Source organism: Devosia marina, from assembly GCF_009758415.1.
Lineage (GTDB): Bacteria > Pseudomonadota > Alphaproteobacteria > Rhizobiales > Devosiaceae > Devosia > Devosia marina.
In genome coordinates this window covers 1-55,370 of record NZ_WQRF01000011.1, presented here as the reverse complement: position 1 = coordinate 55,370, position 55,370 = coordinate 1, and the positions used below count along the sequence as shown (strand labels likewise).

The following is a 55,370-nucleotide window of genomic DNA, read 5'->3' as shown; positions in this document are numbered from 1 at the left end:
GCGGGTCCCCTGAGGGCCGCTGCAAGCGAGGCGCAATATACTCATCATCGTTTGCGGCGCAAGGGATCACTTTGGCGCGTCCCCGATTGTTTTTGACGGCCCGGATAACCACATCAACCAAGAAACCGGCAGCTTGTGGCGGGTCCTTCTGCATGGCACAAGGCGTTTGTGCCCGGCAGCGGAACGAACCGGGGCCGTTTCGACTTGATCAAGTCAGGCACAGGGAATGTAGATGCGGCTTGTCTTGAGAATATTGGGCACCTGGCTGATTGGCCTGGCGCTGGTTCTTCTTGTGGTTGATGGCACCAAGTCATTGGCGGCCAATGCGCTTGTCTTCACCAGCCTGGGTGGCGCCTGGACCCAGCTTCACCCACCAAGTCTTGCGGCAGTCAGCGGGTTTTTCGAAAGCCGCTTTTTTGCCGATCTGCTCGATGCGGCCATGCAGGCGCTTCTGACCTATCCGGCCTTTGCCGTTCTCGGCCTGCCCGGTATTGTCATCGCGCTGGCCGGCCGCCGGCCGCGTCGCGAGCGCTTCCTGCGTCAGGAACAGATATGAGCCGGCGTAACCGTTTTGCGCTCGTCACTGTATAGAGGGCTAAAAGGAGCAACTGATGTTCTTCCGTCAAATGCCGACCACGATCCCCACACCTGCCGAGGCTCTCCCGGGCCGCGACGAGGTGATGCCTGTCGCGCCAGACCATTTCGTCAATGGCCAGGCGCTCAAGGGGCCTTATCCGGCCGGGGCTGAAACCATCTATTTTGGCCTGGGCTGCTTCTGGGGCGCCGAGCGCCTGTTCTGGAAACTGCCCGGCGTCCATGTCACCGCCGTGGGCTACCAGGGCGGACATACGCCCAATCCGAGCTATGAAGAGGTGTGCTCGGGCCGCACCGGCCATACCGAGGCGGTCAAGGTGGTCTATGACCCGGCCGTGATCAGCCTCGACACCCTGCTCAAGAGCTTCTGGGAAGAACATGATCCGACCCAGGGCATGCGTCAGGGTAATGATGTGGGCACCCAATATCGCTCGGCGATCTACACGACCACGCCCGAACAGGCCGCGCTCGTCGAGAACAGCCGCACCGCCTATCAGCGGGCGCTCGACGCCCGTGGGCTGGGAAAGATCACCACCGAAATCGCCCCGGCCGGGCCTTTCTATTTTGCCGAGACCTATCACCAGCAATATCTGGCCAAGAACCCCAATGGCTATTGCGGCCTGGCAGGCACCGGGGTGAGCTGCCCCATCGGCACCGGCGTGGCCGCCGAATAGCGCGCTGCCGCGATCACGACGTGGCAAGAGGCGTCCCGGCTTGCCGGGACGACTTTTTTTTTTTTTTTTTAGCATGCGCTACGGTAGGATCGCATAGATTTTGAGCGGCCCGCCAACGGAGACGTCCTCCAGCCAGTCCGGCGGCGTGCCGGCGGCCAGCAGGCTCAAGACGGTGTTGGCCTCACCAAGGCCGGTGCCCTGCATTTCCGGCATGGCGGGGCAGGTGACCAGCAATCCCAGCCCGCGCGTCCGGGCAATCTGCCGAGCTTCGCCTACCGGCTGATTGAAGAAGCGGAAAGTGTCCAGGACGCCCGCTTCATTGCGATGATAGGGCGCTGCCACCACGCCATGCGGCGTTTCGAGCAGCAGATGCGCGCCCAGATCAATCGGCGTCATGACCCGTTCCGGCGGCAGGCCGCGCAGATCGGCAAAGGCGTCACCGGCAAGGCAGGGCAATTTGCTGGCGCGGGTCGCGCTGACCAGTTGGGCCCGTCCATCGGGCAGGACATTGACTACGCTGGACACCACGATACTGAGGATTATCCCGGAGCACACCAGCCAGGCACCGGCAAACGACAGGCCAGGCAGCAGTTGGCGGCGGGCCAGATAGCGTTGCCGCGTCGCCGCGATCAGCCAGGCTGCGGCCGGGATGGTGGGCAGAATGGCCAGCCGCGCCCCCCGGATCTGCCCCAGCATGACCACCATTGTGAGCACCAGAAACACCAGCAGTGTCAGCCAGCCCAGCCGCTTTTCTGGTGTCGAGCGAAAGGCCAGGACGGCTGCGACCAGCCCCAGAAAAACCGGTGCACCCACGGTGATGGCATAGGCCGGCAATTCGGGCAGCGAGGCATGCCAGGGCTTGGCTTCGATAATGGCGCCGATCCAGTTGTCCTGCAGCCAGGGATCGAGCGCTGCATAAGGGCCGCCCAGGCACTGTGGATAGGCAAGGACGACAGCAGCGCCTGCGGCAAGCCCGAGTCCGGCCAGCAGCATCAGCCGCTGCCAGGCCTGGCGCGGCGCAGGCAGGCGCGCCACCAGCACAAGGGCGAGCCCGGCCAGGACAGTGGCCAGAACATAAACCGGCGAGATCATGTCGCAGGCCGCCTCCAGCCAGCGGCCGGGCGGCCGGGCCAGCATCAGAAGCCCCGCCATCCCGCCGCTAAGACCCAAGCCAAACCGCATCAGATTGCCGGCGCGGGCCGGGTCGGCGACATAGCCCAGGCCAAAGGCCAGCACTGCGGCCAGCATGACCGGCACCGCTTCAAGGGCGATCGACAGCGCCAGCGCCGCACACAATCCGGCGATCCAGGCAGCACCGGGCCTGCGCAGCGCCACGAGGCTTGCGAGCAGCGTGGCCATGGTCAGAACGATGATCACATTGTGGTGGTCGACCCGGCCGGGCGAAAATTCGGCGAGAATGGCCGGGCTTAGGATCGGCAGAACCAGTCCGGGCAACAATCCGGGCCGCCCCACCAGCTCCAGCGTCGCGCGGGCGCAGAGCCAGAGCAGCACGCCAAGCAGCAAGAGCGGCCAGACCATGCCGGCCACCCACTCGGCTTGTCTGAACTCGGTGAATTGGCGCGCCAGCCAGAGCAGGCCAGCCAGCGGTAGATCGACCAGCCGCGACCAGTGGACTTCTGCGCCGAACGGCGTGTTGAGCCGATGCTGCACCAGATCGTACCAGCCTTGTCCCTCAAGAAAGTCGCGCACCACCACCATGCGCATGGCGTCATCAGTATCGAGAAATAGCGGCACACCGGCGCCGCTGTTGACGCCGCGCCACAACAGGGTGGCGGCGACCAGCACCCAGATTCCCACAAGCCACAGCCAGTCCTTGCGGCCCAGTGTGATTGCGCTCGGCTCTGCCATGATCAATTCTCTCTGCGTCCTGGCGCCGAGCATGACCCGGCACGCGTTAAGGGCGTGTGCAGGGCCGGTTGCGGCGCAAATGCCAGGCTGAACTATAATGTGGCAGAAACCGAGGAGCGTGACATGTCCCAGAGGACACTTCTGGGCCCCATCGGCCAGATCGCCCGCACCGTGAAAGACATTGACGCGGCCAAGGCCTGGTATCGCGACGTGCTCGGCCTGGCGCTCCTTATCGAGGCCGAAGGCATGGCCTTTTTCGATGCTGGTGGCACCAGGCTCTATTTGCAGGGAAGCGAGCATGCCGGACCTGAATCGATCCTCTATTTTCGTGTCGCCGATATCAAGGCGACCCATGCCGATCTGGTGGCAAAAGGCGTAGCATTCCTCCAGCCGCCGCATGCTGTGCACCGGCATGCCGACGGGGCAGAGGAATGGCTGGCGTTCTTTGCCGACCCAGAAGAGCGGCCGCTGGCCCTGATGGCGCTGGTGCAGCCGGAGACCATGAGCATGTAAAAAGACATGTCGCGCTAACCCCTTGCCAACCATTGCCGGGTCAGGATGGGTCTGGATGCAATGTCTGCGTGGTGGACGCGAAAATTAACAAGTTCTCGACTTTGCCGGATTCCGACCCGGCCAAGGCACTGGCGCCTATCCGGCGGCTGGTGTTTGCCGCGTTTGTGGGCGCCCTGCTGGCCGGGGCGGTGCTCATCGGCTCCACCCTGCATGTCATGCAGACGACCGACAGCATCTCCATGGCCAAGGAGCGCGCGCGGGCCGCGCGGGTCGCCGATACACTGGTGGCCCTTCCGGAAGATCAGGTGGAACCCGCCATTGAACGCTTGGGTGAGGTGGCCGGCCTGCGCAATCTTGCGCTATCGCCCGCCGCCGCTTCGGGTGAATATCAGCAATCCATTCCGCTGCTCTCAGGCCCCTATGGCGGTCACTTCCTGACCTGGACCGCCGAGCGTCCCGGTCTCTATCTGTTCAACACCTACGCTCCCTTGCGCGTGCCGCTGATGTTGATGCTGATCGGTGGCGTGCTGGCCTGCCTGTTCGCCATGCTGGGTCATGTGCGGCGTATTGAACATCAACGCATTGCAGCGCAACGCCAGGCGCTGCGTGATCATCTGACCGGCCTGCCCAATCGTCTGGCGCTTGAAGGCGAGCTGTCCCGGCTCGCCGATGGCGAGTGGGCTTTCTCGGTGTTGGCTTTCGATCTCGACCGGTTCAAGCCGGTCAATGACCTGTTCGGGCATCACGCCGGGGACCTCGCGCTGATCGAGGTGGCTCAGAGACTGGCTGCCCAATTGTTGCCAGGCGAGGTCCTGGCCAGGATCGGCGGCGACGAATTCGTTGCCATCGTGCATCGCAACCACCGCACCGATCTCATTCACCTGGCGCGTGATTGCATTGCGGCCATTGGCGAGCCGCTAGACTCGGTGGGCCGGAAAATCAGCGTGGGTGTGAGCCTGGGCATCGTGCAGAATGGCCTTGGGCAGGCGCCCACTACGCTGCTCAGGCAGGCCGACAGGGCGCTCTACGAAGCCAAGCGCGACGATGCCGGCGCGTTCTGCTTTGCCGGTGAGGTTCTGCCCGAGCCGCGCGACGGTCTGGTCGGCAACAGTTCCAGTTCTGAGCAATTGGCGCAAAGCGCCTGAGACAGTGCCGCCGGTCTAGGCTGACCCGTTCATCCGCGGCTTGGGCGACAGGCCGTGCATGAACAGTTGCTCCAGATAGCGCGCCGCATCCTCGAAGCGCCCTTCGCCATTGCGTCCCTTGCCCAACACGGCCCGTACCTGCACGTCGAAATCGGCATAATGCTGCGTGGTCGCCCAGATCGAAAAGATCAAATGATAGGGATCGGTACGGGCCAGCCGTCCCTGCTCCATCCAGGTCAACAAAATCTTGGCCTTTTCATCCACCAAGGCCTTGAGGTCGATTTCGATCATCTCGCTGATGCGCGGTGCGCCCTGCAGCATTTCATTGGCGAACAGCCGGCTTTCGCGCGGAAAGTCCCGCGCCATCTCCAGCTTGCGCCGTATGTAGGAGCGGATTTCGGTGAACGGGTCGCCGTTCTGGTCAAAATCGCGCAGCGGCGCCAGCCAGGTGTCGAGCAGCGCGGCGATCAGCCGACGGTGAATCTCTTCCTTGCGCGGAAAATAGTAGAGCAGGTTCGGCTTGCTCATTCCGGCCACTTCCGCGATCTGGTCGATGGTCGAGCCGCGGAAGCCGTGCACCGAAAACACTTCCAGCGCCGCCTCGAGAATGATGTCCTGCTTTTCCTTCTGGATGCGGGTCAGCGGTCGCTGCCGTGGTGGCGGATGGGTCGCGGCCGCTTTGGCATCGGCCTTGTGCTGCCGCCTGGCGGTGACCGGAGGGTGCTCGACGGCTTTCAGTTTTTTTCCGGACATTTTCGCCTTGCGGGAATGTGTAGGGATGCTAACATTTTTCCAACTGGTCAAAATTTCCGGGGTTCGGACCGCCGCGTCAAGACCCAAAACGAGGCCAGGCCAAATTCAACGGGAGCGAGCGTTCGTGTCCACTTCGTCCAATGTTGCGCCAAACGACCTCAGCGCGTTCTGGATGCCCTTTACGGCAAACCGGCAGTTCAAGAAGGCGCCACGCATGTTCGTGGCCGCCAGGGACATGCACTACACCACCTCCGATGGGCGCCAGGTGCTCGATGGCACGGCCGGCTTGTGGTGCGTCAATGCCGGTCACGCGCGCCCAAAAATCGTCGAGGCTATCGCCCGGCAGGCTGGCGAGCTCGATTATGCCCCTGCCTTCCAGATGGGCCATCCCAAGGCGTTCGAACTGGCCAATCGCCTGGTCGATCTGGCCCCCGATGGCCTCGACCATGTGCTGTTCACCAACTCCGGTTCGGAATCGGTGGAAACCGCGCTCAAGGTTGCGCTGGCCTATCATCGCGTCAAAGGCGAGGGCAGCCGCACCCGGCTGATCGGCCGCGAACGCGCCTATCACGGGGTCAATTTTGGCGGCATTTCGGTCGGCGGCATCGTCACCAATCGCAAGATGTTCGGCACGCTTCTCACTGGCGTCGACCATATGCCCCACACCCATAACCTCGCCGAAAACGCTTTCTCGCGTGGCCTGCCCGAGCATGGCGCCGATCTCGCCGACGAGCTCGAACGCATCGTCACCCTGCACGATGCCTCCACCATTGCGGCAGTCATCGTCGAGCCGGTGGCCGGCTCGACCGGCGTGCTGATTCCGCCCCCCGGCTATCTCAAACGCCTGCGCGAGATCACCAGGAAACACGGCATTCTGCTGATCTTTGACGAGGTCATCACCGGCTATGGGCGCCTCGGCACCCCCTTCGGTGCCGATTACTTCGGCGTCACGCCCGACATCATGGTCACCGCCAAGGGTCTGACCAATGGTGTCATTCCCATGGGCGCGGTCATGGTCTCGGCCGAGATCCACGACACCTTCATGCAAGGTCCTGAACATCTCATCGAGTTCTTCCACGGCTACACCTATTCGGGCAATCCGGTCGCCTCGGCCGCGGCGTTGGCCACGCTCGACACCTATAAGGAAGAAGGACTGCTGACGCGCGGCGCGGCGCTGGCCAAGACCTGGGAGGATGCGTTGCACTCTCTCAAGGGCCTGCCGCACGTCATCGATATCCGCAATATCGGCCTGGTCGGCGCCATTGAGCTTGAACCCATTGCCGGTTCGCCCACCAAGCGTGCCTTCTCAGCCTTCCTCAAGGCCTATGAACAGGGCTTGCTCGTGCGCACTACCGGCGACATCATCGCGCTGTCCCCGCCGCTGATCATCTCGGAAAGCCAGATCGACGAAATCGTCTCGACCCTGTCGGGCATCCTCAAGACGCTTGAATAGAATGGAACAAATATTCTATACAAAGGAATATAGAATGAACGTTCCCAATCTGGAGGGGAAACCCTGATGCACGTCATCGAAAACGCCGTCGCCGGCAAGCGCTATGTCTCGTCATCCACCCGCCGCGTCCCGGTGTACAACCCCGCCACGGGCGAGCAGAGCGCCGAATTGCCGCTCTCGACCATGAGCGAGTTGAACGCGGCGGTCGAAAACGCGGTCAAGGCGCAGGTGGCCTGGGGCAATACCCCGCCCATGAAGCGCGCCCGCGTCATGTTCAAGTTCAAGGCGCTGCTCGATCAGCATGCCCACGACATCGCCCGCGAGATTTCGCGCGAACACGGCAAGGTGCATGACGATGCGCTGGGCGAAGTGGCGCGCGGCATCGACTGCGTCGATTTCGCCTGCGGTATCCCGCAACTGCTCAAGGGCGAGTTCTCCCGGAATGTCGGGCCCAGCATCGACAGCTATTCGGACCGCCAGCCCTTGGGTGTCGTGGCCGGCATCACCCCCTTCAACTTCCCGGCCATGGTGCCGATGTGGATGTATCCGGCCGCAATCGCCTGCGGCAATGCCTTTATCCTCAAGCCCTCCGAGCGCGACCCGTCCGCTTCCATGCTGGCCTGGAATCTCTTCATGGAAGCCGGACTTCCCGAAGGCATTCTCAATGTCGTGCATGGCGACAAGGAAATGGTCGACGGCATTCTCGACCATCCCGACATCAAGGCCGTGTCCTTTGTCGGCTCCACCCCGATTGCCGAATATGTCTATCAGCGCGGCACAAAGGCCGGTAAGCGCATGCAGGCGCTGGGCGGGGCCAAGAACCACATGGTCATCATGCCCGACGCCGATCTCGACCAGGCTGCCGACGCGCTGATGGGCGCCGGCTATGGCTCGGCCGGCGAGCGCTGCATGGCCATCTCCGTGGCCGTACCCGTGGGCAAGGAAACTGCCGACGCACTTGTTGCCAAGCTGAAGCCCCGCGTCGAGAGCTTGAAGATCGGTCCGGCCACCGACAAGGACGCCGAAATGGGTCCGGTGGTCACCAAGATGCACCGCGACAAGATCCTGGGCTATATCGACAGTGGTGTCGAAGAGGGCGCCAAGCTGGTCGTTGATGGCCGTGGCTTCAAGCTGCAGGGCTATGAAGAAGGCTACTATGTCGGCGGCACCTTGTTCGACAATGTCGAGCCGGACATGAAGATCTATAAGGAAGAAATCTTTGGCCCCGTGCTCTCGGTTGTCCGCCGCGACAGTTTTCAGGACGCGGTCGATCTGATCCACGGCCATGAATATGCCAATGGCACGGCCATTTTCACCCGCGACGGGGATGCCGCCCGTGCATTTGCTGACAAGATTGAAGTGGGCATGGTCGGCATCAACGTGCCCATCCCGGTGCCGGTTGCCTACCATTCCTTCGGCGGCTGGAAGCGGAGCCTGTTCGGCGACCATTCCATTTACGGCCCCGAAGGCGTGCATTTCTACACAAGGCTGAAAACCGTCACAACCCGCTGGCCCGCCGGCATCAAGGGCGGCGCCGAATTCAGCTTCCCGAGCGTGAAGTAGGATCTGATGGTCAGCGTCACAGTCAAATCGCTGACCACCCGCTCTCTCTCCGGCGCGGAGGGAGAATATGGCGCCGATACACTATCCTCCCGGCCCTGCCGTCCGCCTCAGCGCGACGGCGGGGTCATTTGTTTTGATCACCTGAACGACGAGTAAGCATCATGACATCTCCCGGCGAAAACCTTCGGATCAATGGCGACCGGCTCTGGGAGAGCCTGATGGAGATGGCGAAAATCGGCCCAGGCGTTGCTGGCGGAAATAACCGCCAGACCCTGACCGACGCTGACAAGGAAGGGCGCGAACTCTTCGCAAAATGGTGCGAAGAGGCGGGGCTCACCCTTGGCGTCGACCAGATGGGCACCATGTTTGCCCGCCGCGAAGGCACCGATCCCGATGCCCTGCCGGTTTATGTCGGCAGCCATCTCGATACCCAGCCCACCGGCGGCAAATATGATGGGGTGCTCGGCGTGCTGGGCGGGCTCGAAGTCATCCGCTCGCTCAACGATCTGGGCATCAAGACCCGCCATCCCATCGTCGTGACCAATTGGACCAATGAAGAGGGCACCCGTTTTGCCCCGGCTATGCTGGCCTCGGGGGTGTTTGCCGGCATGCATGAACTCGATTGGGCCTATGACCGCACCGACGCCAAGGGCCTGCGCTTTGGTGATGAGCTCGAACGCATCGGCTGGCGGGGTGAAGAACAGGTGGGCGCGCGCAAGATGCACGCCTTTTTCGAGCTGCATATCGAGCAGGGGCCGATTCTTGAGGCCGAGGGCAAGGATATCGGCGTCGTCACCCACGGCCAGGGCCTCTGGTGGCTCGAAGTCACGCTGACCGGCAAGGACGCCCATACCGGCTCAACCCCAATGAACATGCGCGTCAATGCCGGCCTCGGCATGGCCCGAGTGACCGAGGCGGTGCACCGCATTGCCATGGCGCATCAGCCCAATGCCGTGGGCGCCGTCGGGCAGGCCAATGTCTATCCCAATTCGCGCAATGTCATTCCGGGCAAGGCGGTGTTCACCATCGACATTCGCTCGCCAGAACTGGACAAGCTCACCTCGATGCGCGAGCAGATCGAGGCCGAGGCGGCAAAAATCGCCGAGGAGCTGGGCCTCGGGTTGTCAATCGAGCCGACCGGCCATTTCGATCCGGTGACGTTCGATGAAAACTGCGTCAAGGCCGTCCGCGACGCCGCCGACCGGCTCGGCTACAGCCACCGCAACATCGTCTCGGGCGCCGGGCACGACGCCTGCTGGATCAACCGTCTCTACCCCACCGCCATGGTCATGTGCCCCTGCGTCGATGGCCTCAGCCACAACGAGGCCGAGGACATCTCCAAGGAATGGGCGACCGCAGGTGCCGACGTGCTCTTCCACGCCGTGGTCGAGACAGCGGGGATCGTGGAGTAGTTTCAGGAATTTGACACTCGCCACGGCGCTCAGGAGAAGGCGCAGGCAGGATGTGACACCAAGAGACAAGGGAACGCATTATGAGCACAGTCATCAAGAACGGCACGATCGTTACCGCCGACCTCTCCTATGAGGCCGATGTGAAGATCGAGGGCGGCACCATTGTCGAGATCGGCAAGAACCTATCGGGCGACGAGACGCTCGACGCCACCGGCTGCCTGATCATGCCAGGCGGCATCGATCCTCATACCCATCTCGAAATGCCCTTCATGGGCACCTATTCGGCGGATGACTTCGAGAGTGGTACACGCGCGGCCCTCTCGGGGGGCACCACCATGGTGGTCGATTTCTGCCTGCCCAGCCCCGAGCAGAGCCTGCTCGATGCGCTCAAGATGTGGGACAACAAGTCCGGCAAGGCCTCGACCGACTATTCCTTCCACATGGCCATCACTTGGTGGGGTGAGCAGGTGTTCAATGAGATGGCCGAGGTCGTCGACCGCGGCATCACCTCGTTCAAGCACTTCATGGCCTATAAGGGCGCGCTGATGGTCAATGATGACGAGATGTTCGCCAGCTTCCAGCGCTGCGCGGCGCTCGGCGCGCTGCCGCTGGTCCATGCCGAAAATGGCGACGTGGTTGCGGCCATGACCGCAAAACTGCTCGCCGAGGGCAATAACGGCCCCGAAGGCCATGCCTATTCACGTCCCCCGGAAGTGGAGGGCGAAGCCACCAACCGCGCCATCATGCTGGCCGACATGGCCGGGGTGCCGCTCTATGTGGTCCACACCTCTTGCGAACAGGCGCACGAAGCCATCCGTCGCGCCCGGCAAAAGGGCATGCGGGTCTATGGCGAGCCGCTGATCCAGCATCTGGTGCTCGATGAGAGCGAATATTTCAATCCTGACTGGGATCACGCCGCCCGCCGGGTCATGTCGCCGCCCTTCCGCAACAAGCAGCATCAGGATTCGCTCTGGGCCGGGCTGCAGGCGGGCTCGCTTTCCTGCGTCGCCACCGACCACTGCGCCTTCACCACCGAACAGAAGCGCTTCGGCGTCGGCAACTTCTCGAAAATCCCCAACGGCACGGGCGGCCTCGAAGATCGCCTGCCGGTGCTCTGGACCAAGGGCGTCAATACCGGGCGGCTGACGCCAAATGAATTCGTCGCCGTCACCTCGACCAATATCGCCAAGATCCTCAACCTCTACCCCAAAAAGGGTGCGGTCATGGTCGGCGCCGATGCGGACCTGGTCGTCTGGGACCCCAAGCGGAGCAAGACCATCTCGGCCAAGTCCCAGCAATCGGTGATCGACTACAATGTGTTTGAAGGCTTCGAGGTCACCGGCCTGCCGCGCTTCGTCTTGAGCCGTGGCAAGGTCTCCATCGTCGAAAACGAGGTCAAGGCCGAGCCGGGCCATGGCAAGTTCGTCGCCCGCGAGGCGAAAAACCCGGTGAACCGGGCGCTCAGCCAATGGAAGGAAATCGTCGCCCCCCGCAAGGTGGAGCGGACAGGCATTCCAGCGACGGGGGTCTAGGCAGCACCGTGACCAATATAGCGGCACAACGCGCCACGCCTGTACTTCGCCGCTTCAATGGCGCTGGAGTTCAGGTGTTCGGCACGCCGCTTGCATCCTCGTTCGCGATTGCGGCGGGCCTGTTTTCGCGGACCGCCCCCACTATCCTCAACCGGGGAGGCGATGTTCGCCTCGCCTGTCCCCGGCCTGAAAAGACCAGTTGAAAGGCAGAACGCCATTGTCCGAGACGTCGTCAGCAACCGCTTGCACCAATGGCCCCGCCGTAATTCGCGCCGAAAATCTCGGCCTGACTTTCCCCACCGGCGATGGGGATATTGTTGCGCTGTCCGATGTGAATCTCACCATCGAGAAGGGCGATTTCGTCTCCTTCATCGGCCCCTCGGGGTGCGGCAAGACCACGTTCCTCCGCACCATTGCTGATCTCGAAAAGCCCACATCGGGCACGCTGTCGGTTAACGGGATGAGCCCCGAAGAAGCACGCAAGGCGCGGGCCTACGGCTATGTATTCCAGGCGGCAGCACTCTATCCCTGGCGCACCATCGAAAAGAACATTGCCCTGCCGCTCGAGATCATGGGGCATTCGGCCGGCGAACAGGCCGAGCGCGTCAAGCGCACCATGGAACTGGTCAATCTCTCGGGCTTCGAGAAGAAGTACCCCTGGCAGCTTTCCGGCGGCATGCAGCAGCGCGCCTCAATCGCCCGCGCGCTGAGCTTTGACGCTGATCTTTTGCTGATGGACGAGCCCTTCGGGGCGCTGGATGAAATCGTCCGCGATCACCTCAATTCCGAACTGCTCAAGCTCTGGGCGCGCACGGAAAAGACCATCTGTTTCGTCACCCATTCCATCCCCGAGGCGGTTTATCTCTCGACCCGCATCGTGGTCATGTCGCCGCGCCCCGGCCGGGTGACCGACATCATCGAATCCACCCTGCCGCGTGACCGCCCGCTCGATATCCGCGAAACGCCCGAATTCCTCGCCATCGCCGCGCGAGTCCGCGAGGGCCTGCGCGCTGGCCACTCCTACGAGGAGGGCTCGGTCTAATGGCCAACCGCGTCATTCCAGTCCTCACCATCCTGCTGGCCATTCTCGCCTTCTGGTATGCGGCTGCAATCTGGATGAACGCGCCCTGGCAGGATCGCCTCAATGCGCGTGCCGATCTGGTCGACGTGCCTTTTGCCGAATTTGCCGCCCAGACCTGGGCGCAGGACAAGCCGGTTCTGCCGGCGCCGCACCAGGTGGTCAGCGAAATCTGGAATGCCACGGTGGCGCTCGAAATCACCTCGCGCCGCTCGCTCGCCTACCATGCCTGGATCACCCTCTCGGCGACCCTGCTCGGCTTTGCCTTCGGCACGGTTCTGGGCGTGGCGCTGGCGGTGGCCATCATCCACAATGACGCCTCGGACCGCTCGCTGATGCCTTGGATCATCGCCAGCCAGACCATTCCCATTTTGGCCATCGCCCCGATGGTGGTGGTGGGTCTGGGTTCGGTCGGGCTGACCGGGCTGGTGCCCAAAGCGTTGATCTCGATGTATCTTTCTTTCTTTCCGGTGGTGGTCGGCATGGTCAAGGGGCTCCGCTCGCCCGAAGCCATCCAGCTCGATCTGTTGCGCACCTACGACGCCAATGGCTGGCAGGTGTTCTGGAAACTGCGCTGGCCCGCTGCCATGCCGTTCCTCTTTGCCTCGATGAAGGTGGGCATCGCCATTTCGCTGATCGGTGCAGTGGTGGCTGAACTCTCCAACGCCTCGGGCGGGGGCCTGGGCGTACGCCTGCTCACCGGTTCTTATAATGGCCAGACCGTGCAGATCTGGGCCGCCCTGTTCATCGCCGCGGGTCTTGCCGCCGTGCTGGTGGCCATTGTCGGGGCGGCCGAAAAATGGGTGAATGGGCGCATGGGAGCACGGGCATGAACCGCACCAGCCTGACCACCATGCAATTCGCATTGGCGCTGCTGGCCTCCGGGGCGGCCGCGCTGGGGCTGGTGTTTAGCTTGCCCGACCCCGGTTCGGTACCGCTGCTGACCGTGTTCTTCGCCCTGGGCGCGGCTGCTATGGTGCGGCTGATCCGACCCATCAACCTCTGGTTTGATGGCGCCTTGATGCTTCTCGGCGCCGTGGCGCTATTGCTGGCGCTGCCGCAAACCGGGGCCATGCCGGCCCATTTCTGGTGGGCATTGGTGGCAAGCTGGGCCTTTGCCTGGCTGTTCGTCGAACGCCTGTCGGCCGCCATCAGGGCCGGGCACTTGCCCGAAACTGGCACGGGTCTCGTCATTCCGGTCATTTTCGGCCTTGCTTTGCTGGTCGCCTGGGAAGTCATTACCCGCGGCGCCAACGTGCCGCCGGTGCTGCTGCCGCCGCCCTCGGCCATCGGCGCGCGGTTCATGGCCGAAACGAACATCCTCTGGGCCGATTTCGTCCAGACCTTCATCAAGTCGGTGTTGCCCGGCTATGCCATCGGGTGCCTCGCCGGGCTGGCCGTCGCCATTGCCGTGGACCGCTCGCCCTTCCTCAAAGCCGGGGTCATGCCGATTGGCAATTTCATGTCGGCGCTGCCCATTATCGGCATCGCCCCCATCATGGTCATGTGGTTTGGCTTCGACTGGCAATCCAAGGCCGCGGTCGTGGTCGCCATGACCTTCTTTCCCATGCTGGTCAACACGGTGGCGGGCCTGAATGCCGCCAGCGCCATCGAGCGCGACCTCATGCACACCTATGCCGCCAACAATTGGCAAACCCTTATGAAGCTCAGGCTCCCCGCTGCGGGCCCCTTCATATTCAACGCCCTCAAGATCAACTCGACTCTGGCCTTGATTGGCGCAATCGTAGCGGAGTTCTTCGGGACACCCATTGTGGGAATGGGCTTCCGGATTTCGACCGGGGTGGGGCGTCTCGCCATCGACCTGGTCTGGGCGGAGATCGCTGTTGCGGCGGTCGCGGGGTCCGCCTTTTACGGGGTGATCGCCCTCATCGAAAGGGGCGTCACCTTCTGGCATCCGTCCGTCCGTGGTGGACGGGCGTAACAGGGAATGGGAACGAAAATGAAGAAACTGATCGCAGGACTGCTCACCGGCGCCATGGCGCTGGGTATCGCGCCGGCCTTTGCCCAGGATGCGCTGACCCTGCAGTTGAAGTGGGTCACGCAGGCCCAGTTCGCCGGCTATCTGGTCGCCGAATCCAAGGGCTTCTATGACGAGGAAAATCTCGACGTCACCATCCTGCCCGGCGGCCCCAATATCGCACCTGAGCAGGTGATTGCCGGCGGTGGCGCCGATATCATTGTCACCTGGATGGCTGCCGGCATGGCTGCACGTGAATCGGGTGTGCCCCTGGTCAATATCGCCCAGCCCTTCAAGCGCTCGGGCCTGATGATGATCTGCCCCGAGGAAACCGGCATCACCGAAGTCGCCGATTTCCCCGGCCATACCCTGGGCGTCTGGTTCTTTGGCAACGAATATCCCTTCTTTGCCTGGATGAACAAGGAAGGCATCCCCACCGATGGATCGGAAGGCGGCGTCACCGTGCTGCAGCAGAGCTTTGATATCCAGCCTATGATCCAGGGCCAGGCCGACTGCATCTCGGTCATGACCTATAACGAATATGGCCAGGCGCTCGATGCGGGTTACGGCCCGGATAACCTGACCATCTTCAACTATACCGACATGGGCAATGACCTCTTGGAAGACGGCCTCTATGTCATGGAGGATACCCTCGATGACCCGGCCAGGGTCGATGCCTATACCCGCTTCGTGAAGGCCTCGATGAAGGGCTGGGCCTATGCCCTGGAGAACCCGGAGGAAGCCGCCGAAATCGTGGTGGAAATGGACGACACCGGCGCTGCCGAATATGAGCATCAGCTCTATATGGTCGGCGAAGTCTCCAAGCTGGTCGATGCCACCGACCCGGCGCTCAGCATGGAGACCTATGACCGCACCGTTCAGGCCCTGCTCGATCAGGAAATCATCACCGCAACACCAGAAGGCGCCTACACTACCGTCGTCACCGATGCCCTGAAGTAAGCAGCGCTTACCCAGTGACGTGGGCGGGCGGGGACAGATCCCCGCCCGCCGCCATTGTGCCCCATTCGGAACAAAACCACCTCCCTCACAGTTGTTTGACCACCTGCGTCGTTCAACAAGAGGGATTTCCCATGAACTCCATCATCTATCTCGTCGGCCTTGTCGTGATTGTCATGGCTATCCTGTCCTTCATTGGCCTGGCTTGAGCCAGAGCGGGAGGACACAGACATGAGCATGGACACATCGCCCGGCGTCGCCGTCGTTGATAAAGAAGTCACCAGGGACCAGGCCGAACACAGCTATGTCGATTGGCCGGCCATCTTCGCCGGCATCGTGCTTGCTTCGGCCATCTCGCTGGTGCTGATCAGCTTCGGCTCGGCCATTGGCCTCAACTTCATCGACTTCAATGCCCGTGAGGGTGCCCCGGCCATTCTGATCGGCATTGGTGCGGCAAGCTGGTTCCTCTGGGTCCAGATCTCCTCCTTCATGGCCGGTGGCTATCTCACTGGTCGTATGCGGGCGCGCAATTTCGACGCCACCGAAGATGAAAGCGACATGCGCGACGGCGCCCATGGCCTGCTGGTCTGGGGCGGCGCCATGATCATCGGCGCCATTCTGGCCGTTGGTGGCATTGGCGCTTTGGGCAGTGCCGTAGGCACGACCATTGCCACCGCCACCACGGCCGCTTCCAATGTCTCGGAAGGCGCAGCGGACGGGCTCGACCCCAATGCCTATTTCATCGATACCCTGTTCCGCGCCGATACGCCGGTCGATCCCGGCGTGGCCCGCGACGAAGCTGGCCGCATCTTTGCCCAGGCGGCGCTGGGCGACGGCACGGTTCCCGCTGAGGACCGCACCTATCTCGCCAATGTGGTGGCCGCCAATACCGGCCTGCCCCCTGCCGAGGCCGAGGCGCGTGTCGATAGCGTGATCGCCAATGTCGAAGCGGCCCGTCAGGACGCCGTCGAGGCGGCGCGCATAGCCCGCAACACGGCTATCCTTGCGGCCTTCCTGCTGGCGGCTTCCTCGCTGGTCGCGGCCATCGGCGCCTATTGGGCGGCTCAGAAGGGTGGCAATCACCGCGACAACAACACCGTCTTTGCTGACGTCTTCCGTCGGTTCTGATCGGGCAGCGAAAGGAGAATAGCGATGTTCAAAGGTCTCGCACTTTGGCTGCTCGGCGTGCCGATCTGGCTGATCATCATCATCTTCCTGGTCTTCTGACTGGAAGGCCAAAAAAGCGGGGAGCGATCCCCGCTTTTTTCTTCTCCCCAGCGGGAAGTGGAAAGGCAGATTGCCTACTTCTTCAGCCCTCTGATGAGCGCCTTCATCACCTTGCGATATTCATTGATCTCGTCTGCCGGCACCAAAGCGGCCCGGTCGAACATGGCGCTGAGCAGATGGGCCAGAGGCAAGGATGGCAGCTCCTTGATGGCACCGGCCTCAATGGCCGCATCGACCCCCTCAACCAGCGTGCGCAAGCCATGGCGCCCATCGATCTCATCGACCGTCGCGCGCCCCAGCACCGCCGGCGCATCCACGATCAGCATGCGCCGCCGGCCTTCGTCCTGCATGGCGGCGAGAAAGCCATCCCCGCCCCGGATCAGCGCCTTGACCGGGCCAGGCTCGTCTTCGCCGCCCTCGGCCGCCTGGTGGATGGTCAACGCCAGCACCGCATGCTCCTCTTCCACCACGGCGGCAAATAGCGCCTGCTTGTCCGCGAAATGATGGTAGAGCGCGCCACGCGTCACCCCGGCTGCCTTGACAATTTCCGGCGTGCTGGTCGCCGCGTAACCCTTTTGGGCAAACAGAGTGCGGGCGGCCGCGACCAGGGCCCGGCGCGTAGCAGCCCGACGATCCTCCTGACGTCTTCTGACATCCATCTTTCATACACCTTGCATCTAACATTCAAACATGCTGCGTGTTTGTTATGATAAAGCCTGCTCAGGGAGACGATCAATGTTCAACACGCTTTATCCTCTGCTCCATGTCCGGGATGTCGCCGCCACCAGCCGCTTCTTTCAGGACCATTTCGGCTTCGAGCCGGTCTTTGAAAGCGATTGGTATGTGCAACTGCGCGGCGGCGCCAAGGGCAATGAGCTGGCCCTGATCGCCTTTGACCACGAGACCATCCCGCCCCGGGGACGCCATCCCACTGCCCATCTGATCCTGAGCTTTGAGGTGGAAGACGCCGCAGCAGTTGCGGCGCGGCTCGAGCGGTCTGGCGTTTCGATCATCCAGCCGCTGCGCGACGAGGTGTTCGGCCAGCGCCATTTCATCGCCGCCGATCCCAATGGCATCCTGCTCGATGTGATCACCCCCATCGACCCCGACCCGGACTGGCTCGCTGCACAGCGCTGACTACCCTTGCACCTCCGGCACGATCGCCCTAGCTCTGGGGCGAAACCATCCCAGAGCCTTTGCCATGACCCAGATCCTTGCCAATAAGACCCTTGCCGATTTTTCCGCCAATCGCCTCGACCGGACGCCGCAAGCGCTCTCCGCCTTTGCCGGGCAGGTGGTGCTGATCGTCAACGTGGCCAGCCAGTGCGGCTTCACCCCGCAATATGAGGGGCTCGAAGCGCTCTACCAGCAGTACAAGGATCGGGGGCTGGTCATTCTGGGCTTCCCCTGCAACCAGTTCGGCGCGCAGGAGCCGGGCAGCAGCGACGAGATCGCGCAATTCTGTGCGCTCACTTTCGGCGTCAGCTTCCCCATGTTCGAGCGTATCGAGGTCAATGGCGATGCCGCCCACCCCCTGTTCGATTGGCTCACCGCCGCGGCCCCGGGCGTTCTGGGCACGGGAGCCATCAAATGGAACTTCACCAAGTTCCTGCTGGGCCGGGACGGCAAGGTGGTCGATCGCTTTGCCCCCACCACCGAACCGGCCGAGATCGCGCCGGCCATTGAGAAGCTGCTGTAGCCGATCGGCCACTCCTCTCATCACATTCTTTCTGCGGCGGAACGGAAACAGGGCGCCTCCGTTTGTTGAGCAAGGGGCGGAAAAGAACCGCCAATTTCTGGCGAGTTTCCCTTGCAAGAGCGGTCTTCAGACCGCCGCATAAAAGGAATGACAACAAATGAAAAAGACCCTTCTGGCCTCTGTGGCCGTGATGTCGCTTGCCCTGTCGCTGCCTGCCTTGGCCCAGACCAGCGGCACCGTTGACGCCAACGCCGGCGCCACCATCGGCGCAACCGGCGGTGCTGCGGGTGGTGCAACGCTTGGCTTTCTGGCTGGCGGACCCATTGGTGCTGTGATCGGCGGTTTTGCTGGTGCAGTCATTGGTGCCGAGGCCGGTATTGCAACCTCCACCATCGAATATGTCGGCAATAACCCTGTCGAGCCTGTAACCATCCAGGGTTCGCTCGATGTCGGGGCCACGGTACCCAATGGCGTGACGATCTATCCGGTCGAAGGCGACGAGAACCATGGCTACTTCTACGCCAATGGCCGCGTCTGGATCGTCGAACTGGCCAGCAGCACAGTGGTCTATTCCCCGGGTTATGTGGTGAGCCAGTCGGCTGCCGACTTCGCCATCAATAATCCGGTGGACCCGATTAACGCCGAAGGTGACGTGGTCGTGGGCTATGTTCTGCCCGATAGCGTCAGCATCAACCAGGTGCCGGATAGCCAGTTTTACGGCTACGTCTATGTCGATGGCCGCCCGGCCCTGGTCGACAGCTCGACCCGCACCGTTGTGTGGGTAAAGTAGTCGCAGACGATCGATTGGCTTTAGCCGCCCGGACTTCTGTTCGGGCGGCTTTGCTTTGTCCGGCCAATGCTTTAGATTCCGCCGCGACTGACCAACCGGACGGCGGGGTCCGGCAGACATGGGAGGCGGGGCCAATGGCCGATATTCTCGACTATTGCAGCGAACTTGCAGAAATCCGGTTCAAGTCCGGCCAGATCATGCTGCCCGAAGGCGAACGGCTGGGCAAATTGCTGGTGCTCATCAAGGGGCAGGTGGAGGTCATCCGTGAGCGCACCCAGGTCACCCATGTCGACGAACCCGGCTCGATCTTCGGTGAAATGGCCGTGCTGCTCGACATGCCTCATTCGGCCACGGTCAAGGCGCTGTCCGAGGTGCGCGCCTATGAAATTCCCGACGCACTGACCTTTCTCGAAGCGCAGCCAGAGATGAGCCTGCATATCGCCACCATGCTGGCGCGGCGGCTTTATTACACCACTTCCTATCTCGTCGACCTGCAGCAGCAGTCCGCCGGCAAGCGGCAGGATCTCGATCTGGTCGATCAGATCTTGTCCACCCTTGTCGATCCGGCCGAGGCCGGCAAGAGCGGCAAATGAGTGGCGGCCCGGCGGTCACCATTGCCTATTGCACCCAGTGCAACTGGCTGCTGCGCTCCGGCTGGATGGCCCAGGAACTGCTCTCCACCTTCGGCACCGCGCTTGGCCAGGTGGCGCTCATTCCCGGCACTGGCGGCATTTTCGAGATTCATCTCGATGGTGAGTTGATCTGGGAGCGCAAGCGCGATGGCGGCTTTCCCGATAGCCGCGTACTCAAGCAGATGGTGCGCGACCGCATCGATCCCGGCCGCGATCTGGGCCATCTCGATCGGGCTGATCCCAAAGAGTAAAAGGCTTTCCAATTCCTCTCAGTAGGTTAGTCTCTGCCCATCAAAGCCAGCTTGGGAGGCCTGCGTCATGGCACATAAGTTCAACATCACTTCTGCCGCCAACGATCAGTTCAAGTTCGACTTTTCCTATAATTCCGAAAAGATCTTCTGGTCCGAAAACTACAAGCAGAAGGCCAGCGCCCGGAACGGTATCGACTCGCTCAAGAAGAACGCGCCCGATGCCATTACGGTCGACCTGTCCAAGGGCGAAGATGGCTCTGGCTATCGCTTTGAGATCGTTGAATCCAAGGACGGCCAGCATTTCGTGCGCTTCGTCGCCTCCAATGGCGAGACCATGGCCCGCACCGAAACCTATGCCTCCAAGGCCTCGGCCAAGAACGCCATCGACTCGCTCAAGTCCAACGGTCCGGGCGCCGAGGTCAACGACCAGGCCTGACGCCCATTCCCAAAGCCGGGCTGCTTGATTAGTCTCCCGGCAAAACCTGTCCGGGAGATGCCAACACTATGCGTATCACTTCACTTCTGCTGGCCGGCGCCGCGCTGGCTGCTTTCGCCCTGCCGGCCACCGCCCAGGACCTGCCCGACCTTGAGGGCAGGGTCATCCAGGCGGTCACCGAAAACGCCTATTACCCGCTCAACTTCGCCGGTCCTGACGGACAGGGCATCGGGCTGGAATATGATGTCATCAATGAGGTCGCCAGGCGCCTCAATGCAACTGTGGAATGGGATCTGACCGCCTGGGACGTGATGATCGAAAGTGTTCGCACCGGCCAGTTCGACATCGGCGCTGACGGCATCACCATCACCGAGGAGCGTGAAGAACAGATCGACTTCACCGATCCCTTCATCACCGTCGAGCAATATTTCCTCGTCCGCGCCGATGAAGAGCGCATCGCCGGGCCGCAAAGCTTTGCCGAAAACACCGATCTCCTGTTCGGTGCCCAGGCCGGCACCTCCTCGTTCTACACCGCCATCTATGATGTGCTCGATGGCGACGAGGCCAATCCGCGGGTCAAGACTTTCGACAGCTTCGGCGCCGCCGTGCAGGCCGTCAAATCCGGCGACGTCGATGCCGTGATCGCCGACCAGGCCGCTTCGGCCGGCTATATCGGCGCCGATCCGGGTTCGTTCAAGCAGGCTGGCGAAGCCATCAAGTCTGACCCATTCGGTTTCATTCTCACCCCCGGTTCGGACCTGGTCGAGCCTATCAATGCCGCGCTCGCCCAGCTCCGCGAAGAAGGCTGGCTCGACGAACGCATCAATTACTGGTTCTTCGAATACGCAGCCGAGTAAAGGGCACAAGCTGGGCCCCGGGGGCTCCGTGTTCATCGTCTCCCTCCCCCTTGTGGGGAGGGATTGAGGGTGGGGGTTCAGGACCACCCACCGCCTCTGGCACCAAAAGTCCAGTACACCCCATGACCTACCAGCCCCGCCGTCCCTCCATCCTCTCGCGCATGCCCTGGTGGCTGCTGGCCATCGGCCTGCTTTTCGTGCTGGGCCTGTGGGCCATCACCACCAACGACACCTATTCTGCGATCTTCCGCACCCTCTCGGGTGGCGTGGTAACGACGCTCTGGGTCACCATTCTGGCCTTCGTCGCCGCCACCGCACTGGGCCTGCTGATCGCCCTGGCGCGCACTTCGGGCAACCGGGTATTGCGCGAGATCGCGACCTTCTATGTCGAGATCATTCGCGGCATCCCCATTCTGGTGTTTCTGTTCTACGTCGCCTTTGTCGCGGCGCCTGCGATGGTGGCCGGCTTCAACTGGGTCTTTGCCCCGCTGATCGATTGGGGCCTTCTGGCACCGGCCACCGTGCGCGGCTTCGACTTTGTCTGGCGCGCCATTTTCGCGCTGACCGTGTGCTATTCCGCCTTCATTGCCGAGATCTTCCGTGCCGGCATCGAGGCGGTGGGGCGCGGCCAGATCGAGGCGGCCCGCTCATTGGGATTGAGCCGCTGGCATTGCTTCCGCCATATCATCTTCCCCCAGGCCCTGCGCACCATCCTGCCCCCGCTGGGGAATGACTTCGTTTCCATGGTCAAGGATTCCGCCTTGGTCTCGGCGCTGGGCGTGCAGGACATCACCCAATTGGGCAAGCTCTCGGCCTCTTCGAGCTTCCTGTTCTTCGAGACCTACAATGTCGTCGCCTTCCTCTATCTCACCATGACCATATCGCTCTCCTTGCTGGTCCGCTGGCTGGAAAAGGTGATGGATGGTCGGGTGGCTCGCTAGCTCTTGCAGTGTCACCTTGCGCCGGGCATCGTGGCCCCCCATCTTGACGTGGTCAGCCGGAGGACTCCCATGCATCCCATTGCTCGTCTTGCCATCGTCGCTGTAGCGGCATTTTCCCTTGCCGCCTGCGGCAATCGCAACGAGGTGGGCAGTGTCGGTGTGGACTGGACCGGCAATGATATTTCCATTGAGGCGCTGGCCGATCCCGATATCGATGGCGTGGTGTGCCACCTCTCCTTCTTCAATCGCTCCTTCATCGATCGGCTGAGCCAGGGCAACTGGTTTGAAGACCCATCCTATTCGGCGCTCGATTGCTCGGCCGTCGGCCCGATCACGGTAGGCGATATCTCTACCCGCGGCGCCGGCGAGGAAATTTTCCGCGAGGGTCGTTCCCTGATCTGGAAGTCACTGCGCGTCACCCGCATCTATGACTCCGCCAACAATGCGCTGGTCTATCTGGCCCATGCCCGTCAGATCCAGCAGGGTTCGGGCAAGATGAGCCTGTCCGTGGTGCCGCTCAACGGGCTCGATGTGACCTGGGAAAATGGCGCGCCCACGCCGGAGCCGGCCGTCGAAGGCTCGGTCCTGGTGCAATAGCGCTCGATAAAATTTGAATTAAAATCTCTTCAAACCCACCACGACCGCGCAATCTGTCGGTGCCAGGCTTCTCGGGCAGTCGATGTCCCGGGAGGGGTTCATGTCGGGTATGCTCACTTATCTGGCCGATAATGCGGCCAATCTCCTGCTTAACGCCACCTTCGCTCTGTCGGTCTATATGATCGCGCGGCTGCTCAAGGCTGGGCCCTCTGCCTCCATAGTGTTCGCGGCCATTCCCTTTGGCGCGATCCTGCTGCTGCAAAATCCGGCCGTGCCGAACCGCCTCATCGCCCTGCTGGGCTGACGGGCCCCATTTCGATCCACAGATCACAACGGCAACGGCTTGCCTGGATGGGCCCGAACAAGGCAAAACCATTCCGCTTGCCTCCGCTTCAATCGGAGGGCAAGAGCACGATATTCTTTCACCAGAACATATAGCAGACCTGCATGAGCGCGGGCAGAGGAAGACGACTATGGCTATCCTGATTGGCGATACCGCTCCGGACTTTACCCTCGAATCCACCGAGGGCACCATTCACTTCCACGATTTCATCGAAGGGTCCTGGGCGGTGCTGTTCAGCCACCCCAAGAACTACACGCCCGTCTGCACCACCGAACTGGGTTACACTGCCAAGCTCAAGGACGAATTTGCCAAGCGCGGCGTCAAGGTTCTCGGCCTGAGTGTCGACAAGATCGAAGACCATGCCGGCTGGGCCAAGGACATCGAGGAAACCCAGGGCTCGGCCCTCAACTTCCCGCTCCTGGCCGATACCCAGGGCGAGGTGGCGCGCAAATACGACATGATCCACCCCAATGCCGACAACACGCTGACCGTGCGTTCGCTTTTCGTCATCGGGCCGGACAAGAAGGTCAAGCTCAAGATCGAATATCCTGCCTCCACGGGCCGCAATTTCGATGAGATCCTGCGCGTCATCGATAGCCTGCAACTGACCGCCAAGCATCAGGTCGCCACCCCGGTGAACTGGATGAATGGCGAAGACGTCATCATCGTCCCCGCCGTTTCCAATGAAGTGGCCAAGGACAAGTTCCCGGGCGGCTGGAAGGAAGTAAAACCCTATCTGCGCATCGTGCCCCAGCCCCAGGGCTGAGCGCACCAAACTTTTCGTTTCTCTCCCTGACCAACTGGGCGATGGCTTCCGGCCATCGCCTTTTTCTTTGCCGCAATGCCGCGGTGCCAGCCACATTGATGCCCCATTCGGGTCGAGCAGGGGCGCGATCGGTGCCAAATGCCCGCCATTGCAGCCATCAGATCGCGCCCTGATGTCTGGTTAGCCGGAACCGTTGCCTCATGGTCACACCCCGCAAACCGGTTCCCCAATCGTCCCGATTTGGACCCCGGCATGACAGGTTGCGAGCAAATCTGTGGATTCAGTTTCTAAGGTTTACGCAATCTTGGCCTGCCGCAGGGACGGAAAGGAGCTGAAAATCTGAGGCAGCCCGGCCACAAACTGGGGCGGGACGTCGCAGCCAGCCAATCCGGCCCAGATTCGGGCGGGCGCTGCCTCTATTGAAGCGGCATCGAAAACTTCAGTGAGCCCCAAGACCATTGACTAAGCGTATCGTAATCGCCGCCGTATCGGCCGCAACCCTCCTCGCCTTCTCCGCTTCTGCCGCTTATGCCCAGTGTGGTGGCGCTTCCTGGTATGGTCCAGGATTTCACGGCAAGACTTCTGCCTCCGGCGAAGTCTTCAATCAGAACGCCATGACTGCAGCCCACCGCACCCTGCCATTCGGCACCAAGGTCGAAGTGACCGACCAGTCAACCGGCAAGTCGGTCGAAGTCACCATCAACGATCGCGGCCCCTTCGTCGGCAAGCGCATCATCGACCTTTCAAAGGGGGCCGCGGCCGCTCTGGGTTTCCAGAACAAGGGCGTCACCTCCGTCTGCATCGCGCAGCGCTAAAGCTTTCTCCCGCCTCCCGGGATGAAAAGGGCCGCCTTTGGGGCGGCCTTTTTTGTTATTCCGCTCAGCGCGCAACCCTCATGTCCGCGTGCAGCACAGTATCAATCTCTGCCATCACCGCGGCCGGCAGCGGGCCTTTTTCCAGGGCGCCGAGATTGTCGCGCACCTGGGCCTCGGTCTTGAAACCGGGAATGGGGAAGGTGTGCGGCGAGCGCGCCAGGATCCACCCCAGTGCGCCCTGCGCCGGCGTGCGGCCGCCGCTGGTCAAGAGATCACGCAGGGCCTCGATCCGGGCCAGGGCTTCCGGTGTCGGCGTGCCATCCTTGAAATGCTTGACCCATGAATGGCCGGCGCCGCGCACATCGCTGCCCGGCAAGCGGCTCGCGGCACTGAACTTGCCCGAAAGCAGGCCCATGGCCAGCGGCGAACGATTAAGGCTGGCCAACCCCGCTTCGGCGCAGAGCGCCAGCATCTCCGGTCCGTCGTGCAGCACGTTGAGTTCCTGCTGCACGGCCGCGAAATGCGGATAATCCAGCATGCGCCGCGCGGCCTGTGCGTTGTCAGTGCTCCAGCCCCAGGCCCTGATGCGCCCGGCCTCGGCCAGTTTTTCCAGCGCCTCGGCGGCCGCATCGGCCTGATCTTCGGTCAATTCGCCGGGATGGATCTGGTAGAGATCGATCTGCTCGACCCCCAACCGCTTGAGCGATTGCGCATTGGCCCAGTCGATGTAATCGGGGCTCACATCGATCGAGAGCAGGGCACGCTTGGCCTCGTCATAGGTAAAGCCGAACTTGGTGGCGATGATGGCCTCGTCCCGGCGGCTCTTGAGCGCGGCGCCCAGCACCCGCTCGCTATGGCCGGTGCCATAGGCATCGGCGCTGTCGAACAGATTGGCGCCCAGATCAAGCGCGATCTGCAAGGCGCGGATCGACTGGGCGTCATCGACATCGCCCCAGCCGTCATTGCGGCCATCCAGGGTAAAATGCCCGCCGATCGCCCAGCAGCCCAGACCAACGGCACCGGCCATCTGGCCGGTGCGCCCAAATTCCCGTTGCGCCATCATTTGCAGTCTCCCTCAATGTCAATGCGGGCGACCATGTCGCCGATCTGGTCGCGCTCAATGCCCATATCGGCCAGTATCCGGCTATCCAGCATGGCAAGCCGGCGGCGGGTGTAGTTGCGCATTTGCCAGGCGTAGAGCCGGCGTCGAATGGGGTTGAACATCGTCTCGTTTCCTTTGTGCGGCCATGCAGCTACCAATCGCCGAACCACTGTTTCGACGTTTCATTTATGAAGATGCCAGCGGACGGATTGCGCCTCGCGCTTCGAGGCGGCGATGCAGACATTGCCAATATGCTGGCCTTTGCGCTACGGACGATGTCGAAAGACGCATTGCAGGAATGAAAAATGGATTTCTCCTGGGACGATCTGCGGCTGTTTCTCGACGTCGCCCGCCTGGGTGGTCTCAGCGCTGCCACCAAGACCACCGGCCTCTCGGCTGCCACGCTGGGCCGCCGCGTCACCGCCCTTGAGCATCAGTTCGGCGAGGCCCTGTTCGTGCGCAGTCAGACCGGTTACGCCCTGACCCCGGCGGGTGAGGAATTGCTGTTGCGCGCCGAAGAGGTCGAGGCGGCCATGCTCTCGCTCCGGCGCTGGAAGGACGGGTCGATCGGCGAGCGCGTGGTGCGGGTCTCAGCCGGACCCTGGACCTCGGCCTTCATCGCACGCCACATCGGCCAGGTCTGGACCGCCGCAGACCGCTTCGGCGTCGAGTTGGTCACCGCCAGCCACAAGGTCGATATCGGCCGCCGCCATGCCGATATCGGCATTCGCAATCAGCGGCCGACCGAGCAATGGCTGGCTGGGCGGCTGGTGGGCAAGGTGGCCTATGGGCTCTATGCCCGCCCCGAGCTGGTCAGTGGCGTTGCCGCCGGCTATTTCGTTGGCGTGGCCGGAGACAGCGGCCAGACCCATTCGGCCCGTTGGCTGCATGCCCGCCATGGCGACCGCATCGCCACCCGCGGCAATGACGCCATGAGCGTGCTTGAACTGGTCGCGGCGGGGGCCGGCATTTCGGTCTTTCCGTGTTTCGTCGGCGATGCCGATCCGCGCCTGTCCCGCATGGCCGGCACCATTCCCGAGCTCGAAACCGAGCAATGGCTGGTCTGCCACCATGAGGAGCGGCATACCCCGGCGGTGCGCGCCGTCACCGAGCGCATCGCGGCCTTGATGCGCGAACAGGGCGCGCTATTTCGCGGCGAAAGCGTTGCTGGCTAGAGTGTTGGGATAATATCGCGTGTTAGCGGTATTTTAGCGGCTTTGACTTAATATTCGTGCTGGACGCAGGAAATATTTGAAAGCGATGCCATGCGCGCATACGCCTATGTTGTCGGGCCCGAAAATGGTCCCGGTGCGGCTCTTCTCGACTTGGCGCGGGGGCTGGGCTTTGCCGGGGTCAGCCCGTTTTCGACCATGGCCCAGGCCGAGCAACAGACCCAGACCACACCGATCTGCTTTTTTCTGTTCGCCGCCACCGACCATCTCGAAAGCCTGCGTGGCATCGCCGAAGCGGTGCGTTTCAGCACCACGAGGCGCCTGCGGTTTTCGCCACTGATCTATTTTTCCGAAAGTCCCTCTATCGAGGCCATCAGCGGCTGCATCAATATGGGTTTTGACGATGTCATCACCATGCCCTTCACCCGAAAGCGGGTGCTGGAGCGGATGGCGCGGCAGATCGGGCAAAACCTGGTTTATTACGAAACTCCACGCTATTTTGGGCCCGACCGGCGTGGTCGCCCCGGCATCAGGCAGGGAGGTGGCGTTAGCCGTGGAACCGGCCAGTTCCGCCGCCTTGAAATCGTCCGCAACCTGATCAGCGGCATCAATGTGGTGCGCGACGACCATTTCGCGCCCGAGCCGGTGTGACTGGAATGCAAACGTTGCAATAAACCGTTCTGCAGGGCAAGGGCCCCTATTCTCACCGGCAAGGAAATCGCCTAGCGTGCCGCGCGAACACCTTCCTTGAGCACTTTACCAAAATGCGATTCGGCCTTGCTTTGCCGCCCCAGATCAAGGTCTTCGGGGCCTTCTTCATTTATTCGTTCTGCATGGGCTCCATGTTTCCCCGCCTGCCCGAAATTCAGGAAGCTATGGACGTGGGGGAGGGCCAGCTGGGGCTGGCGCTGATCGGCTCGGCCGTCGGCACGCTGATTTCGCTGACCTTTGCCGGCCGCTTCATCGAGGCCCTGGGCTATCGGCGCATCCTGCTCGTCGCCATTCCGCTGCTCGCGGTACTCTTTGCCGCTGCGGTCTGGGCTGCCAATCCACTGGCCTTCTTCCTGCTGCTGCTGCCTGTGGGGCTGACCATTGGCTGCATCGAAATCATCATCAATATCGAGGCCGACCGGGTCGAACACGCCATTGGCCGCCGCATCATGAGCCGCGCCCATGCCTTTTGGAGCCTGGGCTTCTTTTCGGCCGGCATCGTCGGCTCCTTCATCGCCCGCACTGGCCTGGCGCCGCAATGGCATCTGATGATCATGATCCCGGTGGTGCTGCTGGCCACGCTTGTCGTGCTGGGCCAGTTCCAGCCCGCCGCGCATCGCACGGGCTCGAGCACCGATGAAACTCCGCGCCTCGCCCGGCCCACCGCCACCATCATGGCGCTGGTCGCGGTTTGCCTTTCGGCCATGCTCATGGAAGGCGCCGGCATCGACTGGTCGGCCATTTATATGCGTAATATCTTTGATGCCACGCCCTTCTGGGCCGGCATCGCCGTTGCGGTGGTGGCCGGTTCGCAGGCCTTTGCCCGCTTCTTTGCCGATGGCTTTGTCGATCGTTTCGGTCCGGTCACCGTGGCCCGCGTGCTGCTCACCATTCTGGGCGGCGGCGTGGTGCTGGCCTTTCTGGCGCCCTCGGCGCTGCTCGCTTATTGCGGTTTCGCCATGATCGGCTTCGGCTCGAGCGCCCTGTTCCCGCTGGCCATGTCGGCCGCCGCCCAGCAGACCGACCGGCCCGTCGCCATCAATGTCGCGGCACTGGCCCAGTTCTCCTTCACCGCCTTCCTGCTCGGCCCGCCGCTTTTGGGCTTCATCGCCGAGCATTTCGGCATTCAATGGACCTTCGGCGTCGGCTTCCCGCTGGTGCTACTGGGTCTGTTTACCGCCCATGTGCTGGCGCCGCGCCCGGTCATCAAGACGGTGACCCCGTGACCATCGCCCCCCAGCACCGCATCTATGCCTGCTTTTTCTTCTTCGCCGTCGCCACCGGCGCGCTGATGTCCCGCCTGCCCGAACTGCAGACCCATCTCGGTGTCAGCGAGGGGCAGTTGGGCCTGACCATGATCGGCATGGCCATCGGCTCGCTGATCTCTCTGACGGCCGGCGCCCCGCTTGTCGAAAAGCTGGGTTTCCGCGCCACCGCCTTTTTCACCACGCTTGGCCCGGCCATTCTGTTTGCCATCATTCCGTGGCTGCCGGGGGCCCCCGCCGTCTTCGCCGTTCTGCTCATGGTCGGCCTGCTGGCCGGTGCGCTCGAGATCAACCTCAATGTGGAAATCGACCGGCTCGAGACGCTGACCGGCAAACGCTACATGAACCGCGCGCACGGCTTCTGGAGCGTCGGCTTCTTCTTCACCGCCCTGTTCGGCGCCGTGATCCGCCAGTCCGGCCTGTCGGCGGGGCTGCATCTGGCGCTCGTGGCGGCCATTATCGTGCTGGTCGGCGGCTATCTGATTTACGGCGCGACCAATACGCCCAGAACCGCCCGCAGCCAGACCGAAGCGGCCGGGCATCGGTTTGCCTTCCCCAATCTGGGCCTGCTGCCGCTCTGCCTCATCGGCTTTGCCGCCTTTCTGGTGGAAGGGGCCGGCATTGACTGGTCGGCCATCTATATGCGCGACGTCTTTGCCGTCGAACCCATTGTCGGGGGCATGAGCCTGACCCTGTTCGCCTTCTTCATGGCCCTGCTGCGGCTGACCGCCGATCCCTTCGTCACCCGGTTCGGGCCACGCAATGTCGCCATGATCATGCTCGGCTCCGCCAGCCTGGGCGCCCTCCTGGTCGGCATTGCACCGGGCCCCGAACTGGCTCTGGCCGGTTTCGCGCTGATGGGGGCGGGGTGTTCTGCAGTCTATCCCCTGGCCGTTTCGGCTGCGGCGCAGCGCACCGATCGGCCGGCCGCCGTCAATGTCGCGGCCATCGGGCAGGTCAGCGTCGTGGTGTTTTTCCTCGCCCCGCCCCTGCTTGGGTTCGTGGCCGAGTGGATCAATATTCGTTCTTCCTATCTGGTCTGCCTGCCGCTCCTGCTGGCCGGGCTCTGGGCCTCCAGCTTTGCACTGGGCACCAAAAAGGTGGAAACTCCCATGCACATGCCGCCCGAACCGATCGGTCCCAATGGCTGATCTGCCGCCAATCGTTGATCTGCGCCAATCGGCCACCGCGCTGCGCGTTCAGCGCGGTGTCATGCGCATGCTGCGCGAGCGGCATGACATGGCCTGCTATGCCGAAGTGCCGTTGGCCAATGGCCGCCGCGCCGATGTGCTGGCGGTCGGGCCCAAGGGCGAAATCTGGATCATCGAGATCAAATCCAGCCTCATCGACTTCCAGGTCGACCGCAAATGGCCTGAGTATCGCGAATTTTCCGACCGCTTCTTTTTCGCCAAGCCGCCTGAATTGGACGGCGAGATATTTCCCGAAACGGAAGGGTTGATCGTTGCCGACGGGCATGACGGCGCCATCCTGCGCGACAGCCCCGACACCCCGCTCGCTCCCGCCCGCCGCAAGGCGCTGATGCTCAAGCTGGCCCGCATGGGCGCCGACCGTATCCATGCCCTGATGGACCCCGGGCCGATCGCCTGAGCCTTCCCTTTGGCGCCATTCCAAACTATTGACGCATATGTTTTCCACCCATTGGCGCATTATTGCGCTCTTCTTCACCCACGCCCTGGCTGCCGGCGCCATCCACACGCGCATTCCGGACCTGCAGGAGCTGATCGGCCTCACCGAAGGCCAGCTCGGCCTGGTGCTGATCGGCCAGCCCCTTGGCGCGCTCTCGATGTTTCTGTTCTCCAGCGCCATCGTCGAGCGCTTCGGGCCGCGCCGCATGATCCTGTGGCTACTGCCCATCGTGGTCATCACCGCTGCCCTCGCCACCGTGCTGCTCAACCCGATTGCCCTGTTCGTGCTGCTCGCGCTCAATGGCGTCGGCTTTTCGCTCACCAACATCGCCATGAATGTCGAGGCCGACCGGGTCGAGGCGGCCACCTCGGCGCGGGTGATGAACACCTGCCACGGCGCCTGGAGCGTGGGCTTTCTGCTCACTTCTTTGCTTGGCGCTGCGCTGCGCGGCCTGCATGTCGCCCCGGCCATTCATCTCTGGGCGCTGGCGCCGGTGCTGATCGGATTGATTGTTCTTGTTGTCCTGCCCATGCCCAACATGCCGCCACGACCCCATGCCGGCGGCGCTGTGAAAAAGCTGGCCTGGCCGACATGGGCCACCATGGGCCTGGTGGCCTTCGGGCTGGGCGCCGGCTTGACCGAAGGGGCCTCGCGGGCCTGGTCGATCATCTATCTGCGCGATGCCTTCGATGTCGCGCCCTTCATCGAGTCGCTGGCCTTGCCGGCACTGCTCTTGTCCATGGCCGGCGGGCGGCTGGTCGCCGACCGCTTCATCGACCGCTACGGGCCGGTGCGCGTGGCGCGTAGCCTCTCGGCATTGGCCGTTCTGGGCATGTTGGCTATCGTTCTGGCTCCCAATGCCTATGCGGCCCTTGCCGGGTTCCTGGCGGTGGGGATAGGCATCTGTGTGCTGTTCCCGCTGATGCTGTCCGCGGCGGCGCGCCTGGGGGACCGTCCGGCCAGCCAGAACGTGGCGGCGACGACGCTGATCTTTCAATTGGTCAATTTGGGTGCGCCGGTTCTCATTGGCAGCGTCGCAGAGGGCTTTGGCGTGCGCATGGCCTTTGCCATGCTCATCCCATTGCTCGTACTGACCGTCGCCATGGCGGGGCAGCTACGCCCTAAAGATTGAACACCCGGCCCGGCTTGAACTGGCCGAATTCCACATGCCCGGTGGCCAGCACCTTGCCCTTGAAGCTCACCCAGCACTCGTCCACCGACACCGGTGCATTGGCCCCGTTCAGCAGCACGGCATTGCCATGGCTCACCGCCTTGGCCTGCCCGGCATCGAGCCGGATTTCCTCGATGTCCTCAAGACCTGCTGACACGGGCAGCAGCAGAGCATCGCGCGCCTCTCCGGCCTCGGCGGCTTCGAGTTCTTCGATGCTCACCGCGTCGTCATCGGTGAACGGGCCGACCGCGGCGCGGTGCAGCTTGGTCACATGCCCCACCGTGCCAAGCGCCTCGGCAATGTCGCGCGCCAGCGCCCGCACATAGGTACCCTTGCCACAGGTGACCTCAAGAACGCTTTCCTCGGGGCTGTGCGAGACCAGCTCGATCGCGTCGATATCGATGGGGCGTTCTGCCAGTTCCACCGTCTCGCCCGCCCGGGCCAAATCATAGGCGCGCTCACCATCCACCTTGATCGCAGAAAAGGCCGGTGGCCGCTGCATGATGGTCCCGGTAAAGCGCGGCAGCACGGCCTCAAGCGCGCCCTGTTCGGGCCGCACATCGGAGGTAGCAACCACCTCGCCCTCGGTGTCGTCAGTGGTGGTGGCTTTGCCCCAGCCAATGGTGAACCGATAGACCTTGATGCCGTCCTGCACCTGCGGCACCGCCTTGGTGGCTTCGCCCAGGGCGATGGGCAATATGCCGGTGGCCAGCGGGTCGAGCGTGCCGGCATGGCCCGCCTTGGCGGCGTTCAGCAGCCAGCGCACCTTGCCCACCGCCTGGGTGGAGGTGAAGTCATATGGCTTGTCGAGCACAACCCATCCCGAGATGGCGCGCTTTTTTGATTTTGGCTGGTTCAAACTCAGTCTTCTTGGCTGTCGTCGCTGTCGTCATCAAGGTCGCGCTTGACCCGGTCCGAGCGCAGCAGCGCATCGATCCGGCTGGCTTCCTCGAAGGTATCGTCCACGAAGAAACGGATTTCAGGGGCATATTTGAGGTCGATCTGCGGGGCCACCCGGCCACGGATGAACTTGCGGTGCCGGTTCAGCGCCGCCACGATCTCCTCGGCATGCGTGCCGCCCAGCGGCATCACATAGGCGTTGGCGATCTTGAGATCCGGCGTCATGCGCACTTCGGGCACGGTCACCACCGCGCCGGCAAGGGCCTCGTCCTCGATGTCGCCGCGGGCAAACAGCCCGGCCAGGGCATGGCGCACCAGTTCCCCGACGCGCAGCATGCGCTGGCTCGGGCCAGCGGGTTTGTGGTCTTTTTTCATGGGCAAGCGGCTTAGGCTCTCCCAGGGGCGCCGTCAATCCAGAAGCGTCAGCGAGACCTCGGACGTGAACTGGGCCATGCGCGCTTCCACCGTCTCGGCGGGCACCGGCCAGCTTGCTGGTGCACTGGCATCGAATGCTTCGCCGCGCCATTCCTGAAACACCAGGCCCAGCCCCGCCTCGGATTTGTAGAACCCCATCACCATCACTTCGCCCTGGCCGGCAAAATCGGTGAAAGCGTCGAGATAGGCACCGCACACATAGCCCAGCGGCGGCAGCGCATCTTCTGCATCGGGCTCGAGCTGGAACAGCGCCACCGCGTCCGGATCGCAGGATTGGGCATAGACATTGACCACCCGCGACCGGAACTCGGCCAGGTCCATGTTGGTCTCCGTGCTGATGCGGGCGCCATAGAGCGTGGACCAGAAGGCTTCGCCCTCGCCGCGCTTGTAGATCGTCAGTTGCGCCTGCCCGCCATCTTCGAGAAACCGGGTCGACACTCGCTCGGAAATTGCTGCCAGGTCAGCGTCAGCCGCCACCCAGTCCGGCAGAGGCATGGTCAGGCGTTGTCCCAGTGCATCAAGCACCAGGCGGCCCGCATCCTGCGTGAAGGGCAGCGCACTCTGCGCCGATGCCGGGGCAGCGAGCATCATCAGCCCAGCCGTCAGAACTGCCGTTTTAATCGAACTAGGCACGGGCCACTCCTGCCACCCGGGAAACGCACGTCGCCCGGACGCGCCCCACGCCCTCGACACTGTGACGATTAGGGGGCGGGGCGCTGCCACGCAAGCAGGTGACATCGCAGCGGCCCAGTTGGTCACCCAATTGCGGAAATGCTGCAACACTCAGCCTCTGGCGGCGCGGGGCAGGGGGCCGTCGGGCAGCAGGCGGTGCGGCGGCTGGTGCCCATCCATGAAGGTGCGGATATTGACGATCACCGCCTCACCCATCTCCACCCGCGCTTCCAGGGTCGCCGATGCCATGTGGGCGGTGAGCACCACCCGGTTGGTCTCGGCCAGCGCCAGCAGGCGCGGATTGATCCCGGGACGATTCTCGAACACATCGAGCGCCGCGCCAGCCAGGTGCCCGCTTTCCAGCCGCTCGATCAGAGCGGTCTCATCGAGTAATTCGGGGCGGCTGACATTGATCAGATGAGCGCCCGGCTTCATCCGGTCGAGCCGGTCCGCAGACAGGATATGATGCGTATCACGGGTGAGCGGGGTATGCAGCGAGACGATATCCACCTCGGACAGCATGGCGTCCAGATCGTCCCAATAGCGCGCCTCGAGCGGCTGTTCGATGGCCGGTGGGCGGCGATTGCGCGAGTAGTAATGGATATTGAGGCCAAAGGCCCGGGCCCGGCTCGCAACCGCCGTGCCGATCCGGCCCATGCCCACAATGCCCAGCGCCTTGCCGCGCAGCCGGTGCCCCAGCATCGAGGTGGGGGACCATCCCGCCCAGGCCCGGTCACGCAGCAGCATTTGCGTGCCCTCTACCAGCCGGCGCGGCAGTGCCAGCATCAGCGCCGTGGCCATGTCGGCGGTGTCCTCGGTCAGCACCGAGGGGGTATTGGTCACCGTCAGCCCGGCGGCCCAGGCCGCGTCGAGGTCGATATTGTCCACCCCATTTCCGAACTGGGCGATCAGCCGCACGCTGGGCGGCAGCCGACCGATCAGATCCGCATCGATATGGTCGGTAATGGTGGAGACCAGCACATCCTTGCCATCGAGTCCGGCCAGGATGTCGTCCCCGCTCAGGGCCAGATCGGCGTCATTGACATCGGTTTCGAACAGGGTGGCCATGCGCGCTTCAATGCTCGCCGGCAAGCGTCGGGTCACCAGAATCTTGGGTTTGCTCGATGTCATGCGCACCAATGATGGGCCGGTTTGCCACCGGCGCAAGAGTCGCCTTCAGCGACCATTAAGGATATCGCGCTAGTGATAGGGCAAATCAAACCCGTCTGCAAAGTGATGTTGTACTTGCCAGCTCTGCCGGCCTGCTTGCGCGCTTTCCTCGCCGTTTTCGTGGCCCTGTTCGCCGCAGCAATCGCCACGCCCGCCGCCCAGGCACAGGACAATCCCAGCGGCCTGCCGCTGCCGCGCTTCGTCACCACCCGTTCGCACCCGATCAATGTCCGTGTCGGCCCCGGCACGCGCTATGAAATCGCCTGGAACTACACCGTCTCCGGCGTGCCGGTGGAGATCATTCAGGAGTTCGATACCTGGCGCAAAATCCGCGATGTCGATGGCGAAGAGGGCTGGGTTCATCAAAGCCTGCTCTCGGGCAATCGCGCGGGCTATGCCACGCCGCTGCTCGCCAATGGCGAAGTACAGATGCATACCGGCCAGTCCACCGAAGCTGCGGTCCGGGCCCGCCTTGCGGCCGGTGTCCGCGTTTCAATCAACGAATGCAACGGCACCTGGTGCAATGTTTCGGCCGGCCAGCCAGGCGAGCGGCAGGCCTATTCGGGCTGGATACAACAGGCTGAGCTATGGGGCGTTTATGCCGACGAGGCGTTTGACTGAGCCTGAACCTCAAGCTCTGCCAAGATATTGGTGCGCTCGCGCTCGCGCCGCTCATCATCACTGAGCTTGGGGCACGAGGCGCAGAAGCGCTCGGGAAACGCAAGGTAGTCGAGGCAACAGCCCTTGCGCGCCATGATGGCAACCTGCTGCCCGTTGGGCAGGTCGAGCGTTTCCAGCCCGCCCTGTCCCTCAAGCCCCATCGCCGATAGCCACAAATCGCAATAGCGATATTGCTCCGCTATGCTGATTTCGGGCCGGAAATGTTTCAGCCGCACCATCAGCCCCAGCATCCGGTCGGCCAATAGGCGCAGCGCCGGGGTCTGCTTGAGCTTTGTTACTCCGTTGATCTCGGCCAGCACGCTATCGCCCATTGCGCGCAGATCGCGCCCCGCCTTGGCGATCAGTTCTTCCGTGCTGCCCTCAAGCTGCGGTCCGGCGGTGAGGCGATAGCCATTGACGTCAAGATTCTGCCGCGCCTGCGCCAGCGTCGTCACTGCTGGCAGGGCGCCATGCAGATGCACCGCAATGACCGAGAGGTAAGCCGGCTGCCACATCAGATTGGTCCACAGCCGCACCGCGTGAAACGGCTGCCCGGCTTCCGGAAAGCTGGCCGCCAGCCGTTCATGCAGCCCCTCCAGGAACGCCCTGTTGTCCTGGCCCGGACAGTGCCACCCCGGCAAGGGTCCGCCCGGCGCCCCCTTGAGAAAGCCCGTCGCCGACCCCGCCAGAGCGATGAACCGCGTCAACGCAACATCGTCTGCATTCTGGGCAAAAAGGTAATTGCGGCTGGTCAAGTGCGGCATCCTGAATTCGGTTCTCTCCTAGCCGCTTCATTCGGACAAGGAAAGTCACCTACTCGACCCGCAATTCTACCAATACCGCGCTTTACCGCCCTCTGTGGCGGTCCGGTCCATGCTGTCGCCAACCAGATCATTCGCCCGGGAGGCACGAATGCGAAGGCCCGGTGCCTGTTTCCTGACTGACCGATCCGGCGCGGCCGCCATCGAATTTGCAATACTGACCCCGGTCTTCCTGCTGATGCTGACCGGCATGCTGGCCTATGGGATTTATTTTGGCGCCGCCCATTCCGTCCAGCAACTGGCCGCCGATGCGGCGCGCACCGCCATTGCCGGCCTCAACCAGGCCGAGCGCAACAGCCTGGTCGCGGCCTATCTGGCACGAAATGCGGGCGATTATCCGCTGCTCAATCCGGCCCGCCTCACGCACACCATCGGCGACAGTCACGCCGACCCGACGCAATATGTCGTGCGCCTGAGCTATGACGCGACCGATTTGCCGATCTGGAATCTCTATCCACCCCTGCCGCTGCCGGCCAAGACCATTGCCCATGGCGCGACCATCCGGAGGGGTGGCTTGTGACCGGGTCCCAGTTCCGCCGTGATGAGCGTGGCAATATGGCTGTGCTCTTCGCCTTCGGCTTTGCTGTTTCCGCCATGGTGTCGGCCTTGGCTGTGGATGCGGCCTCGCTCTATCACGAGCGTCGCGTCCTGCAGGCCGGAGTCGATCTGGCGGCCATCTCGGCGGCGGCCGATCCCTCCCGCGCCACCGAGATCGCCCAATCCGTGCTGGCGGAGGCGCAGCTCCTTGCCCCCGCCAGCACGGATGGGCTGACCGTCCTTCCGGGCCGCTATGACCCGACCGAGCCAGATATCGCCGACCGCTTTACGCCCGGGCAGACCCCGCACAATGCCGTTTCGGTCACCCTCAACCGGCCTGGCAGGCTTTATTTCGCCGCCAGCTTTGCCGCCGTGCCCACCCTCCAGGCATCCGGCATTGCAGCGGTCACCCCCGAAGTGTCCTTCTCGGTCGGCTCGCGCCTCGCCAGCCTCAATGGTGGTCTCGCCAATGCCATCCTGTCCGGCCTGCTCGGCACCACGGTCGCCCTCTCGGTGCTCGACTACACCGCGCTCGCCTCAGCCAGGGTCGATGCGCTGGGATTTCTCGATGCCTTGGCTACCGAACTGGGTATCACCGTGGGCAGCTATGACGATCTGCTCGTCACCAAAGCCGGGGCAGGGGAGATTGCCGCTGCGCTGGCGGCGCTCACCAATGGCACTGCGCAATCCGCCTTGATGCTGCTCTCCACCGCCGGCACCGGCGCCGATGTGGAGCTGGGCAAGCTGATCGACCTGGGCCGGTTGGGTGGGCTCGAACTCGGCAGCGCCGGGGTCGCCGATCTGTCCCTGTCTGCGCTCGAACTGCTCTCGGCCGCCGCCGTGCTCAGCGATGGCGACAGCCAGGTCTCGCTCAATCTCGGCGCTGCGGTGCCGGGGCTGGTGTCGCTGCAGCTCGATCTGGCCATTGGCGAGCCCCTGCAGGGCGGCGGCTGGTTTGCCCTTGGGCCCCTTGGCACCATCGTACGCACCGCGCAGACACGCCTGCGCCTCAGGGCCGAATTGCTGGGCGGACCGGCCCTGCGCGGCGCCGGCGTCAAGCTCCCGCTCTGGCTCGACCTCGCGCCGGTCGAAGCACGGGTCGACGCGGCGACCTGTCCCACTATCGGTGCGCCGCGCGGCAGCGCCACCATCGCCACGCGCCCCGGCATATTGCGCCTGAGCATTGGGGAAATGAGCGATGCGAGCCTGGCCGATTTCGGCGTGCCCCCTTCGGCCGCCCCGGTGCGCTTGATCGATAACCTGCTGCTGCGCGTCACCGGCGCAGCCATGGTCGAACTGGCCCAGACCAGCCCGGTCCGGCTCGATTTTTCCTCGGCCGACATTGCCGCGGGCACCATGCGGACGGCGCGTACCGAAACGCTGGTGGCGTCCCTGTCCGCCGCGCTGCTCGACCGGGTCGACCTCACCGTCAATGTGCTGGGCCTGGGTCTCTCGCCGCCCCATCTCATCGCCCAGGCGGTGCGCAGCCTGCTCGTGCCGCTGGCGCCTCTGCTCGACAACACGCTCAACGCCACGCTATCCGCCCTGGGCATTGGCCTGGGCGAAGCCGATGTGCGCGTCTATGGCGTGCGCTGCGATCGCTCCGTGCTGGTGGGGTAAGCTTGCCCATGGGCCAGCGCAGAAGAAAAATCACACAATTTCGCTGCCCCCACTTCCCGACTCTGCCCTGCCCGGTCTAGGCTGACGCACGTACATCCGGAGCGCTTCCGGCACGGCTTGTGACTAGTGGGCGCGACAAATCAACAATGGGAAGCAAGCGCGGCGTTTTCTTGAAACGCTGACATGCTTTGGGAGGAGTGCGCAGATGAGCGCCAGGCGCCTCGGTATCGGCTTCATCGGTACCGGCAATATTTCTTCGGCCTATTTGAAGGCCATTCTGGGCAAGGACGGCTTGCCGGGCTTCGGCGTGCTCGACGTCAAGGCGCTTTCGGACATGCGGCCCGAAGCCGCTCAGGCCCGCGCCGATGAATTCGGCCTCAAGGCGATGAGCGTCGACGACATGCTCGCCGATCCCGGCATCGATCTGGTGGTCAACCTGACCATTCCGCGGGCCCATGTCGATGTCGGGCTCAAATGCCTGGCTGCGGGCAAGCATGTCTATTCCGAAAAGCCGCTCGGCATTACCTTTGCCGAGGGACGGAAACTGCTCGACGCCGCCAATGCGGCGGGCCTGCGCATCGGCTCGGCCCCCGATACATTCCTTGGCGGCGCGCATCAGCAGGCCCGCGCCGTGGTCGATAGCGGCGTGCTGGGTCAACTGGTCGGCGGCACCGCCTTTATGCAATGCCCCGGCCACGAAAGCTGGCACCCCGACCCGGCCTTCTATTACGACCTCGGCGGTGGCCCCATGCTCGACATGGGCCCCTATTACATCACCGATTTGGTCAATCTGCTGGGGCCTGTCGCAAAAGTCTCGGCCATGTCCTCGCGTCTGCGGACCGAACGCACCATCACCTCCGAGCCCAAAAAGGGCCAGACCATGCCGGTGCATATCGACACCCATGTCACCGGCGCGCTCGGCTTTGCCAATGGCGCGATCGTACAGATCGCCATGAGCTTCGATGTCGCTGCGCACAAGCACGTCCCGCTCGAGCTCTACGGCACCGAGCAGACCCTGATCGTGCCTGACCCGAACCATTTTGGCGGCACGGTGGAGCTGCGCAACCGAGGCCGAGACCAGGACTGGGCCGAAGTCAAGCTCGAGGCCCCCTATGCGGACGGCAATTACCGCTCGCTCGGGGTCGCCGACATGGCCGCCGCCATTCTCGACAACCGGCTGCACCGCGCCAATGGCGATCTGGCTCTGCATGTCCTTGAGGTGATGGAGGCCTTCGAGCTCGCCGCCCGCGAGGGCCGCACCGTGGAGATCAAGACACCCGTCGAGCGGCCCGCCCCGCTTGCCCAAAGCCTCAAGGACGGCAAGCTGGGCTGATCGCTGTCACGCCACCCTCGGTCCTCAGGGGCGATAGCAGTGTTCATCTGCTCCCTCCCCTTCAAGGGGAGGGATGCGCAGGTTGATGCCCCAGAGTTCATCCGCTCCCTCTGGGTAGGGTGGCTACCAATACCAGCCCAGCTCAGCGGCTGCGTCGGCATCAAAATACAGCGTCACCAGCGCATCATCGGCGGGGTCGGTTTCCCCGTCGATGTAATGGCGCTGCAACAGGGTCACCGTCTCTGCGGCCTTGTCCTGATGCTGATAAAGATAGTCGAAACAGTCATCATCATCTTCCACGCTGACGATGCTGTAGATCTCCTCCTTCAGCGCTGCCAGCGCGCGGCCCTCAATGGCCGTGCCATCTGCCCGCTCGTAACCGCGAACTGTGGGCACCCAGTCATTGCCGGTCTCGCAGATATAGCGATCTTGCCGGAACACGCCGCGATCGACAAAAGAGATGTCGACCTCTTCGCTCCAGGGGTTGGAAATCTCATAGGTCGCGTCGGTTTCGCTCACCGCAAGATAGATATCGGACCAGGCGCAATTGCTCTCCTGCAGCCGGTAGCACCAGCGCTCCGACCCCATCATCAGCACGGCCACATCGCTGATCGGCATCAGCTTGCCTGCCTTCATGCGGTCGATCACGGCCTGGCTGCCCGCGTCCTGTGCCGCTGCCGGGCCGGTCAGGCCGGCGCACAAGGCGATCAGTAAAGCTGCAAGGCGCATGGCGATCCTCCCAAGATCAAGGCCTCCACTCTAAGCTGGCAAGAGGAGCAAAGATAACCCCCCTTGACAGTGCCCTTATGTGTAACAATAAAAGTTACATGAAACGATCAAGCCGCCTTTCCATTGCCTTGCACGCCTTGGTGCACCTTCATGCCCAACCCGGCAAGCAGCTCAGCTCAGCCGCTTTGGCCACCTGCCTGATGACCAATCCGGTCGTCGTGCGTCGCATTCTGGGCGAATTGCGCGAGGCCGGCATCGTCGATTCCAGCAAGGGGCCCAATGGCGGATGGACGCTCAGTCGTGCGGCCACCGAAATCACCCTGCGAGATGTTTATTCCGCTCTTGGCGAGCGGATGCTGGTTCGCACCGAGAGCGATCCGGGCGACGTCACCTGCGCCATTGTGCGGTCGGTCGATCGGGTCATGCACGATTTTCTCGATGATGCCGAGGCGCTGCTGGCCGCCCGACTGCAGCGGGTGCGCCTGAGCGACCTGGCCACCGACGCGCTCCATGCGGGGTTCCCCCGCTTGGACTGACATTTCCAACCCCAGAGCGGGCCTCAGGCGCTGCCAGGCCTTGGCAGCGAACGGTTCTGCTCGCCCAAAAAAGGACCTGACATATGCAGGATGTCATCATCATCGGCGGCAGCTTTGCCGGCCTCACCGCCGCGATGCAACTGGCCCGCGCCCGCCGCAAGGTCACCGTGCTCGATACCGGCCTCAACCGCAATCGCTACGCCGAGAGCGCCCATAACATATTTGGCCATGACGGCACCCCGCCGGGTGACTTGCTCGCCGCAGCCCGCAAGCAGGTCCGGTTCTATCCCACCGTGCAGCTCATCGGCGCCGGGGCGCAGCTCGTTGCAGGCGCGCCCGATGATTTCCGCGTCACCACCGCCGACGGAGAAACCATTGCCGGGCGCCGCCTGATCCTGAGTTATGGCATTGTCGATGAAATGCCCGACATTCCCGGCTTCGCTCAATGCTGGGGCAAGACAGTCATCCACTGCCCCTTCTGCCATGGCTATGAAGTGGCCGGAAAACGTTGGGGCCTGCTCTATTCATCGCCCATGTCGCTGCATGGCCCAACGCTCTATGCCAACTGGACCGATGATATCACCCTGATCCTGGATGGGCACGAGATCCCCGAGGAGGAGCGCGACAAGCTCGAAAAGCGCGGCGTCAAACTGGAGAACGCCAAGCTCGTCGGCATCACCCATGACCAGGGCGAGGTGCGCAGCGTGACGCTCGAGGACGGTACGGAAATCGGTCTTGATGCGCTTTATGCCCATCCCCGCAATCGACCCTCGGCCGATCTGCATGCCCAGCTTGGCCTCGACATGAAAGACACCCCGACCGGTACCATGATCGCCATTGGCGACATGCAGGCCGCCTCCCGCCCCGGCATCTTCGCCGCCGGCGACCTCGTCACCGGCATGCATTCGGTCACCTTCGCCAACAACACCGGCTCCCTCGCCGCCATGGGCGCGCTGCACTCAATGATGGCGTGAAGCCTCTCCCGCGTGGGGCGCGGTATCACCCCACCCCCAATCCCTCCCGCTTAGGGGGAATGAGGGTGGGGTGACGGACGACCACTACGCCCTCGACCGAAACAACTACCGCAGCCAGCCCTGCGGGCGCGGATGCAGCTCCATCTGCCCGCCGGCGGTGGCCTCGTCGATTGCGGCAACCTCCTCATCGCTGAGATCGAGATTGTTCAGCACGCCCAGATTGTCCTTGAGCTGATCCAGCGTCCGCACCCCGATCAAGGCCGAGGTCATCTCCTTGCGCCTGAGCACCCAGCTCAGCGCCAGCTGCACCATGGTCTGGCCACGCGCCTTGGCGATCTCACCCACCTTGTCGACAGCCTCCAGCACGCGCGGTTCGATATGGCTGGCGCGCAATGTGCTGTTGGGATTGTCGCCCCGCGCGCCGTTGGTATTGCCGCGATTATATTTGCCCGAAAGCACGCCCTGCGCCAGCGGCGAAAAAGCGATAACCCCGATCCCCAACTCGCCGCAGGCATCGATGGTCTTGTCGTTCTCGATCCAGCGATTGATCATTGAATAGCTCGGCTGGTGGATAGTGGTCGCCACCCCCATTTCCTTCAGAATCCGATGCGCCTCGCGCGTCTGCTGCTCGGGATAGGAGGAGATGCCGACATAAAGCGCCTTGCCCGATTTGACCGCATGGGCTAGCGCGCCCATGGTTTCCTCGAGCGGGGTATCGGGGTCGAACCGGTGCGAATAGAAGATATCGACATAGTCGAGTCCCATGCGCTTGAGCGACTGGTCCAGGCTGGCCAGCAGATATTTGCGGCTTCCCCATTCGCCATAAGGGCCCGGCCACATATTGTAGCCTGCCTTGGTCGAAACGATCATCTCGTCGCGATAGGGGCGGAAATCGCGGGCCATCACCTGCCCGAACAATTCTTCCGACGAGCCTGCCGGCGGCCCGTAATTATTGGCCAGGTCAAAATGGGTCACGCCTTGGTCGAAGGCATAGCCCAGAATTTCCATGGCGCTCGGATAGTCCCGCGTGCCGCCGAAATTCTGCCATAGCCCCAGGCTCACCACCGGCAGCTTCAGCCCCGATTTGCCCGAGCGGCGGTATTGCATCGTGTCATAGCGCGCGTTGTCCGCCCGATAGGTCATGGTCTCACTCCCGATTTTGTGGCTGCGGCCGCCCCGTGACGCCGGGCCCGGCCGGTGGTATGAGCGGCGCCATGAATGCGCCCGGCTCGAAATCCATGTCCAGTTTGCCCCAGACCAATCATCCATACAAGGTGATGGCCATCTATAAATTCGCGGCCCTGCCTGATGTTGAGGCGCTCAAAGCGCCGCTGGCCGAGTTCTGTTGCAATCGCGCCATCAAGGGCACGTTGATCCTTGCCCCCGAAGGCATCAACGGCACCGTCGCCGGCGCGCCCGAGGCCATTGACGCGTTGGCCGACTATCTTTTCGCCTCCGGTCCCTTCGGCAGCCGGCTCGTTGGCGCCGAGGTGAAATATTCCTTTGCCGACACCGCGCCGTTCCTGCGCATGAAAGTGCGTCTGAAGCCTGAAATCGTCACCCTGCGCGCGCCTCAGGCGGACCCAAACCGCCAGGTCGGAACCTATGTCGAACCTGATGACTGGAATGCGCTGATCGAGCGCAATGACGTGGTGCTGGTCGATACGCGCAATGATTATGAAGTGGGTCTTGGCACCTTCCAGCGCGCGCTGGATCCGCACACATCGAGCTTTGTCGAGTTCAAGGACTATGTCGAAAAGCACCTCGATCCGAACAAGCACAAGAAGGTCGCCATGTTCTGCACTGGCGGCATCCGCTGCGAAAAAGCCTCGTCATACCTTTTGAGTCAGGGCTTTGAGGAGGTGTTTCATCTCAAGGGCGGCATCCTCAAATATCTCGAAGTGGTGCCCGAGGACCAAAGCCGCTTTACCGGCGAATGCTTCGTGTTCGATGAGCGTGTCTCGGTCGGCCACGGGCTCGAACTGGGCAATGCCACCCTCTGCCGCGCCTGCCGCCATCCACTGACCGAGGCCGACCGGGGCCACGCCGATTTTCACGAAGGCATCTCCTGCCCCTATTGCGCGGGCGAGACCGCCAAGCACCAGGCCGCCGCCGAGCGCCAGCGCCAGATGGACCTGGCCAGGCAGCGCGGCCTCTCGCATATGGGCGACGCCGCTCTCACCGACGCCGAGCGCCGCCGTCAGCAGAAAAAGGCACAGGCCGAACGTTCGCGCCGGGCCAACAAGGGCTAGCTGCGTCACTCGACGTATAGACATTGCCTATGACGCGCGCGATAGATCGGCCGTAATCGCGTCTCGCATAAGCCTTTCCAATGGACCTCGACCAGCTTCGCACCTTCGACCGTATCGTCCGCGACCAGTCCTTTACCCGGGCCGCGGCCTATCTCAACATCACCCAGGCCACCGCTTCCATGCGCATCCGCGCCCTGGAAAACCTTTTGGGCGTGCAATTATTTGTCCGTGGGCGCACCGTGACGCTGACCGATCAGGGCATGACCTTTCTGCCCTTTGCCCGTCGCATCATCGGCACCGCCCAGGAAGGGCGCGAGGCGCTGCGCCGGGTCGAGCGTGGCCGGGTCTCCATCGGTTCGCTGCGTACCCTGGTCTCACCCCTGATTACGGAAAGCCTCATCCGCTTCCAGGCCAATTACCCGTCGGTCGATGTGGTCGTGCGCGAAGGCCGTCAGGCACAGATCGCCGCCATGCTGCATGAGCGCGAAGTGGAGATGGGCATTTTGTGCTGGCCCAATATCGATCCGCTGGTGGTCGATCTCGAACCGCTCATCATCATGCGCGAGCGCGTGCCGCTGGTGGTTTCCCCTGAAGTGGCGGCCAAGTTGTCGAGCCAGCCCACCATCGACCAGGTGCTTGCCCTGGTGCCCCGCGTCATTGCCCTGCGCTGGTGGCAGGCCGATCCGGAGCGCGCCGCCGCCCTGGTCCGCCTGGCCCAGACCAGTGTCGAACTGCCCACAGGCCCCGCCCGGCGCTTGGCGATGAAAGGCGAGGGACTGGGGTTCTTCGTCAATTCGGCCGTGGACGAGGATGTGCGCGCCGGGCGCCTGGTGGAAATCTCACCGCTTGAGTTCGAACCTCTGCACCGCGACACCGCCATGGTGGTGCGCAATCCCGCCGTGCTTGACCGCCCCATGCTGGCCGATTTTGTCCGCGAAATCGCCCAGGAATGCGCCCGCGTCGGTGAAATCATCGATGATCGGCTGCATCTGTTTCAGGCTGGAAAGCCCGCCGCCCGCACGGCGGCGATGTAGGTCCGGCTCACCGGCACGATGCTGCCATCGTCCAGCTCCAGCGCGGGCCGGCCATTCTGGCGCGTGCTGCGCCTGACCGCGTCGAGCGCCACCCAATGGCTGCGATGCACCTGCAATCCCTCGATCGGTGCGGTTTCCTTGATGGCGTCGGAGAGCCGCATCAGGACCAGGCTGCTGCCCTTGTCGGTCGTCACCTCGACATAGTGATCCGCAACCGAAATGCGCCTTAATGTTCCTCGTTGCGGGCGCGGCAAACGCTCCAGCAGTGCAGGTGGGGCATGTGCCGGGTCCGGTTGAGCGGGCCGCTCCAGCACCGCGCTGACCAGCGTCACCGCTGCCGAAATCAGCGTGCAGTAAATCCCCAGTGTCAGCAGGTCAAAGCTTGTGACCCCTGGCCCGAACACGGCAATATTGATCAGCGCCACCATCGCCGCCAGCAATGGTCCGGGAAGCGCCCCGGCCAGCAGCGCTGCCAGATATTTGTTGAGGCGCGGCCGCAGCACTCCTTCGATAAAACCCACCACCAGCGTGCCGGTCAAAGCTGTGCCCAGGACAACCACGGCCCAATAGGCAAGACGCGGCGCCACCGCCAGCACCTGATAGGTGCCGAATGGCCCCACCAGTCCCACGATCAGCGCGATCACGGCCAGCACGGTCCAGAACCGGGCATCGCGCGACAGCCCCTGCAGTTCACGAAGCGTGGATTGCAATGGGCTGTCGTTCACGAATGAGACCTGCGATTGGGGCACTTGGTATTGTCGCGGTCAATCTAGCCAAGCATCGAGGTGAGGCAAAGTCTTTACCCTCACCAATATGGCGCCTCTCGATGTCTCTTTCGCCCCTGCTGCAGTCTGACCTTGTCATCCAGATCCATGCCTTCGCCGCCATCGCGGCAACCCTGCTGGGCGCCCTCGTCCTCTGGCGCCGCAAGGGCACGGCCCTGCACAAGGCGATGGGCCGGGTCTGGGTGGTGCTGATGCTGGTCACCGCCACCTCGGCCCTGTTCATCAACGACATAAGGCTGATCGGGCCGTTCAGCCCCATCCACCTGTTTTCGCTGTTCACCTATTACACGCTCTTTGTTGGCCTCAGGGCCATCATCGTCGAGCGCAATGTGGCGCGCCACCGCGCCGAGATGCAGGGGCTCTATATCGGCGCGCTGATCCTGGCAGGCGCCTTCACCTTCCTGCCCGGCCGGCGCATGCATGAAGTGCTGTTCGGCCCCGATGCGGGCTGGACCCAATCCCTGCTGGTCATCGTCCCGGTTCTTGCCGTCTCCGGTCTGGCCTGGCTCAGGATGCGGCGGCGGGTACAGCGTGCCGCCTAGGCATTGCCGATCAAAATCCCCGCCGCAAACACCAGCGATCCGCCCAATACCACCTGCATCACCGCCCGCCAGAACGGGGTCTGCATATAGCGGTTCTGGATATAGGCGATGGCCCAGAGCTCGATCAGCACCACGGCAATGGCAACGGCTGTGGCAGTGAAGAAATCGGCAATCAGGTAGGGCAGGGCGTGCCCCAGCCCGCCCACCGCCGTCATGATCCCGGCCGCCAGCCCGCGCTTGATGGGCGAGCCGCGCCCGGTCAGCCGGCCGTCATCCGAGGCCGCCTCGGTAAAGCCCATGGAAATGCCCGCGCCCACCGCCGCGGCTAGACCCACCAGAAAGGTCTGATGCGTATCCCCGGTGGCAAAGGCCGCCGCAAACACTGGCGCCAGCGTCGAGACGGACCCATCCATCAGCCCGGCCAGCCCCGGCTGCACATAGGTCAATAGAAACTGCCGGTGCTGTTCGTGGCCCTCGCTTTCCCTGCCCTCTTGGCCCAGCACTTGATCATCAATTTGATCGGCGCGTTTGGCATGGCCCTTTTCCGCAACCGCCAGATCGCCGAGCAGCTTGCGGATACCCGCATCGGTCACCTGATCGGCCGCAGCGAGGTAGAAGCGATAGGCGCCTTCCTCCATTTCCCATACCTGCTGGCGCGCCTGTTCCAGGGTTAGCGTCTTTTGCAGCCATACCGGCTTGCGGTTGAGAAACCCGCGCACATGCTCGCGGCGGATCGGTACCAGCCGCGTCCCGAAGCGCTCGACATAAAGATCAAGCAAGCGCCGCCGGTGCTCATCCTCTTCGGCCGCCATGCCCTCGAACAGCGCGCCGCTGCCCGGATAAGTCTCGCCCAGTCGCGTCGCATATTCCGAATAGATGCGCCCATCCTCCTCCTCCGCCGCAACGGCCAGGGAGAGGATTTCGCGCTCCGAAAGCGAGGCGAAGTCACGACGGTTATCGGGCCAGAGACGCAGCATGGCGTCCTCCATAGTTTAGAATGATTCCAGGAAATTTTTAGAATGTTTCTAAACTAGAGGCAACTTTCATTTGCGCTGCGACAAAGTGCAGTGCCCACTCCCCTGCCATTGATCTTGAGCAGGCCGAAGGCACGGGCTATCGAGATGGACGTGAACAGCAACAACCACAGCACAGCGCAGATCATGCTCCGCGAAACCGGCATCGCCGTCGCGGTGCTGGCGGTCTATGTGCTCCAGCTGCTGCTGCCGCTGCATCAGGCCGCGGGCCTGCAGCGCGATCTCAACGCCATCGGTTTTTCGACCCTGGATTCCTGGTCGGTCTGTCAGCCATTGGCGCAGGATGACAATGGCGACCCGCATGAAGCCGCCGCGCTCAATTGCCCGGCCACCGGCGTTGCCAAGCACCAGCTCGCCACCTTGCCCCCGCCGGCGCCGGCCCTTGCGCCTCCGGCCGGGGCCGAAATCCTCCGCTTCGCCAAGGCCTTCAGCTCACACCGATCCCTGCTGCCTGATCATGTCGGGCAATCCCGCGCCCCTCCTGTCGCGGTCTGATTCCTAGCCTCCCGGCAGGATTCCTGCCGGCATCAGACCTTTTTTGACTGGAGACGAACCCATGACCGGTTCTTTCGCACGCGCCAGCCTGGCCGCCGCCACCCTTTTCGCCCTGGCCGCCCCGGCTGTTGCCCACTCGACCCTTGAAGTTCAGCAAGCGACCCTTGGCGCCAGCTACAAGGCCGTGCTCCGCATTCCCCATGGATGCGGCACTGAAGCCACTCACACCATCCGCGTCCAGATCCCCGAGGGCTTCTACAATGTTAAGCCCATGCCCAAGGCAGGCTGGACTCTTCAGACCGTCACCGGGCCTTATGAAAACACCTATGTGAACCACGGCAAGGACGTGTCCGAAGGGGTCACCGAGATCGTCTGGTCAGAGGGTAATCTGCCCAACGAGTTCTATGACGAATTCGTCTTCCGCGGCATCTTTGCCGATACGCTCGAAGAAGGCCCCTTCTACTTCCCGGCGATCCAGGAATGCGCCAATGGCGAGGAGGCCTGGACTGATGTGAGCGGAAGCGGCGATATGCCCGCGCCCAGCCTCACCCTGGCCGCTGGCGGCATGGACGAACACGGCCATCATGGGACCATGGCCCCACCTGCCGAAACGAGCATTGGCGATCTGACCATTTCGGGCGCCTTTACCCGCGCCACCCTGCCCAATGCCCCGGTCGCCGGCGGCTTTCTGACCCTGATCAATACCGGCGCCCAGGACGATATTTTGATCGCGGTGGAAACCCCGATGGCCAGGGAAGGGCAGATTCATGAAATGGCCATGGACGGCGATGTGATGAAGATGCGTCAGCTTCGCGACGGTCTGCTCATTCCTGCTGGTGAGACCGTGGTGCTCGAACCCGGTGGTTATCACATGATGTTCATGGGGCTCACCGGCCCGATCGCCGAGGGCGATGCCGTGCCGGTCACGCTGACCTTTGAAAGAGCCGGCACCATCACGCTGGACCTGATCGCAGCCGGCTCCGCCGCCGACGCCCCGGCAGAAGACCATTCTGCCCATATGGGGCACTGACCCATGGCCCTGTCCCATATCCGCACCGTGCTCTGGACGCTGGTGGCCGTCGCTGCCCTGGGGGCCACCGGGCTCTATGTTTACACCACCATGACGCGTCCGGCCCAGGCAGTTGCCCTGGGGCAGGGCGACTATGAGCTGGTGACCGCGACCGGCGAGGCGTTCAATCGCGACAGCCTCAAGGGCAGTCCATCCATGCTGTTTTTCGGCTTCACCCATTGTCCCGACGTCTGCCCGACCTCACTGGCCGAAATGACCGTCTGGTATGAGGCATTGGGCGACAAGGCAGACGATCTCAACGCCTTTTTCGTTTCGGTCGATCCCGAGCGGGATACCGCAGAGATCATTGGCGACTATGTGAGCTGGACCGGCCATGTCACCGGCGTCACCGGCTCCCCGGACGAAATCGCCAAGGCGGCCAAATCCTGGGGCGTCTATTATGCGAAAGTGCCGCTCGAAGGCGGCGACTACACTATGGATCACACCGCCTCGGTGTTCCTGGTCAATGCCGAGGGCGAGTTCGAGGGCACCATCGCCTATCGCGAAAACAGCGACACCGCGCTCGCCAAACTGCGACGCCTGCTCGAAGGCTGAACCACGCGGGCAGATCGGCATCGCGCCGGTCTGCCCGGTCGTGAAGGCTCAGGCGGATCAGCCCCCCATGAACCGCGCCATCCGGAAGGGATGAATGTCGATCGCGGTCTCTTCCCCGGTCATCGCCTGCGCCAGCAATTCGCCGGTCGCCGGTCCCAGCGTGAAGCCGTGATGGGCGTGGCCAATCCCCACGAACAGGTTCTGATGTTTTGGGGCCCTGGAGATGATCGGCATCATGTCCGGGGTGCAGGGGCGGGCGCCCTTCCAGGGCTGCGGGTCGAGCCGCTCGCCCAGCGGGTACAATTCCCGCGCCGCCGCTTCTGCCTTGCCAAGCTGGATCGGGGTAGGCGCGGCGTCTCGCTCGGCAAATTCGGCCCCGGTGGTGATGCGGATGCCCTTGGCCATCGGCGCCATGGCATAGCCGACTTCCGGATCGAGCAGCAGATGGTTGAGCGCTGCGCCTTCGGCGCTACCGTAATGCATGTGATAGCCGCGCTTGACGAACAGCGGCAGCCGATAGCCCAGCCTGTCCAGCACATCGGGCGCCCAGGGGCCAAGGGCAATCACCGCCTGCTTGGCAGATAGCTGTCGGCCCGCAATCTCGGCCTGCCAGCCTTCAGCAATTTGGTTCAGCCCCGTTGCTGCACCGCGGACAAACGTGCCCCCCAGCGTCTCGAACAGGTTGAAATAGGCCGTCACCAGCGCGCCGGGATCGCGCACCGTCCAGGGATCGGTCCAGTGAATGGCGCCGGCCAGGCCGCCGGTCAGGCTGGGTTCGGCCTTTTGCAGCGCCGGCCAGTCCAGAACCTCAAAACCGATCCCGAACTGGTCATGGTCGCCCTGCGCTTTGCGGGCTTCCTTTTCCAGCTTTTCCGGGCTGCGGAAGGCCAAATGCCAGCCATAGCGCGATATCAGGCTCTCGGCCTCCGGACCACAGGCCGCGATCAGATCGGCATGAGTGATGATCGAGCGGCCGATCAGCGGCGCATAGCTTTGCACCACCTTGCGATAGTGCTCGGGCGAGGACTCCCACCAATAGCGCAACAATGGCGGCGCCAGCCGGGGCAGGGCCAGTGGTTCATAGCGGGCCGCGGTCGAAAGATGCAGCCCCACCTGCAGCAGGGTTTGCAGGTCGCGCGGAAACGGATGCGGCCGCACTCCCTCGCGCTGGATGATTCCGGCATTGCCGAAGCTGGTCTCGTGCCCAGGCTCGCTCTTGTCGACCAGGGTCACGCTGCGCCCGCGCCGCAGCAGGTGAATGCCGGTGGCAATGCCGACAATGCCGGCGCCAAGAATGAGTACGTCGTCCATGCCGATCCCCCGATCCAGTCACTATCGGATCAGCCTATCAGAACACCTGCGCAACAAAGCGTCCATATCGGCCGGCGCACTGCAATTCTGCGCAAGATAATCCGAAATAGCGTTTAATCTGCGCAAATTTATTTGGAGAATGGCGCTAGTGTCGCCGTGTTCGGCACATTCTGGTGCACATAGCCCAACACGCTTGCGGGCACTTCCGCGGCCAGCCAGTCACGAAAAAAGCCCAGCTTCTTGGGTTCCCGCCTTCCCTTGGCGGTCGCCAGGAAATAGCCGCGCTTGCCCCTCACCGGCAGATCGAAGGGGCGGATCAGCCGCCCGTCGCTCACCGCATCGGCGGTCATCATGTCGGCGGCCAGCAATATGCCCTGCCCGGAAATGGCGGCATCAAAGGCCAGCGAGGCATCCGAATAGACCGGGCCATTGAGCGGCAGGGCCGGGTCCAGCCCTGCCTTTGTCAGCCAGGCCGGCCAGTCGAGCATGCTGGTCTGGTCGGCAATGACCGGCACATGGGCCAGATCAGCCGGGCTTTTCACCCGGTCGCGGATCAGCGGCGAGCAGACCGGCTGATAGTCCTGTCCGCCGATCAGGCTTACATCGACGCCCGGCCAGGTCCCGTCGCCATAGCGCACGCCGCAATCAATATCGGGCCGGCTCAGATCCAGCATCGCCCCGGTCACCGTCAGCCGCACTTCCAGGCCCGGATAGAGCGCGGAGAATTTGTTGACCCGCCAGATCAGCCAGCGCGAGGCAAACACACTTCCCACCGTCACGTTGAGCACGCCCTCATGCGCACCGGTCAGGCTCGCCAGACCATCCTGCAACTGGGTGAAGCCGCCGGTCAGTTGCGGCAGCACCTGCACCAGCGCCGGCAGCGGCTTGATGCCCTGCGGCGTGCGCGCGAACAATTCCATGCCCAACCGGTCCTCGGCCCGGCGCAAATGCTGGCTGACGGCGCCAATGGTCACGCCCAGCTCCTCGGCCGCCGGCGCCAGCGCTCCGCGACGGGCGACAATTTCGATGGCGCGCAGCGCATTGAGCGGTATGGGGAAGGGATTTGCCATATAGATTTTCTATATCGGTGTGCAGGCCTTGTCCATTGTCGCCGCCTCTCTGCCGGCGCATTATGAGGCCATATCAACCCAAATAGCATTTCCGGAGACAGAAAATGTCGTTCCTGACCCGCCTTCTGGCGTGGTTCGGCAAGGCCATGCCGTCACGCCCACGCACACCTCATCCCGATTGCCTGTCCGTGCAGGACTGGGCCGATCTGCCGCCCCACCATCCGCGCTGCGACCCGTGCTGATCACCGGCAGGCCAGCCACCCCCTGCACAAAAGCCGTGCTTAACCCCCGCTAAACCATCTTTCTTGGCCACCGCGCTTCTGCTATCAGCGCGCCATGACCACGCCGCTCAAGAATATCCGCAATTTCTCCATCGTCGCCCATATCGACCATGGCAAATCCACCCTGGCCGATCGTCTGATCCAGATGACGGGCGGGCTCGACCTGCGCGAGATGAAGGCCCAGGTGCTCGATTCGATGGATATCGAGCGCGAGCGCGGCATCACCATCAAGGCGCAGACGGTGCGCCTCAAATACAAGGCCGAAGATGGCGAGGATTATATCCTCAACCTCATCGACACCCCCGGCCATGTCGACTTCGCCTATGAAGTCTCCCGGTCGATGGCCGCCGTCGAAGGCTCCCTGCTCGTGGTCGATGCCAGCCAGGGCGTCGAGGCGCAGACCCTGGCCAATGTCTATCACGCCATCGACGCCAATCACGAAATCGTCCCGGTCCTGAACAAGGTCGATCTGCCCGCTGCCGATGTCGAGCGCGTCAAGACCCAGATCGAGGACGTCATCGGCATCGACGCTTCCGAGGCGCTGGAAATTTCGGCCAAGACGGGCCTGGGCATGGAAAGCGTGCTCGAAGCCATCGTCAAGCGCCTCCCCGCCCCCAAGGGCGAGCTCAACGCGCCATTGAAGGCCCTGCTGGTCGATAGCTGGTACGACACCTATCTCGGCGTGGTCGTTTTGGTCCGCATCATCGACGGGGTGATGAAGAAGGGCCAGAAGATCCGCATGATGGCCTCCGGCGCCGTTTACGAGCTGGACCGCGTCGCCGTCACCACCCCCAAGCTGGTCGAGGTCAAGGAGCTGACCCCGGGCGAATTGGGCGTTTTCACCGCCTCGATCAAGGAAGTGGCCGATACCAATGTCGGCGACACCATCACCGAGGACAAAAAGCCCACCGACAAGGCACTGCCCGGCTTCCGCCCGGCCCAGCCCGTGGTGTTCTGCGGCCTCTTCCCGGTCGATGCCTCCGATTTTGACGAGCTGCGCGCCGCCATGGGCAAGCTGCGTTTGAACGACGCCAGCTTCTCCTTCGAGATGGAAACCAGCGCCGCCCTCGGCTTCGGCTTCCGCTGCGGCTTTTTGGGCCTCTTGCACCTCGAAATCATCCAGGAGCGCCTCTCCCGCGAGTTCGATCTTGATCTCATCGCCACCGCCCCCTCGGTGGTCTACGAGGTCGAAATGACCAATGGCGAGACGCAATATCTGCACAATCCCGCCGATCTGCCCGATGTGATGAAGATCGCCGAAATCCGCGAACCCTGGATCAAGGCGACCATTCTCACCCCCGACGAATATCTCGGCGCCATCCTCAAGCTCTGCCAGGACCGCCGCGGCATCCAGACCAATCTGAGCTATGTCGGCCAGCGCGCCATGGTCGAGTATGAACTGCCGCTTAACGAGGTGGTGTTCGATTTCTACGATCGCCTGAAGTCGATCTCAAAAGGCTATGCCAGCTTTGACTATCAACTGGCCGAACACCGCGCCGGCGACCTGGTCAAACTCTCGATCCTGGTCAATGCCGAGCCGGTCGATGCGCTCTCCATGCTGGTGCACCGCACTGTCGCTGAGTCACGTGGCCGCGTCATGTGCGAAAAGCTCAAGGAGCTGATCCCGCCGCATCTCTTCGTCATCCCGATCCAGGCCGCCATCGGCGGCAAGATCATCGCCCGCGAAACCGTCCGCGCCATGCGCAAGGATGTTACCGCGAAGTGCTACGGCGGCGACGCCACGCGCAAACGCAAGCTCTTGGAAAAGCAAAAAGCCGGTAAGAAGCGGATGCGGCAGTTCGGGTCAGTGGAGATTCCGCAAGAGGCGTTTATCAAAGCGCTGAAGATGGGCGACGACTAAGCCGCGCAAGCGCGGCTCTTATTCCTCGCCCCCTCGGGGAGAGGGTGGATCGGCCGTAGGCCGAGACGGGTGAGGGGGGCCTTCCAGCGGCCCGTGACCTACAGCCGAATGGTAGCACGCAGGGCCCGGGCCCTAAACGGGCACAATGACACCCCCACCCAGCCTCCCCCTGAAGAAGGGGGAGGAGCGCATCGGGGTGCTCCTCAATATCGAACCCACGCCGTCCCTTCTCCTCCCCCTCGATGGGGGAGGTAGCGTCGCTCGGCCCGAAGGGCCGTAGCAAAGCTAGGTGGGGGTGATTTCTCGACACCACGCACCTACCAAAGACCTCAACGTGTTCAATGTCACCCCTCCCCCTATCAGGGGCTTCGATCCGGCCCGGCAGGGTAAAATCGTGTTGATTGTCGCCAGGAACTGACCCGGGATTGTCATCGAGAACTGACCCGGTTGGACGATAGTTTCCCGCGACGCGGGAACGGTCAAGTGGCGGGTTTTTCCTTCCGTGTTTTGGGTGCTGCAGCGCTCGCTCTGAAGCGGAAGCTGTCGTTGCCAGTCTCCAGGATATGGCAGTGATGGGTGAGCCGATCGAGCAGCGCCGTGGTCATCTTGGCGTCCCCGAACACGCCGGCCCATTCGCTGAAGCTGAGGTTGGTGGTGATGACGACGCTGGTCTGCTCGTAGAGCTTGCTGAGCAGATGGAACAGCAGCGCCCCGCCTGACGGGCTGAACGGCAGATAGCCCAGTTCGTCGA

62 protein-coding genes are annotated in these 55,370 nt (G+C 63.1%); 45 read left to right on the top strand and 17 right to left on the bottom strand.

Translation table 11 applies throughout. The features are described 5' to 3' along the window. Nucleotides 1-232: 232 nt before the first annotated feature. Together GO014_RS17955 and msrA are read left to right on the top strand one after the other, a co-directional pair. Nucleotides 233-556: a hypothetical protein gene (locus GO014_RS17955; protein ID WP_157291684.1), complete on the top strand. Its 324-nt coding sequence runs from the start codon at nt 233-235 to the stop codon at nt 554-556. Between the two features lie 55 nt (nt 557-611). Further along, a complete protein-coding gene (gene msrA, locus GO014_RS17950) occupies nt 612-1,268 on the top strand; it encodes a peptide-methionine (S)-S-oxide reductase MsrA (protein ID WP_157291683.1) in 657 nt (218 codons plus the stop codon). Between the two features lie 78 nt (nt 1,269-1,346). On the opposite strand, the gene GO014_RS17945 is transcribed toward msrA, so the two are convergent. After that, complete coding sequence (locus GO014_RS17945; protein ID WP_157291682.1) at nt 1,347-3,137, bottom strand: hypothetical protein; 1,791 nt, start codon at nt 3,135-3,137, stop codon at nt 1,347-1,349. Nucleotides 3,138-3,260: 123 nt separating this feature from the next. Between GO014_RS17945 and GO014_RS17940 the strand changes: the two genes are divergently transcribed. Next, the gene (locus tag GO014_RS17940) at nt 3,261-3,650 is read left to right on the top strand and encodes a VOC family protein (RefSeq protein WP_157291681.1); all 390 of its coding nucleotides are present in this window, start codon (nt 3,261-3,263) and stop codon (nt 3,648-3,650) included. Between the two features lie 68 nt (nt 3,651-3,718). Next, nucleotides 3,719-4,795, top strand: a complete 1,077-nt coding sequence (locus tag GO014_RS19585; RefSeq protein ID WP_157291680.1) for a diguanylate cyclase domain-containing protein — start codon at nt 3,719-3,721, stop codon at nt 4,793-4,795. A gap of 15 nt (nt 4,796-4,810) precedes the next feature. On the opposite strand, the gene GO014_RS17930 is transcribed toward GO014_RS19585, so the two are convergent. Beyond that, complete coding sequence (locus tag GO014_RS17930; protein ID WP_157291679.1) at nt 4,811-5,548, bottom strand: TetR family transcriptional regulator C-terminal domain-containing protein; 738 nt, start codon at nt 5,546-5,548, stop codon at nt 4,811-4,813. A 172-nt stretch (nt 5,549-5,720) separates the two neighbouring features. On the opposite strand from GO014_RS17930, the gene aptA reads away from it, so the two are divergent. From aptA to GO014_RS17885, 9 genes are all read left to right on the top strand, one after another. Continuing rightward, a complete protein-coding gene (gene aptA / locus GO014_RS17925; protein WP_157291698.1) occupies nt 5,721-7,001 on the top strand; it encodes an omega-aminotransferase AptA in 1,281 nt (426 codons plus the stop codon). Between the two features lie 66 nt (nt 7,002-7,067). Continuing rightward, entirely contained in the window at nt 7,068-8,564 is a 1,497-nt protein-coding gene (locus GO014_RS17920) for a CoA-acylating methylmalonate-semialdehyde dehydrogenase (RefSeq protein WP_157291678.1), read from the top strand. A 161-nt stretch (nt 8,565-8,725) separates the two neighbouring features. After that, complete coding sequence (locus tag GO014_RS17915; protein ID WP_157291677.1) at nt 8,726-9,976, top strand: Zn-dependent hydrolase; 1,251 nt, start codon at nt 8,726-8,728, stop codon at nt 9,974-9,976. 80 nt (nt 9,977-10,056) lie between these two features. Then, entirely contained in the window at nt 10,057-11,508 is a 1,452-nt protein-coding gene (gene hydA / locus GO014_RS17910) for a dihydropyrimidinase (protein WP_157291676.1), read from the top strand. 217 nt (nt 11,509-11,725) lie between these two features. After that, nucleotides 11,726-12,550 carry an ABC transporter ATP-binding protein gene (locus GO014_RS17905; RefSeq protein WP_157291675.1) on the top strand — a complete coding sequence of 275 codons (825 nt, stop codon included), beginning with the start codon at nt 11,726-11,728 and terminating at the stop codon, nt 12,548-12,550. Beyond that, nucleotides 12,550-13,419, top strand: coding sequence for an ABC transporter permease (locus GO014_RS17900; RefSeq protein WP_157291674.1), 870 nt, complete (start codon nt 12,550-12,552; stop codon nt 13,417-13,419). Before GO014_RS17905 ends, GO014_RS17900 begins: the two co-directional genes overlap by 1 nt. Next, nucleotides 13,416-14,528, top strand: coding sequence for an ABC transporter permease (locus GO014_RS17895; protein ID WP_157291673.1), 1,113 nt, complete (start codon nt 13,416-13,418; stop codon nt 14,526-14,528). Before GO014_RS17900 ends, GO014_RS17895 begins: the two co-directional genes overlap by 4 nt. Before the next feature lie 18 nt (nt 14,529-14,546). Continuing rightward, a complete protein-coding gene (locus tag GO014_RS17890; RefSeq protein ID WP_157291672.1) occupies nt 14,547-15,524 on the top strand; it encodes an ABC transporter substrate-binding protein in 978 nt (325 codons plus the stop codon). Nucleotides 15,525-15,752: 228 nt separating this feature from the next. Continuing rightward, nucleotides 15,753-16,649, top strand: a complete 897-nt coding sequence (locus GO014_RS17885) for a hypothetical protein (RefSeq protein ID WP_157291671.1) — start codon at nt 15,753-15,755, stop codon at nt 16,647-16,649. 173 nt (nt 16,650-16,822) lie between these two features. Here the strand turns inward: GO014_RS17885 and GO014_RS17880 are convergent, their stop codons facing one another. Further along, complete coding sequence (locus GO014_RS17880; RefSeq protein ID WP_157291670.1) at nt 16,823-17,407, bottom strand: TetR/AcrR family transcriptional regulator; 585 nt, start codon at nt 17,405-17,407, stop codon at nt 16,823-16,825. Nucleotides 17,408-17,483: 76 nt separating this feature from the next. Here GO014_RS17880 and GO014_RS17875 point away from each other — a divergent pair, with 76 nt between their 5' ends. The 12 genes from GO014_RS17875 (at nt 17,484) to GO014_RS17820 (ending at nt 24,875) form a co-directional block, all read left to right on the top strand. Then, nucleotides 17,484-17,885, top strand: a complete 402-nt coding sequence (locus GO014_RS17875; RefSeq protein ID WP_157291669.1) for a VOC family protein — start codon at nt 17,484-17,486, stop codon at nt 17,883-17,885. A 64-nt stretch (nt 17,886-17,949) separates the two neighbouring features. Then, on the top strand, nt 17,950-18,447 hold the full coding sequence (locus GO014_RS17870; RefSeq protein WP_157291668.1) for a glutathione peroxidase: 498 nt from the start codon (nt 17,950-17,952) through the stop codon (nt 18,445-18,447). Between the two features lie 157 nt (nt 18,448-18,604). Then, nucleotides 18,605-19,237, top strand: coding sequence for a DUF1236 domain-containing protein (locus tag GO014_RS17865; RefSeq protein ID WP_116587893.1), 633 nt, complete (start codon nt 18,605-18,607; stop codon nt 19,235-19,237). 134 nt (nt 19,238-19,371) lie between these two features. Then, nucleotides 19,372-19,830, top strand: a complete 459-nt coding sequence (locus GO014_RS17860) for a Crp/Fnr family transcriptional regulator (RefSeq protein WP_157291667.1) — start codon at nt 19,372-19,374, stop codon at nt 19,828-19,830. After that, nucleotides 19,827-20,120: an Rdx family protein gene (locus tag GO014_RS17855; RefSeq protein WP_157291666.1), complete on the top strand. Its 294-nt coding sequence runs from the start codon at nt 19,827-19,829 to the stop codon at nt 20,118-20,120. Before GO014_RS17860 ends, GO014_RS17855 begins: the two co-directional genes overlap by 4 nt. A gap of 67 nt (nt 20,121-20,187) precedes the next feature. After that, nucleotides 20,188-20,556, top strand: coding sequence for a YegP family protein (locus tag GO014_RS19675; protein WP_116587896.1), 369 nt, complete (start codon nt 20,188-20,190; stop codon nt 20,554-20,556). Between the two features lie 68 nt (nt 20,557-20,624). Beyond that, nucleotides 20,625-21,413 (top strand): substrate-binding periplasmic protein, encoded by a 789-nt coding sequence (locus GO014_RS17845; protein WP_157291665.1) that lies wholly within the window; start codon nt 20,625-20,627, stop codon nt 21,411-21,413. Between the two features lie 122 nt (nt 21,414-21,535). Next, nucleotides 21,536-22,354: an amino acid ABC transporter permease gene (locus GO014_RS17840; protein WP_157291664.1), complete on the top strand. Its 819-nt coding sequence runs from the start codon at nt 21,536-21,538 to the stop codon at nt 22,352-22,354. Nucleotides 22,355-22,423: 69 nt separating this feature from the next. Beyond that, a complete protein-coding gene (locus GO014_RS17835) occupies nt 22,424-22,951 on the top strand; it encodes a CreA family protein (protein WP_157291663.1) in 528 nt (175 codons plus the stop codon). A 100-nt stretch (nt 22,952-23,051) separates the two neighbouring features. Then, the gene (locus GO014_RS17830) at nt 23,052-23,255 is read left to right on the top strand and encodes a hypothetical protein (RefSeq protein ID WP_133244454.1); all 204 of its coding nucleotides are present in this window, start codon (nt 23,052-23,054) and stop codon (nt 23,253-23,255) included. A 169-nt stretch (nt 23,256-23,424) separates the two neighbouring features. Further along, nucleotides 23,425-24,060, top strand: a complete 636-nt coding sequence (locus GO014_RS17825; protein ID WP_157291662.1) for a peroxiredoxin — start codon at nt 23,425-23,427, stop codon at nt 24,058-24,060. A gap of 458 nt (nt 24,061-24,518) precedes the next feature. Further along, on the top strand, nt 24,519-24,875 hold the full coding sequence (locus GO014_RS17820; protein ID WP_157291661.1) for a septal ring lytic transglycosylase RlpA family protein: 357 nt from the start codon (nt 24,519-24,521) through the stop codon (nt 24,873-24,875). A 64-nt stretch (nt 24,876-24,939) separates the two neighbouring features. Here the strand turns inward: GO014_RS17820 and GO014_RS17815 are convergent, their stop codons facing one another. Together GO014_RS17815 and GO014_RS17810 are read right to left on the bottom strand one after the other, a co-directional pair. Further along, entirely contained in the window at nt 24,940-25,938 is a 999-nt protein-coding gene (locus tag GO014_RS17815; protein ID WP_157291660.1) for an aldo/keto reductase, read from the bottom strand. Beyond that, nucleotides 25,935-26,099 carry a YjiS-like domain-containing protein gene (locus GO014_RS17810; RefSeq protein ID WP_157291659.1) on the bottom strand — a complete coding sequence of 55 codons (165 nt, stop codon included), beginning with the start codon at nt 26,097-26,099 and terminating at the stop codon, nt 25,935-25,937. Before GO014_RS17810 ends, GO014_RS17815 begins: the two co-directional genes overlap by 4 nt. A gap of 183 nt (nt 26,100-26,282) precedes the next feature. Between GO014_RS17810 and GO014_RS17805 the strand changes: the two genes are divergently transcribed. From GO014_RS17805 to GO014_RS17780, 6 genes are all read left to right on the top strand, one after another. Next, nucleotides 26,283-27,152: a LysR family transcriptional regulator gene (locus tag GO014_RS17805; RefSeq protein WP_157291658.1), complete on the top strand. Its 870-nt coding sequence runs from the start codon at nt 26,283-26,285 to the stop codon at nt 27,150-27,152. Between the two features lie 90 nt (nt 27,153-27,242). Next, entirely contained in the window at nt 27,243-27,800 is a 558-nt protein-coding gene (locus GO014_RS17800; protein ID WP_116587906.1) for a response regulator, read from the top strand. A gap of 113 nt (nt 27,801-27,913) precedes the next feature. Further along, nucleotides 27,914-29,086: an MFS transporter gene (locus GO014_RS17795; protein WP_157291657.1), complete on the top strand. Its 1,173-nt coding sequence runs from the start codon at nt 27,914-27,916 to the stop codon at nt 29,084-29,086. After that, nucleotides 29,083-30,276 (top strand): MFS transporter, encoded by a 1,194-nt coding sequence (locus GO014_RS17790; RefSeq protein ID WP_343031008.1) that lies wholly within the window; start codon nt 29,083-29,085, stop codon nt 30,274-30,276. The genes GO014_RS17795 and GO014_RS17790 overlap by 4 nt, the downstream gene beginning before the upstream one ends. Next, a complete protein-coding gene (locus GO014_RS17785; protein ID WP_116587909.1) occupies nt 30,269-30,733 on the top strand; it encodes an MmcB family DNA repair protein in 465 nt (154 codons plus the stop codon). The genes GO014_RS17790 and GO014_RS17785 overlap by 8 nt, the downstream gene beginning before the upstream one ends. Before the next feature lie 37 nt (nt 30,734-30,770). Next, nucleotides 30,771-31,904, top strand: a complete 1,134-nt coding sequence (locus tag GO014_RS17780) for an MFS transporter (protein WP_157291655.1) — start codon at nt 30,771-30,773, stop codon at nt 31,902-31,904. On the opposite strand, the gene truB is transcribed toward GO014_RS17780, so the two are convergent. The 4 genes from truB to GO014_RS17760 all read right to left on the bottom strand — a co-directional run bounded on the left by truB (nt 31,894) and on the right by GO014_RS17760 (nt 35,081). Continuing rightward, complete coding sequence (gene truB / locus GO014_RS17775; protein ID WP_425482102.1) at nt 31,894-32,808, bottom strand: tRNA pseudouridine(55) synthase TruB; 915 nt, start codon at nt 32,806-32,808, stop codon at nt 31,894-31,896. The two genes, GO014_RS17780 and truB, sit on opposite strands and share 11 nt — an antisense overlap. After that, nucleotides 32,805-33,218 (bottom strand): 30S ribosome-binding factor RbfA, encoded by a 414-nt coding sequence (gene rbfA / locus GO014_RS17770; protein ID WP_157291653.1) that lies wholly within the window; start codon nt 33,216-33,218, stop codon nt 32,805-32,807. The genes truB and rbfA overlap by 4 nt, the downstream gene beginning before the upstream one ends. 33 nt (nt 33,219-33,251) lie before the next feature. After that, nucleotides 33,252-33,911 carry a hypothetical protein gene (locus tag GO014_RS17765; RefSeq protein ID WP_157291652.1) on the bottom strand — a complete coding sequence of 220 codons (660 nt, stop codon included), beginning with the start codon at nt 33,909-33,911 and terminating at the stop codon, nt 33,252-33,254. 150 nt (nt 33,912-34,061) lie between these two features. Further along, nucleotides 34,062-35,081 carry a 2-hydroxyacid dehydrogenase gene (locus GO014_RS17760; RefSeq protein ID WP_116587914.1) on the bottom strand — a complete coding sequence of 340 codons (1,020 nt, stop codon included), beginning with the start codon at nt 35,079-35,081 and terminating at the stop codon, nt 34,062-34,064. Between the two features lie 114 nt (nt 35,082-35,195). Between GO014_RS17760 and GO014_RS17755 the strand changes: the two genes are divergently transcribed. Further along, nucleotides 35,196-35,741 carry an SH3 domain-containing protein gene (locus tag GO014_RS17755; RefSeq protein ID WP_246204715.1) on the top strand — a complete coding sequence of 182 codons (546 nt, stop codon included), beginning with the start codon at nt 35,196-35,198 and terminating at the stop codon, nt 35,739-35,741. Here the strand turns inward: GO014_RS17755 and GO014_RS17750 are convergent. Further along, nucleotides 35,717-36,535 carry a siderophore ferric iron reductase gene (locus GO014_RS17750; protein ID WP_157291651.1) on the bottom strand — a complete coding sequence of 273 codons (819 nt, stop codon included), beginning with the start codon at nt 36,533-36,535 and terminating at the stop codon, nt 35,717-35,719. The genes GO014_RS17755 and GO014_RS17750 overlap by 25 nt on opposite strands. A 157-nt stretch (nt 36,536-36,692) precedes the next feature. On the opposite strand from GO014_RS17750, the gene GO014_RS17745 reads away from it, so the two are divergent. From GO014_RS17745 to GO014_RS17735, 3 genes are all read left to right on the top strand, one after another. Further along, nucleotides 36,693-37,121 (top strand): TadE/TadG family type IV pilus assembly protein, encoded by a 429-nt coding sequence (locus tag GO014_RS17745; protein ID WP_157291650.1) that lies wholly within the window; start codon nt 36,693-36,695, stop codon nt 37,119-37,121. Beyond that, nucleotides 37,118-38,758 (top strand): TadG family pilus assembly protein, encoded by a 1,641-nt coding sequence (locus GO014_RS17740; protein WP_157291649.1) that lies wholly within the window; start codon nt 37,118-37,120, stop codon nt 38,756-38,758. Before GO014_RS17745 ends, GO014_RS17740 begins: the two co-directional genes overlap by 4 nt. A 205-nt stretch (nt 38,759-38,963) precedes the next feature. Beyond that, nucleotides 38,964-40,091 carry a Gfo/Idh/MocA family protein gene (locus tag GO014_RS17735; RefSeq protein WP_157291648.1) on the top strand — a complete coding sequence of 376 codons (1,128 nt, stop codon included), beginning with the start codon at nt 38,964-38,966 and terminating at the stop codon, nt 40,089-40,091. Nucleotides 40,092-40,214: 123 nt separating this feature from the next. On the opposite strand, the gene GO014_RS17730 is transcribed toward GO014_RS17735, so the two are convergent. Then, complete coding sequence (locus tag GO014_RS17730) at nt 40,215-40,820, bottom strand: hypothetical protein (RefSeq protein ID WP_157291647.1); 606 nt, start codon at nt 40,818-40,820, stop codon at nt 40,215-40,217. Between the two features lie 98 nt (nt 40,821-40,918). Between GO014_RS17730 and GO014_RS17725 the strand changes: the two genes are divergently transcribed. Both GO014_RS17725 and GO014_RS17720 read left to right on the top strand, forming a co-directional pair. After that, nucleotides 40,919-41,356: an Rrf2 family transcriptional regulator gene (locus GO014_RS17725; protein ID WP_157291646.1), complete on the top strand. Its 438-nt coding sequence runs from the start codon at nt 40,919-40,921 to the stop codon at nt 41,354-41,356. Between the two features lie 83 nt (nt 41,357-41,439). Continuing rightward, nucleotides 41,440-42,330, top strand: a complete 891-nt coding sequence (locus GO014_RS17720; protein WP_157291645.1) for an NAD(P)/FAD-dependent oxidoreductase — start codon at nt 41,440-41,442, stop codon at nt 42,328-42,330. A gap of 105 nt (nt 42,331-42,435) precedes the next feature. Here the strand turns inward: GO014_RS17720 and GO014_RS17715 are convergent, their stop codons facing one another. Beyond that, entirely contained in the window at nt 42,436-43,473 is a 1,038-nt protein-coding gene (locus GO014_RS17715) for an aldo/keto reductase (RefSeq protein ID WP_157291644.1), read from the bottom strand. A 71-nt stretch (nt 43,474-43,544) separates the two neighbouring features. Here GO014_RS17715 and trhO point away from each other — a divergent pair, with 71 nt between their 5' ends. Together trhO and GO014_RS17705 are read left to right on the top strand one after the other, a co-directional pair. Further along, nucleotides 43,545-44,582, top strand: a complete 1,038-nt coding sequence (trhO, locus tag GO014_RS17710; RefSeq protein ID WP_246204714.1) for an oxygen-dependent tRNA uridine(34) hydroxylase TrhO — start codon at nt 43,545-43,547, stop codon at nt 44,580-44,582. Nucleotides 44,583-44,662: 80 nt separating this feature from the next. After that, nucleotides 44,663-45,616 carry a LysR family transcriptional regulator gene (locus GO014_RS17705; protein ID WP_157291643.1) on the top strand — a complete coding sequence of 318 codons (954 nt, stop codon included), beginning with the start codon at nt 44,663-44,665 and terminating at the stop codon, nt 45,614-45,616. Here the strand turns inward: GO014_RS17705 and GO014_RS17700 are convergent. Then, on the bottom strand, nt 45,577-46,326 hold the full coding sequence (locus GO014_RS17700) for a LytTR family DNA-binding domain-containing protein (RefSeq protein ID WP_179953007.1): 750 nt from the start codon (nt 46,324-46,326) through the stop codon (nt 45,577-45,579). The genes GO014_RS17705 and GO014_RS17700 overlap by 40 nt on opposite strands. A 116-nt stretch (nt 46,327-46,442) precedes the next feature. Between GO014_RS17700 and GO014_RS17695 the strand changes: the two genes are divergently transcribed. Further along, entirely contained in the window at nt 46,443-46,943 is a 501-nt protein-coding gene (locus GO014_RS17695) for a DUF2306 domain-containing protein (RefSeq protein ID WP_157291641.1), read from the top strand. Here the strand turns inward: GO014_RS17695 and mbfA are convergent. Then, on the bottom strand, nt 46,940-47,920 hold the full coding sequence (gene mbfA / locus GO014_RS17690; protein ID WP_157291640.1) for an iron exporter MbfA: 981 nt from the start codon (nt 47,918-47,920) through the stop codon (nt 46,940-46,942). The genes GO014_RS17695 and mbfA overlap by 4 nt on opposite strands. A 150-nt stretch (nt 47,921-48,070) precedes the next feature. On the opposite strand from mbfA, the gene GO014_RS17685 reads away from it, so the two are divergent. From GO014_RS17685 to GO014_RS17675, 3 genes are all read left to right on the top strand, one after another. Further along, nucleotides 48,071-48,472 carry a hypothetical protein gene (locus tag GO014_RS17685; protein ID WP_157291639.1) on the top strand — a complete coding sequence of 134 codons (402 nt, stop codon included), beginning with the start codon at nt 48,071-48,073 and terminating at the stop codon, nt 48,470-48,472. 61 nt (nt 48,473-48,533) lie between these two features. Continuing rightward, entirely contained in the window at nt 48,534-49,502 is a 969-nt protein-coding gene (locus GO014_RS17680) for a DUF1775 domain-containing protein (protein ID WP_157291638.1), read from the top strand. A 3-nt stretch (nt 49,503-49,505) separates the two neighbouring features. Next, nucleotides 49,506-50,096 (top strand): SCO family protein, encoded by a 591-nt coding sequence (locus tag GO014_RS17675; protein WP_157291637.1) that lies wholly within the window; start codon nt 49,506-49,508, stop codon nt 50,094-50,096. A gap of 57 nt (nt 50,097-50,153) precedes the next feature. Here the strand turns inward: GO014_RS17675 and GO014_RS17670 are convergent, their stop codons facing one another. Continuing rightward, a complete protein-coding gene (locus tag GO014_RS17670; protein ID WP_157291636.1) occupies nt 50,154-51,407 on the bottom strand; it encodes an NAD(P)/FAD-dependent oxidoreductase in 1,254 nt (417 codons plus the stop codon). A gap of 128 nt (nt 51,408-51,535) precedes the next feature. Beyond that, nucleotides 51,536-52,477, bottom strand: coding sequence for a LysR substrate-binding domain-containing protein (locus GO014_RS17665; protein WP_116587933.1), 942 nt, complete (start codon nt 52,475-52,477; stop codon nt 51,536-51,538). A gap of 104 nt (nt 52,478-52,581) precedes the next feature. Here GO014_RS17665 and GO014_RS17660 point away from each other — a divergent pair, with 104 nt between their 5' ends. Then, nucleotides 52,582-52,719, top strand: a complete 138-nt coding sequence (locus GO014_RS17660; protein WP_157291635.1) for a hypothetical protein — start codon at nt 52,582-52,584, stop codon at nt 52,717-52,719. A gap of 94 nt (nt 52,720-52,813) precedes the next feature. After that, a complete protein-coding gene (lepA, locus tag GO014_RS17655) occupies nt 52,814-54,619 on the top strand; it encodes a translation elongation factor 4 (RefSeq protein WP_104892377.1) in 1,806 nt (601 codons plus the stop codon). A 479-nt stretch (nt 54,620-55,098) separates the two neighbouring features. Here lepA and GO014_RS17650 read toward each other — a convergent pair. Next, nucleotides 55,099-55,370 (bottom strand): ATP-binding protein (locus GO014_RS17650; RefSeq protein ID WP_179953006.1); only part of this gene is annotated, 272 nt, incomplete at its 5' end.

Coding starts and splice junctions, on each gene's coding strand:
- GO014_RS17955 (WP_157291684.1), top strand. CDS start 233: ATGCGGCTTGTCTTGAGAATATTGGGCACCTGGCTGATTGGCCTGGCG.
- msrA (WP_157291683.1), top strand. CDS start 612: ATGTTCTTCCGTCAAATGCCGACCACGATCCCCACACCTGCCGAGGCT.
- GO014_RS17945 (WP_157291682.1), bottom strand. CDS start 3,137: ATGGCAGAGCCGAGCGCAATCACACTGGGCCGCAAGGACTGGCTGTGG.
- GO014_RS17940 (WP_157291681.1), top strand. CDS start 3,261: ATGTCCCAGAGGACACTTCTGGGCCCCATCGGCCAGATCGCCCGCACC.
- GO014_RS17930 (WP_157291679.1), bottom strand. CDS start 5,548: ATGTCCGGAAAAAAACTGAAAGCCGTCGAGCACCCTCCGGTCACCGCC.
- aptA (WP_157291698.1), top strand. CDS start 5,721: ATGCCCTTTACGGCAAACCGGCAGTTCAAGAAGGCGCCACGCATGTTC.
- GO014_RS17920 (WP_157291678.1), top strand. CDS start 7,068: ATGCACGTCATCGAAAACGCCGTCGCCGGCAAGCGCTATGTCTCGTCA.
- GO014_RS17915 (WP_157291677.1), top strand. CDS start 8,726: ATGACATCTCCCGGCGAAAACCTTCGGATCAATGGCGACCGGCTCTGG.
- hydA (WP_157291676.1), top strand. CDS start 10,057: ATGAGCACAGTCATCAAGAACGGCACGATCGTTACCGCCGACCTCTCC.
- GO014_RS17900 (WP_157291674.1), top strand. CDS start 12,550: ATGGCCAACCGCGTCATTCCAGTCCTCACCATCCTGCTGGCCATTCTC.
- GO014_RS17895 (WP_157291673.1), top strand. CDS start 13,416: ATGAACCGCACCAGCCTGACCACCATGCAATTCGCATTGGCGCTGCTG.
- GO014_RS17890 (WP_157291672.1), top strand. CDS start 14,547: ATGAAGAAACTGATCGCAGGACTGCTCACCGGCGCCATGGCGCTGGGT.
- GO014_RS17885 (WP_157291671.1), top strand. CDS start 15,753: ATGAGCATGGACACATCGCCCGGCGTCGCCGTCGTTGATAAAGAAGTC.
- GO014_RS17880 (WP_157291670.1), bottom strand. CDS start 17,407: ATGGATGTCAGAAGACGTCAGGAGGATCGTCGGGCTGCTACGCGCCGG.
- GO014_RS17875 (WP_157291669.1), top strand. CDS start 17,484: ATGTTCAACACGCTTTATCCTCTGCTCCATGTCCGGGATGTCGCCGCC.
- GO014_RS17870 (WP_157291668.1), top strand. CDS start 17,950: ATGACCCAGATCCTTGCCAATAAGACCCTTGCCGATTTTTCCGCCAAT.
- GO014_RS17865 (WP_116587893.1), top strand. CDS start 18,605: ATGAAAAAGACCCTTCTGGCCTCTGTGGCCGTGATGTCGCTTGCCCTG.
- GO014_RS17860 (WP_157291667.1), top strand. CDS start 19,372: ATGGCCGATATTCTCGACTATTGCAGCGAACTTGCAGAAATCCGGTTC.
- GO014_RS17855 (WP_157291666.1), top strand. CDS start 19,827: ATGAGTGGCGGCCCGGCGGTCACCATTGCCTATTGCACCCAGTGCAAC.
- GO014_RS19675 (WP_116587896.1), top strand. CDS start 20,188: ATGGCACATAAGTTCAACATCACTTCTGCCGCCAACGATCAGTTCAAG.
- GO014_RS17845 (WP_157291665.1), top strand. CDS start 20,625: ATGCGTATCACTTCACTTCTGCTGGCCGGCGCCGCGCTGGCTGCTTTC.
- GO014_RS17840 (WP_157291664.1), top strand. CDS start 21,536: ATGACCTACCAGCCCCGCCGTCCCTCCATCCTCTCGCGCATGCCCTGG.
- GO014_RS17835 (WP_157291663.1), top strand. CDS start 22,424: ATGCATCCCATTGCTCGTCTTGCCATCGTCGCTGTAGCGGCATTTTCC.
- GO014_RS17830 (WP_133244454.1), top strand. CDS start 23,052: ATGTCGGGTATGCTCACTTATCTGGCCGATAATGCGGCCAATCTCCTG.
- GO014_RS17825 (WP_157291662.1), top strand. CDS start 23,425: ATGGCTATCCTGATTGGCGATACCGCTCCGGACTTTACCCTCGAATCC.
- GO014_RS17815 (WP_157291660.1), bottom strand. CDS start 25,938: ATGATGGCGCAACGGGAATTTGGGCGCACCGGCCAGATGGCCGGTGCC.
- GO014_RS17810 (WP_157291659.1), bottom strand. CDS start 26,099: ATGTTCAACCCCATTCGACGCCGGCTCTACGCCTGGCAAATGCGCAAC.
- GO014_RS17805 (WP_157291658.1), top strand. CDS start 26,283: ATGGATTTCTCCTGGGACGATCTGCGGCTGTTTCTCGACGTCGCCCGC.
- GO014_RS17800 (WP_116587906.1), top strand. CDS start 27,243: ATGCGCGCATACGCCTATGTTGTCGGGCCCGAAAATGGTCCCGGTGCG.
- GO014_RS17795 (WP_157291657.1), top strand. CDS start 27,914: ATGCGATTCGGCCTTGCTTTGCCGCCCCAGATCAAGGTCTTCGGGGCC.
- GO014_RS17785 (WP_116587909.1), top strand. CDS start 30,269: ATGGCTGATCTGCCGCCAATCGTTGATCTGCGCCAATCGGCCACCGCG.
- GO014_RS17780 (WP_157291655.1), top strand. CDS start 30,771: ATGTTTTCCACCCATTGGCGCATTATTGCGCTCTTCTTCACCCACGCC.
- rbfA (WP_157291653.1), bottom strand. CDS start 33,218: ATGAAAAAAGACCACAAACCCGCTGGCCCGAGCCAGCGCATGCTGCGC.
- GO014_RS17760 (WP_116587914.1), bottom strand. CDS start 35,081: ATGACATCGAGCAAACCCAAGATTCTGGTGACCCGACGCTTGCCGGCG.
- GO014_RS17745 (WP_157291650.1), top strand. CDS start 36,693: ATGCGAAGGCCCGGTGCCTGTTTCCTGACTGACCGATCCGGCGCGGCC.
- GO014_RS17735 (WP_157291648.1), top strand. CDS start 38,964: ATGAGCGCCAGGCGCCTCGGTATCGGCTTCATCGGTACCGGCAATATT.
- GO014_RS17730 (WP_157291647.1), bottom strand. CDS start 40,820: ATGCGCCTTGCAGCTTTACTGATCGCCTTGTGCGCCGGCCTGACCGGC.
- GO014_RS17725 (WP_157291646.1), top strand. CDS start 40,919: ATGAAACGATCAAGCCGCCTTTCCATTGCCTTGCACGCCTTGGTGCAC.
- GO014_RS17720 (WP_157291645.1), top strand. CDS start 41,440: ATGCAGGATGTCATCATCATCGGCGGCAGCTTTGCCGGCCTCACCGCC.
- GO014_RS17715 (WP_157291644.1), bottom strand. CDS start 43,473: ATGACCTATCGGGCGGACAACGCGCGCTATGACACGATGCAATACCGC.
- trhO (WP_246204714.1), top strand. CDS start 43,545: ATGAATGCGCCCGGCTCGAAATCCATGTCCAGTTTGCCCCAGACCAAT.
- GO014_RS17705 (WP_157291643.1), top strand. CDS start 44,663: ATGGACCTCGACCAGCTTCGCACCTTCGACCGTATCGTCCGCGACCAG.
- GO014_RS17695 (WP_157291641.1), top strand. CDS start 46,443: ATGTCTCTTTCGCCCCTGCTGCAGTCTGACCTTGTCATCCAGATCCAT.
- mbfA (WP_157291640.1), bottom strand. CDS start 47,920: ATGCTGCGTCTCTGGCCCGATAACCGTCGTGACTTCGCCTCGCTTTCG.
- GO014_RS17680 (WP_157291638.1), top strand. CDS start 48,534: ATGACCGGTTCTTTCGCACGCGCCAGCCTGGCCGCCGCCACCCTTTTC.
- GO014_RS17675 (WP_157291637.1), top strand. CDS start 49,506: ATGGCCCTGTCCCATATCCGCACCGTGCTCTGGACGCTGGTGGCCGTC.
- GO014_RS17670 (WP_157291636.1), bottom strand. CDS start 51,407: ATGGACGACGTACTCATTCTTGGCGCCGGCATTGTCGGCATTGCCACC.
- GO014_RS17665 (WP_116587933.1), bottom strand. CDS start 52,477: ATGGCAAATCCCTTCCCCATACCGCTCAATGCGCTGCGCGCCATCGAA.
- GO014_RS17660 (WP_157291635.1), top strand. CDS start 52,582: ATGTCGTTCCTGACCCGCCTTCTGGCGTGGTTCGGCAAGGCCATGCCG.
- lepA (WP_104892377.1), top strand. CDS start 52,814: ATGACCACGCCGCTCAAGAATATCCGCAATTTCTCCATCGTCGCCCAT.